54 protein-coding genes, 1 tRNA gene, 2 pseudogenes and 1 CRISPR repeat array (1 of these 58 running past the window's edge) are annotated in these 57,671 nt (G+C 42.4%); of the genes and pseudogenes, 37 read left to right on the plus strand and 20 right to left on the minus strand.

Going from position 1 to position 57,671, the window contains the following annotated elements:
• The coding region (locus APA_RS25745) for a helix-turn-helix domain-containing protein (protein ID WP_201321415.1) at positions 1-331 on the minus strand (331 nt) is incomplete at its 3' end.
• Between the two features lie 353 nt (positions 332-684).
• On the opposite strand from APA_RS25745, the gene cas10 reads away from it, so the two are divergent.
• From cas10 to APA_RS08885, 20 genes and pseudogenes are all read left to right on the plus strand, one after another.
• Positions 685-2,961, plus strand: a complete 2,277-nt coding sequence (gene cas10, locus APA_RS08790; protein WP_236579468.1) for a type III-B CRISPR-associated protein Cas10/Cmr2 — start codon at positions 685-687, stop codon at positions 2,959-2,961.
• Entirely contained in the window at positions 2,958-3,680 is a 723-nt protein-coding gene (locus tag APA_RS08795; protein WP_201321915.1) for an RAMP superfamily CRISPR-associated protein, read from the plus strand. The genes cas10 and APA_RS08795 overlap by 4 nt, the downstream gene beginning before the upstream one ends.
• Positions 3,677-4,939, plus strand: a complete 1,263-nt coding sequence (csx10, locus tag APA_RS08800; RefSeq protein ID WP_201321916.1) for a CRISPR-associated RAMP protein Csx10 — start codon at positions 3,677-3,679, stop codon at positions 4,937-4,939. The genes APA_RS08795 and csx10 overlap by 4 nt, the downstream gene beginning before the upstream one ends.
• Positions 4,936-5,400, plus strand: a complete 465-nt coding sequence (locus tag APA_RS08805; protein ID WP_201321917.1) for a hypothetical protein — start codon at positions 4,936-4,938, stop codon at positions 5,398-5,400. Before csx10 ends, APA_RS08805 begins: the two co-directional genes overlap by 4 nt.
• Before the next feature lie 24 nt (positions 5,401-5,424).
• The gene (locus APA_RS08810) at positions 5,425-6,003 is read left to right on the plus strand and encodes a Uma2 family endonuclease (RefSeq protein WP_201321918.1); all 579 of its coding nucleotides are present in this window, start codon (positions 5,425-5,427) and stop codon (positions 6,001-6,003) included.
• Positions 6,004-6,032: 29 nt separating this feature from the next.
• Positions 6,033-6,875: a CRISPR-associated RAMP protein Csx7 gene (csx7, locus tag APA_RS08815; protein ID WP_201321919.1), complete on the plus strand. Its 843-nt coding sequence runs from the start codon at positions 6,033-6,035 to the stop codon at positions 6,873-6,875.
• 39 nt (positions 6,876-6,914) lie between these two features.
• Positions 6,915-7,937, plus strand: coding sequence for an RAMP superfamily CRISPR-associated protein (locus APA_RS08820; RefSeq protein ID WP_201321920.1), 1,023 nt, complete (start codon positions 6,915-6,917; stop codon positions 7,935-7,937).
• Complete coding sequence (locus APA_RS08825; RefSeq protein WP_201321921.1) at positions 7,934-8,389, plus strand: hypothetical protein; 456 nt, start codon at positions 7,934-7,936, stop codon at positions 8,387-8,389. The genes APA_RS08820 and APA_RS08825 overlap by 4 nt, the downstream gene beginning before the upstream one ends.
• Positions 8,386-9,447 (plus strand): RAMP superfamily CRISPR-associated protein, encoded by a 1,062-nt coding sequence (locus APA_RS08830; RefSeq protein ID WP_201321922.1) that lies wholly within the window; start codon positions 8,386-8,388, stop codon positions 9,445-9,447. Before APA_RS08825 ends, APA_RS08830 begins: the two co-directional genes overlap by 4 nt.
• Positions 9,448-10,119, plus strand: coding sequence for a hypothetical protein (locus tag APA_RS08835; protein ID WP_201321923.1), 672 nt, complete (start codon positions 9,448-9,450; stop codon positions 10,117-10,119).
• 347 nt (positions 10,120-10,466) lie between these two features.
• Positions 10,467-10,694 (plus strand): hypothetical protein, encoded by a 228-nt coding sequence (locus APA_RS08840; RefSeq protein ID WP_201321924.1) that lies wholly within the window; start codon positions 10,467-10,469, stop codon positions 10,692-10,694.
• 6 nt (positions 10,695-10,700) lie between these two features.
• Positions 10,701-11,189: a hypothetical protein gene (locus tag APA_RS08845; protein ID WP_201321925.1), complete on the plus strand. Its 489-nt coding sequence runs from the start codon at positions 10,701-10,703 to the stop codon at positions 11,187-11,189.
• A gap of 8 nt (positions 11,190-11,197) precedes the next feature.
• Positions 11,198-11,593, plus strand: coding sequence for a hypothetical protein (locus APA_RS08850; RefSeq protein ID WP_201321926.1), 396 nt, complete (start codon positions 11,198-11,200; stop codon positions 11,591-11,593).
• A 191-nt stretch (positions 11,594-11,784) separates the two neighbouring features.
• Entirely contained in the window at positions 11,785-12,654 is an 870-nt protein-coding gene (locus APA_RS08855; RefSeq protein ID WP_201321927.1) for a hypothetical protein, read from the plus strand.
• A 121-nt stretch (positions 12,655-12,775) separates the two neighbouring features.
• Complete coding sequence (gene cas2, locus APA_RS08860; protein WP_201321928.1) at positions 12,776-13,051, plus strand: CRISPR-associated endonuclease Cas2; 276 nt, start codon at positions 12,776-12,778, stop codon at positions 13,049-13,051.
• A 244-nt stretch (positions 13,052-13,295) separates the two neighbouring features.
• A CRISPR array of direct repeats spans positions 13,296-15,517; the repeat unit is 35 nt; unit sequence CTTTCACCCCAGACACCCCGCAAGGGGACGGAAAC.
• 264 nt (positions 15,518-15,781) lie between these two features.
• A complete protein-coding gene (locus APA_RS08865; RefSeq protein ID WP_201321929.1) occupies positions 15,782-16,996 on the plus strand; it encodes a nuclease-related domain-containing DEAD/DEAH box helicase in 1,215 nt (404 codons plus the stop codon).
• Between the two features lie 92 nt (positions 16,997-17,088).
• Positions 17,089-17,748: a hypothetical protein gene (locus APA_RS08870; RefSeq protein WP_201321930.1), complete on the plus strand. Its 660-nt coding sequence runs from the start codon at positions 17,089-17,091 to the stop codon at positions 17,746-17,748.
• A gap of 12 nt (positions 17,749-17,760) precedes the next feature.
• Complete coding sequence (locus tag APA_RS08875; protein WP_236579469.1) at positions 17,761-18,264, plus strand: hypothetical protein; 504 nt, start codon at positions 17,761-17,763, stop codon at positions 18,262-18,264.
• 349 nt (positions 18,265-18,613) lie between these two features.
• The gene (locus APA_RS08880) at positions 18,614-19,462 is read left to right on the plus strand and encodes a hypothetical protein (protein ID WP_201321932.1); all 849 of its coding nucleotides are present in this window, start codon (positions 18,614-18,616) and stop codon (positions 19,460-19,462) included.
• Positions 19,463-19,561: 99 nt separating this feature from the next.
• Positions 19,562-19,771 (plus strand): annotated as a pseudogene (locus APA_RS08885) (3'-5' exonuclease); the annotation flags it as partial.
• Here the strand turns inward: APA_RS08885 and APA_RS08890 are convergent.
• Both APA_RS08890 and APA_RS08895 read right to left on the minus strand, forming a co-directional pair.
• On the minus strand, positions 19,740-21,383 hold the full coding sequence (locus APA_RS08890) for a bifunctional UDP-sugar hydrolase/5'-nucleotidase (RefSeq protein ID WP_201321971.1): 1,644 nt from the start codon (positions 21,381-21,383) through the stop codon (positions 19,740-19,742). The pseudogene APA_RS08885 and the gene APA_RS08890 sit on opposite strands and share 32 nt — an antisense overlap.
• Positions 21,384-21,516: 133 nt before the next feature.
• Positions 21,517-21,828: a hypothetical protein gene (locus APA_RS08895; RefSeq protein ID WP_236579471.1), complete on the minus strand. Its 312-nt coding sequence runs from the start codon at positions 21,826-21,828 to the stop codon at positions 21,517-21,519.
• A 455-nt stretch (positions 21,829-22,283) separates the two neighbouring features.
• Here APA_RS08895 and APA_RS08900 point away from each other — a divergent pair, with 455 nt between their 5' ends.
• The 3 genes from APA_RS08900 (at position 22,284) to APA_RS08910 (ending at position 24,609) form a co-directional block, all read left to right on the plus strand.
• On the plus strand, positions 22,284-22,922 hold the full coding sequence (locus tag APA_RS08900; protein ID WP_201321935.1) for a hypothetical protein: 639 nt from the start codon (positions 22,284-22,286) through the stop codon (positions 22,920-22,922).
• A gap of 338 nt (positions 22,923-23,260) precedes the next feature.
• Positions 23,261-23,851, plus strand: coding sequence for a hypothetical protein (locus APA_RS08905; protein ID WP_201321936.1), 591 nt, complete (start codon positions 23,261-23,263; stop codon positions 23,849-23,851).
• A 92-nt stretch (positions 23,852-23,943) separates the two neighbouring features.
• The gene (locus tag APA_RS08910; RefSeq protein ID WP_201321937.1) at positions 23,944-24,609 is read left to right on the plus strand and encodes an A/G-specific adenine glycosylase; all 666 of its coding nucleotides are present in this window, start codon (positions 23,944-23,946) and stop codon (positions 24,607-24,609) included.
• On the opposite strand, the gene APA_RS08915 is transcribed toward APA_RS08910, so the two are convergent.
• A complete protein-coding gene (locus tag APA_RS08915; RefSeq protein ID WP_201321938.1) occupies positions 24,598-24,972 on the minus strand; it encodes a YpsA SLOG family protein in 375 nt (124 codons plus the stop codon). The genes APA_RS08910 and APA_RS08915 overlap by 12 nt on opposite strands.
• Here APA_RS08915 and APA_RS08920 point away from each other — a divergent pair.
• From APA_RS08920 to APA_RS25550, 4 genes and pseudogenes are all read left to right on the plus strand, one after another.
• Complete coding sequence (locus APA_RS08920) at positions 24,959-25,201, plus strand: hypothetical protein (protein ID WP_201321939.1); 243 nt, start codon at positions 24,959-24,961, stop codon at positions 25,199-25,201. The genes APA_RS08915 and APA_RS08920 overlap by 14 nt on opposite strands.
• Positions 25,164-25,709: a hypothetical protein gene (locus APA_RS08925; RefSeq protein WP_201321940.1), complete on the plus strand. Its 546-nt coding sequence runs from the start codon at positions 25,164-25,166 to the stop codon at positions 25,707-25,709. The genes APA_RS08920 and APA_RS08925 overlap by 38 nt, the downstream gene beginning before the upstream one ends.
• 36 nt (positions 25,710-25,745) lie before the next feature.
• Positions 25,746-26,063, plus strand: coding sequence for a hypothetical protein (locus APA_RS08930; RefSeq protein ID WP_201321941.1), 318 nt, complete (start codon positions 25,746-25,748; stop codon positions 26,061-26,063).
• Positions 26,064-26,159: 96 nt separating this feature from the next.
• Positions 26,160-26,333, plus strand: a pseudogene (locus APA_RS25550) (transposase); the annotation flags it as partial.
• Between the two features lie 608 nt (positions 26,334-26,941).
• Here the strand turns inward: APA_RS25550 and APA_RS08940 are convergent.
• A complete protein-coding gene (locus APA_RS08940) occupies positions 26,942-28,102 on the minus strand; it encodes a site-specific integrase (RefSeq protein WP_201321943.1) in 1,161 nt (386 codons plus the stop codon).
• Between the two features lie 149 nt (positions 28,103-28,251).
• A tRNA-Ile gene (locus APA_RS08945) sits at positions 28,252-28,323 on the minus strand.
• Between the two features lie 93 nt (positions 28,324-28,416).
• On the opposite strand from APA_RS08945, the gene APA_RS08950 reads away from it, so the two are divergent.
• Complete coding sequence (locus APA_RS08950) at positions 28,417-29,157, plus strand: hypothetical protein (RefSeq protein WP_201321944.1); 741 nt, start codon at positions 28,417-28,419, stop codon at positions 29,155-29,157.
• Positions 29,158-29,222: 65 nt separating this feature from the next.
• On the opposite strand, the gene APA_RS08955 is transcribed toward APA_RS08950, so the two are convergent.
• From APA_RS08955 to map, 3 genes are read right to left on the minus strand one after another with little or no spacing between them, the layout of a single operon-like run.
• On the minus strand, positions 29,223-30,377 hold the full coding sequence (locus APA_RS08955; RefSeq protein WP_201321945.1) for a LysM peptidoglycan-binding domain-containing protein: 1,155 nt from the start codon (positions 30,375-30,377) through the stop codon (positions 29,223-29,225).
• Between the two features lie 7 nt (positions 30,378-30,384).
• Complete coding sequence (locus APA_RS08960) at positions 30,385-31,059, minus strand: SDR family oxidoreductase (RefSeq protein WP_201321946.1); 675 nt, start codon at positions 31,057-31,059, stop codon at positions 30,385-30,387.
• 52 nt (positions 31,060-31,111) lie between these two features.
• A complete protein-coding gene (gene map / locus APA_RS08965; protein ID WP_201321947.1) occupies positions 31,112-31,957 on the minus strand; it encodes a type I methionyl aminopeptidase in 846 nt (281 codons plus the stop codon).
• A 257-nt stretch (positions 31,958-32,214) separates the two neighbouring features.
• Between map and APA_RS08970 the strand changes: the two genes are divergently transcribed.
• Complete coding sequence (locus APA_RS08970) at positions 32,215-33,645, plus strand: type IV pilus twitching motility protein PilT (protein ID WP_201321948.1); 1,431 nt, start codon at positions 32,215-32,217, stop codon at positions 33,643-33,645.
• Positions 33,646-33,810: 165 nt separating this feature from the next.
• On the opposite strand, the gene APA_RS08975 is transcribed toward APA_RS08970, so the two are convergent.
• The 3 genes from APA_RS08975 to APA_RS08985 form a co-directional block, all read right to left on the minus strand.
• Entirely contained in the window at positions 33,811-34,026 is a 216-nt protein-coding gene (locus APA_RS08975; protein WP_201321949.1) for a transposase, read from the minus strand.
• Between the two features lie 229 nt (positions 34,027-34,255).
• Complete coding sequence (locus APA_RS08980) at positions 34,256-35,731, minus strand: pitrilysin family protein (protein WP_201321950.1); 1,476 nt, start codon at positions 35,729-35,731, stop codon at positions 34,256-34,258.
• 4 nt (positions 35,732-35,735) lie between these two features.
• Positions 35,736-36,854: an aromatic ring-hydroxylating dioxygenase subunit alpha gene (locus APA_RS08985; RefSeq protein WP_201321951.1), complete on the minus strand. Its 1,119-nt coding sequence runs from the start codon at positions 36,852-36,854 to the stop codon at positions 35,736-35,738.
• Between the two features lie 175 nt (positions 36,855-37,029).
• Between APA_RS08985 and APA_RS08990 the strand changes: the two genes are divergently transcribed.
• From APA_RS08990 to APA_RS09005, 4 genes are all read left to right on the plus strand, one after another.
• On the plus strand, positions 37,030-39,312 hold the full coding sequence (locus tag APA_RS08990; protein ID WP_201321952.1) for a DUF533 domain-containing protein: 2,283 nt from the start codon (positions 37,030-37,032) through the stop codon (positions 39,310-39,312).
• A gap of 262 nt (positions 39,313-39,574) precedes the next feature.
• Positions 39,575-40,207 carry a DUF3318 domain-containing protein gene (locus APA_RS08995; protein WP_201321953.1) on the plus strand — a complete coding sequence of 211 codons (633 nt, stop codon included), beginning with the start codon at positions 39,575-39,577 and terminating at the stop codon, positions 40,205-40,207.
• A 160-nt stretch (positions 40,208-40,367) separates the two neighbouring features.
• The gene (locus tag APA_RS09000) at positions 40,368-41,660 is read left to right on the plus strand and encodes a P-loop NTPase fold protein (protein WP_201321954.1); all 1,293 of its coding nucleotides are present in this window, start codon (positions 40,368-40,370) and stop codon (positions 41,658-41,660) included.
• 286 nt (positions 41,661-41,946) lie between these two features.
• Positions 41,947-43,881 (plus strand): tetratricopeptide repeat protein, encoded by a 1,935-nt coding sequence (locus APA_RS09005; protein WP_201321955.1) that lies wholly within the window; start codon positions 41,947-41,949, stop codon positions 43,879-43,881.
• Positions 43,882-43,927: 46 nt separating this feature from the next.
• On the opposite strand, the gene APA_RS09010 is transcribed toward APA_RS09005, so the two are convergent.
• The 5 genes from APA_RS09010 to APA_RS09030 form a co-directional block, all read right to left on the minus strand.
• The gene (locus tag APA_RS09010) at positions 43,928-48,226 is read right to left on the minus strand and encodes a hypothetical protein (RefSeq protein ID WP_201321956.1); all 4,299 of its coding nucleotides are present in this window, start codon (positions 48,224-48,226) and stop codon (positions 43,928-43,930) included.
• Between the two features lie 58 nt (positions 48,227-48,284).
• Positions 48,285-52,133 carry a hydantoinase B/oxoprolinase family protein gene (locus APA_RS09015; RefSeq protein WP_201321957.1) on the minus strand — a complete coding sequence of 1,283 codons (3,849 nt, stop codon included), beginning with the start codon at positions 52,131-52,133 and terminating at the stop codon, positions 48,285-48,287.
• A gap of 137 nt (positions 52,134-52,270) precedes the next feature.
• A complete protein-coding gene (locus APA_RS09020) occupies positions 52,271-52,738 on the minus strand; it encodes a hypothetical protein (RefSeq protein WP_201321958.1) in 468 nt (155 codons plus the stop codon).
• A gap of 143 nt (positions 52,739-52,881) precedes the next feature.
• Positions 52,882-53,256 (minus strand): hypothetical protein, encoded by a 375-nt coding sequence (locus APA_RS09025; RefSeq protein ID WP_201321959.1) that lies wholly within the window; start codon positions 53,254-53,256, stop codon positions 52,882-52,884.
• 78 nt (positions 53,257-53,334) lie between these two features.
• Entirely contained in the window at positions 53,335-53,568 is a 234-nt protein-coding gene (locus APA_RS09030; RefSeq protein ID WP_201321960.1) for a hypothetical protein, read from the minus strand.
• Between the two features lie 219 nt (positions 53,569-53,787).
• Here APA_RS09030 and era point away from each other — a divergent pair, with 219 nt between their 5' ends.
• From era to APA_RS25750, 4 genes are all read left to right on the plus strand, one after another.
• Positions 53,788-54,696: a GTPase Era gene (gene era / locus APA_RS09035; protein ID WP_201321961.1), complete on the plus strand. Its 909-nt coding sequence runs from the start codon at positions 53,788-53,790 to the stop codon at positions 54,694-54,696.
• 78 nt (positions 54,697-54,774) lie between these two features.
• The gene (locus tag APA_RS09040) at positions 54,775-55,056 is read left to right on the plus strand and encodes a type II toxin-antitoxin system ParD family antitoxin (RefSeq protein WP_201321962.1); all 282 of its coding nucleotides are present in this window, start codon (positions 54,775-54,777) and stop codon (positions 55,054-55,056) included.
• A gap of 211 nt (positions 55,057-55,267) precedes the next feature.
• Positions 55,268-55,537: a type II toxin-antitoxin system ParD family antitoxin gene (locus tag APA_RS09045; protein WP_201321963.1), complete on the plus strand. Its 270-nt coding sequence runs from the start codon at positions 55,268-55,270 to the stop codon at positions 55,535-55,537.
• A 50-nt stretch (positions 55,538-55,587) separates the two neighbouring features.
• Positions 55,588-55,743: a type II toxin-antitoxin system RelE/ParE family toxin gene (locus tag APA_RS25750; protein ID WP_374101349.1), complete on the plus strand. Its 156-nt coding sequence runs from the start codon at positions 55,588-55,590 to the stop codon at positions 55,741-55,743.
• On the opposite strand, the gene APA_RS25150 is transcribed toward APA_RS25750, so the two are convergent.
• The 3 genes from APA_RS25150 to APA_RS09065 form a co-directional block, all read right to left on the minus strand.
• Positions 55,732-56,076 carry a hypothetical protein gene (locus APA_RS25150; RefSeq protein WP_236579472.1) on the minus strand — a complete coding sequence of 115 codons (345 nt, stop codon included), beginning with the start codon at positions 56,074-56,076 and terminating at the stop codon, positions 55,732-55,734. The genes APA_RS25750 and APA_RS25150 overlap by 12 nt on opposite strands.
• Before the next feature lie 605 nt (positions 56,077-56,681).
• Positions 56,682-57,467 carry a HEAT repeat domain-containing protein gene (locus APA_RS09060; protein WP_201321965.1) on the minus strand — a complete coding sequence of 262 codons (786 nt, stop codon included), beginning with the start codon at positions 57,465-57,467 and terminating at the stop codon, positions 56,682-56,684.
• A protein-coding gene (locus APA_RS09065) for a DUF4157 domain-containing protein (protein ID WP_236579473.1) crosses the window boundary here: on the minus strand, positions 57,464-57,671 show its 3' end. The gene runs 3,248 nt beyond the window's last position; the window shows 208 of its 3,456 coding nt (coding positions 3,249-3,456); its start codon lies off the right edge, out of view; it ends in the stop codon at positions 57,464-57,466. Before APA_RS09065 ends, APA_RS09060 begins: the two co-directional genes overlap by 4 nt.

Below are 57,671 nucleotides of genomic sequence, written 5' to 3' on the forward strand. Positions count from 1 at the left end.
CAATATTTTGCAGCACTCGCTTGAGTTGTTTCGGTGATTGATTCACCCATTGTTTTATTTGTTCTTGCTGCTCAAGGGTAAACGTGGATTTACGACCTCGCCCTGCTCGGTCACATAATCCCACCAACTTGAGCCTTTCCCAAGCCACAAACCAGTTATGAATCGTTTTGCGACTCACCCCAAAAATTTGCATCAGTTGCGCTATCCTTATCCCTTGAGCGCTCAAAAGAATACAGTGTGCTCGTTGACGGATTGCAAAGCGGTGACTTTGACGATAGATTCTCCACAGTAGCTTTGTCGTTTCAGGGGAAAGTGGAGCAATTAATCTCACAGTAATTAGATCACAATTAAGTAATCCTTAGAATCTTCCCATTACTATGAATATGTGTAAATAATTCTGCATATCTACTTAGCAAAGACGGAAGGCGGAAGGAAAAAATATGGAACAAATTTTTGGCTTTTAACTTTTAACTTTTTCCTTGATAGGCGATCGCAAAAAATAAAAGTTGTAACAACCCCAACTTTGGAACGCGCCCTTTCCTTATATCCTGTTATACTGCTAGAAATTTTAGATAAATCACTGATTAAGCATCTAGCTACTGCCAGCAACTCAATACGAAAGTACATACAGACTTAGCGATCGCCCCTTACTCGATATCAAGTTTTAGGAAAGGATTCAGACAAATGGCAACAAACCACAAGAAAGACATTACGATCGCATTAGCATGGTGTCTTGCTTGGGGCGAACAAAAACAACCGCAGTTTGAGATCTCAGTACTGCAAGAAATGCGACAGGCACTCCATAGCGATCGCCAAGTACCCGAAGCAGTGCGATCGATAGTCGAGCAAGTCCAGCAACTCCAAAATATTAGTGAACATTACTTCCCTGAAACCCTGCAACAGTTTCAGAATGAATATAGCGAAATCTGGAATCAACAGACCAAAATCGGGTTGGTGAATGGTGGAGCAACCAAGATCAAACAATATGTATTTGAATCTTCCAAGATTCAAGATATTAGGGGCGCTTCCGCATTACTCGATTATGTCAATCTTATTGAGCTAAAAGAATTCTTTCGGAAAAATCGCATAATCGATATCTCACAATGGCTACAGAAAAATTTTCCCGATCTTCAAGAAGCGCTGATTAGTGAGCTAATCGTCTACTCCACAGGTGGAAATATCCTCGCCTTCTGTCCAGCCGCATACATCAATGACTTGGCAAACGCTATTGAAAAGCGCTATACCCACGTTACCCTAACCGCTAACTCCTGTGCTGTCGGCGACACCTTTCGCTTGGCAGAGATTCGCTTTGGACTCTTGCAAGAAAAAATTGAAGATACCAACTGGTTAGACTGGTATCGCCAAAACCATCAGAACCCCATAGTCCAAGCTTGCATCGGCAAATCTAAAGATGGATCACCAGATCTAGAAGCATTCCGCAATTATCAAAGCTTTAACGCAATTACTACAAAACTCGCTGTTCTCTTTAACCAAAGACGTAGCGGTAATGAATTTAGCGATCGCCCCAGCCGCGCCTATCCACCAATATTTGAGACCCACCCGTATCTTATAAGAGATGAGCCAGATCGGCGATCTTCCACGATTCAAGTAGACTTGCCAAATAAACCACATTTCTCAGAGGCAGTTGCTCGTAAACGCGCCACTAGCGAAAGAGTAAAAAAAGATGCTCCAATACCTAACTGGTATCGCGAAAGTTCACTAAATCAAACTTGGCAGCCACCAGAAGTGGAAGGCTGGATTTCTCGCTTCAATGAATTTCTGGAAGAAAATCCTACCCAAAAACAGCAATACTATCAAAGCATATCGCCCGAAGCTGTTGATATTGCTCAGTCCCTTAAGCATATTAGTAATATGAGTAAAGGTTTTGTCGCACATATCTATGCTGATGGCAACAACATGGGTGGTTACATTCAAAAAATCCGCACACCCGAAAGATACAAAGAGTTCAGCCAAGATATTTCCCTAGCCACAGAATACGCTGTTTACCAAGCTCTATCAGAACATTTACACCCCCATACCCTCAAAAATATTAACGATCCTGAGTCAAGGCTGCAAGACGGTGCTCTCATTCATCCTTTTGAAATTATTACTATCGGCGGTGATGACATCTTACTGATCGTTCCCGCCAATAAAGCATTAGAAATAGCCAAAACAATTTGCGAACAGTTTGAGCAAATCCTACTCAAGCAAACCGATCTCAAGGTAGAGATTTCAGGAGATTATCGAGTTCCCCCATCAAGCAAGCCAGTTAACCTTAGCAAATTTCATCGATATCTGCCCACAGCAACAGCCCCATCACAATGTCAGATCAGTGTTTCCGCAGGTTTACTCATCGCCTCCGATGACACGCCGATCTATTACGCCAAAAAGTTAACAGATGACCTTCTCAAATCCGCCAAAAAGCGTGGTAAATCCTTAAAAGATGATGGCTATATTGGCGGCACAATTGACTTTCTCTCGATGAAGGCAGTCACAATGATTTCTTCTAATATCGAAAAATTTCGGAAGCAAGGGCTAACTAAAGGAAATTTAAGATTCTATGCCGCACCCTATACTCTCCATGAGTTAGGTGGATTGATAGCAGTTGTTAAAGCTCTAAAAAAAGCCAAGTTCCCAAAATCACAGCTCTATCAAATTCGTACCTTATTAGAGAATGGCAAGCATACCGCTATTCTCAACTATCGTTACTTCCGAGTTCGTCTCAAAACAGGACAACCAGAACTACAACAAGAATTTGAAGAGGCGTGGTGCAAAGCCAAAACCAATGAAGGATATATCGCTCCTTGGATGTACGATGACGGAGCCAGAGAATATAAGCATGAACCTTTTTATGAAACAATCTGGCGCGATATTGTGGATATTTATGACTTTATTGAAGATCCTGAAGAGCCAACGGATAGAGCATTTGAAGAGTTATTAGCGCAGGAGGTAAAGTCATGATTACTCTAGATTCTTTAAGAAATGCGATTGAGACTATCTCAATTACAGCAGTTATCGATTCAGCCTTGAGTGTCGGAGCTGGTGGCTCTGCTGGCTCCTTAGCGGATAAGCCCATTATTCGCAATGCCGAAAAGAATTTGCTAATTCCTGCATCACAAGTTAAAGGGCGCTTACGTCATGAGTGCGAAAAAATTGCCAGAGCTTTAAAATGGGATATTTGCGAATCACCTAAACCTGAAACAATGTGTCCACAAAGGAAGGGACTATCTGGCAATTTTGAACGTGATGAGTATCGGGTCAGGGGAGAACAGCATTGCTTAATTTGTCAAATTTTTGGAAATTCTGTTTTACCATCACGTCTTCTCTTCGACGATCTCATTTGCATTGAAAATCCAAATAATTTACCAGAAGTGATCCGCCCTGGGGTGACGATCAATCGTCGTCGCCAAACTGCCGAAGAAAGCAAACTCTATTTTCTAGAGACTTCTCCCGCAAATGCCAATTTGCGATTTACAGGTCAGATTCATTTGTTGCCCAACTGGTCAAGCGATCGCCCTGACTTTGCGAAGGCACTTATATATGCAGGGCTAAGGCATATCAATGCTTTGGGTGGTAGCAGATCCGCAGGCTTAGGCTGGCTACATTGGGAAATAGACTCATCTAACTTAGCAATTGAAGATGAGATTTGGAGCTTTTTAGCTAAAGGTGGTGAACGATGAAACGCATTAATCTAGAAATTAAAGCCGTATCACCATTAGCGATCGGGCGACAAAAACCTGGTGGCTCAGTGAGTGAAGCCGATGAGTATATATCTGGGACAGTGATTCGTGGTGCGATCGCATCGCAAATTTTGCAACAATCAGGTCGCTCGTCAGAGGATCTATCTCAGAATGGTGGCGACTTTCAGCAATTATTTCTTAGCGATCGCCCCGCCATTTTTCAAAATGCTTATTTAGCAACTGTTGACGATCCATATATCCTCTTACCAGAAGTTTCTGTTTTGCCTAGTACGGCGTTAAGTTCTAAAAATAGAGCTGGATTTAAGCCTAAGTATAATGGCGTTTTTGATAGTCTCATTGATAGCTTTTGTGCTGAATCTTACGGTCGTTTGTACGATCCAAACTGTCCAACTGATGGCAGCCTTGTTCATGCTTTTGCAAGTTTTTATGGCAAAGTAAAGAGTCGGAATGAAAACAAGAATGAGCACCAGTATTTTAAGACCTCTACTAATAACCGCCTGTTAACTAGAGTAGGAATTAATCGCCGTAGATCTGTATCTGAAGAGCAAATTCTTTATAGTATTGAGGTTTTGAATGAATCACAAGAATATAAAAATAAGCCAATCATTTATCGAAGTTCTATATTTGTTGATGATAATATAGCAAATAGCTTGCAAAATTTTATCCAAGTCAATACTTCTAATTTCCGCTTGGGAGGCTCGGCTTCGAGAGGTTTAGGTAATACTAAAATCACTGCAAGCGAGCCAATTGAATTGGAATCTAATCTAGTAAATCGAGTTAATAGGTTCAATAAAAAACTAAAAAAACGTTGGAATGAGTGGCAGGTTTTTGGTAATGTCAATGAAGATATATTGTCGAATCGTAAGTGCTTCACTTTAGACTTACAATCTGATGCCATCTTGACTGAGCAATGGATGCGAACAACTATAATTTCTGCTGAAATGCTTAAAAAGTTTACAGATATCCAAGACTCATCTTTAAAGCTCCATGTTACTAATAGCAGCTATGACTATCGCTCTGGTTGGAATGCAGCTTGGGGCTTAATGAAAGATGTGGAAATGGTCACAAACAAAGGAGCAGTTTATTTATTTAGTGTATCTAGCGATCGTTTTGAAGAATGGGCTAAAGCGCTAGAAGATTTAGAAATCCGAGGTGTAGGCGATCGCACTTCTGAAGGTTTTGGACAAGTCCAAATTTGCAACGATTTTCATTTAGTACTCAGAGAGGAGGCAGTATGAGCTTAGAAACCCCAAATATAGATTCTAAATCTAAAATAGATTCTACAGAACTTAAAGTTCAGCGCAGTATTCGTCAGGCTGAAGATGAAATTGTTACAGCAATTCAAACTGCTCTAGATGAATGTCAATATGGTAAATCTGGTAGAGATATTCTTGAAGAGTCGCAATTTCGTAATTTAGTGCGAGTTTCGGACACGACAGATAGTGCTGAAGTTATTAAAAACTTTTTGCGCTATCAGGTTGGGCGTGATACTAAATGGGGCAGAGGCGATCAGTCCCTTGCCACCAGAATCATTAGTGATATTGACGTAAGAATTAAAGCGATCGCTCAGGCTATTGCGAATACTACTAAATCAGGAGATTTCAAACCAATACATCTGGAACTGATTAGGCGATATCTGGGCTATGGCGCACGCCATCTCAAGTATCTACGCGATGGGAAGACAGCACCTAGTAACTAAATATCCTTTTTGGAGATAAGCGCTATGACGGCAATACAAACGCAGAAACGATACTTTAGTCCAACTGAATATCTAGAGCTAGAAGAAGTCGCCGCATTTAGGAATGAATATCATGATGGAGAAATTGTCCCGATGACGGGTGGTACTGCTGAACATAACCAGATTGCGATTAATTTAGTGACATATTTTCAATCGCTACTAAAAGGCAAAGAATATCGCCTTTATGTCAATGATATGCGGCTGTGGATACCTCGTTATCGTGAATATACCTATCCTGATGTGATGTTGATCGATGGTAAGCCAGTGTTTGAGGGTGATAATCGCACGACAGTTATTAATCCATCGGTGATTATTGAAGTTTTATCCAACTCAACTAAAAATTACGATAAAGGAGAAAAATTCGATTACTACAGGTCTATTCCTGAGTTCAAAGAATATATTCTTGTCGAGCAATATCAACCTTATGTTGCTCAATATAAAAAAACAAATGAAGGCTGGCTATTAACTGAATATGAATCCCTAGATTCGGTTTTAACGATGTATGCGATCGCTTTGCAAATCCCCCTCTCTGAAATCTACGATTTGGTTGACTTTATCCGCTAGAAAACTGATTTAATAGTGAAATAGATATTATGTTTGACACTTTCAGAAATCGCTTAGAAATAACTGGAACTCTTAAGACTGTAACTGCTTTGCGAGTCAGTGCGGGACGCTCAACTGAGCCAATTGGTTCAGATTTGCCTGTGATTAAAGATGCCTTTGGTCGTCCGTTAATTCCAGGATCGAGTTTTAAGGGAGCCTTGCGATCGCGCCTTGAAAGCTTTTTACGTGGAATTGATTTACAGCTCGCTGAAGACCCATCCGTTCTCTCTAGTTCTTCTCGCATTACACAAGTTAATGCTCTTAAAGAGCGATTGAAAGATGATGCCCTTTTCAATACTGAGATCTTGAAGCAAACTGATTTAGCCTCCCATCTATTTGGTTCACCTTGGCTTGCTAGTAAATTTCAAGTACGAGACTTAACAGTATTGCCTGACAATTGGTTTGGACAATATCAAGAACGCGATGGTGTAGCTATTGACCGTGATACGGAAACTGCGGCAGATGGCAAACTGTATGATTTTCAAGTAGTACCTGCGGGAACTCCCTTTGAATTTAAAGCTATAGTCGAAAATGCTGAAAAGCATGAGTTAGGTTTATTAACGATCGGTTTACATCAGTTTGAAACTGAACAAATTCCTCTTGGTGGAGGGCGATCGCGTGGTTTAGGCGTTGTGCGTTTAGCTATCGAGCAGTTACGATGGTTTGATGCAGAGGGAAGCCCCGATAAATTAATCGAATATCTCCAAAGACTTATTACCAAAGATTCTACAGTCTATGTGGATGTAGGGCAAAATCTCAAAGATGATTGGATACAAGCATTGATCGAGCATTTGAGACAAACAGTTAGCGATCGCGCTACAGCATCAGTATAAATTTGAGAATTTAAATTGGATTAATTTTGGAGATTTTCTATGCACAAGCGACTGGTGAACCACTGCACGATCGCTCTTAGCCTTATTCCCGATGGACCAATCCTGATTAAGTCTGGCAAGGAAGGAGCCGATCCGACTAAGCCTGATATGGAGTTTGTCGAGACTTATCATGCAGGAGGCAAAACCATTTATCTCCCTGGCAGTAGCCTCAAGGGGGCGATACGCGCTCATGCTGAACGGATTGTGAGGACTGTAGGTAGCGATCAACGTCCCACTGACGACTCATCACAACTATGGGCAAATGACCCTTTAAACGATAAATATGATTACTTGCCAGACAACAAATCTGGAAAATTAGGTGCAGAGATATATAAGCTCTCATCTTTCACAGATCAGTTATTCGGGAATACTTCTATTGCTAGTCGCATAAGAATTGAAGATGCTTATCCAGATGAAGAAGCACAACCTGTAAAAAAGGAAGAGCGTAACGGAGTGGCAATTGATCGCGTATTTGGCTCAGTGGCTGTGGGACCTTTTAACTATCAAGTTTGTACCGCAGGAGAGTTTAAAACTAAGATCCATCTTAAGAATTTTACCTTGGCTCAACTAGGCTTAATTGGCTTGGTACTACGAGATCTCAATGATGGCTGGTTTGGGATTGGCTTTGCAAAGTCTCGTGGACTAGGGACTGTTCAAGTAAAGCTAGACTCAGCTGTGGTTCAATATCCTAGCTGTGAAATCAGAGATAATCAAATTCATGATTTTGGTCAGCAAAAGCGTTGGGCAAACAATACTTTGCTGGGAGCAGGTGAGTTTTTAGCATTAGAAGAAGCGAAACGTTATGGCTTTTTAACAGACCAAAATCAAGAAGATCGCCAAGATACTTCCGTTTTAGCTAAAAAAATGCAACTGACGTTTGGCTTAGAGAATAATCCATTGGATATCGATATAGGTGTACAACTGAGCTGGCATGGCAATGATGAAACGGGTGTTCCAAATTTGTTTCAATGTGCAGTGCAATCGTGGAGTAAAGTGCTGAAAGTAGAGAGGACGGCAGCATGAGTGCTTTTGTGGGAATAAGTCAAAAACTTTTGTCTGCCGATGAACTTCAAAACCTCATCTCTAAACTAGCAAATGACTCTAGCTATTACTTTTTGCGCTGGGCAAATCGAGTCAGTGGAATTACTAAAAAGCTTGGAAATTTTCCTATGCTTGAAGGACAAATGTTCAACTCTGAGTTAGAGCTAAGGTGGAAACAAAAAGGTGCTAACTATGAAGCATTTCTCTTAAGTTCGACTGCGCGTGAATATCCAAATTTTGAGCCATTAGATCGAGAATGGGAAACCGAGGATAAAGATGCTTATTTTTATCCACCTACTGAAACTCGATTTCCTAAAGGATTTGATTATCCACCAGAGCTAAAGATAGGTCAGCGTTACTTTAGGGATAAAAAAACTGCAACTGTGCATTTTGTTGCGCTAACGATTAAAAAATCGATTGGAGAAAAATCATGACCAATGCGCCACCACCAAAACCCAGAAAACCAATTCCGCCTACCTCAAGTCCAGAGTTAGACGACCCTAATGAATCTGATATTTTTAAGCCTTACAAGCTAGTCAGCTTCCCCAAATCGCCACCACCAAAGGCTCGTCCTGCTGGACATGATAAGTATTTAGGCGATCGCCTTCATGGGACATTACATCTCACGCTCAAAGTCCAAACGCCTCTTCATGTCTCAACGGGGGTTGTGGCACTGGGGAGTGACATTGGTTCTCCTGTTGCCTTGATTAAGACTATGACTCAGGGCAACGATCAAAAACTTGTGATTCAAGGTAGCTCCTTAAAAGGATGCATCAGATCTGTGTATGAGGCAATTACCAATAGTACTCTAGCCGTAATCACGCCAAGATATAGAGATAAAATTCCTTCAGAGCGGTTGCCTTGTAAAAAGAAGGATGAACTATGTCCTGCTAGCCAAGTATTTGGGGCTTTAGACTGGCAGGGTTTAATAGAGTTTAGTGATGCTAAATGCGAAAATCCTAGTTATGGCACTGGGTTTATGCCATCTTTGTATGCACCGCGTACCCAGAGAAGAAATTACTACACCTCTAGAGGTGTGGCAGCAGGACGCAAGTTCTATTACAACTTTGCGAAGTCTATTGATAAAGGACATCAGGGAACTAATGTCCAACAAGCCGCTAAGGACTTTACCTTTACAACCCAAATCCATTTTAAGAATCTCAAACCAGCCGAGTTAGGCACGCTCTTAATTGTGTTAGGGCAAGATCCCAATTATCCGATCGCTTTGAAAGTTGGTGGTGGCAAACCAATTGGGATGGGTACTGTGACTGTGAGCGTAACTGCCATTGAGCAGGCTGGCAATTTACGCGATCGCTATTCTGCATATATTGCCACTGAGTCTAATCGTCTGACTGGAGATAAGCTGCAAGTATTTATCCAAACACAAATTAAGGCAGCTCATTCTAGTTTGATTCAATCTCCTCAATTACAACAGTTAGCGGAAGTGCTGCGCTATCCCTCTGATTTGCAACCACCTTCAGGAATGTACTAAATGGCAACTATAGAATCATCCATCGAAGCTCAATCTCTCTCAGAATCTCAATGGCAAGCTGCCCATGCGATCGCGATTGAGCTGGTCAAAAGTGAGACTGATGTTAATGAATTAGGCAAAGCGATCGCTTATCTACGTGCGGCGGTGAGTAAGTCTGATGCGGGTTCTAAGTTTTTTAAATATATTAAAACTTTAGTCAGTAATGGCAAGCAAATCGGTCATAGCGGCAAGACTTTGGATTATTATCGCAGTATTGAAAATGCTTGCGATCGCTTTCTTCGAGACTATCAGGCTGATGGTTTGGCAATGCTGCAAGTTCTTGGTTGGACATCAAGGCTCATGCGTTATTACAAAACTGCGCCGATTGGTGAGCTAGAGGCATTTTCTGAAAAGCGATCGGCTGGGCAAGATTTAATAACTCAAAAACAAGCAGAGATAAAAGCTTCAGCAAAATCTCAAAACTTTGCGATCGGTCAAATTGTCGAGGCAAAGATTGTAAACAAAAAGGAGAAAGGGAAAGAAATTACCTATGAAATTATTGGGACGATCATTAAGCTTTCTAACAAAGAGCCTAAAATATTTGACGATCTATCTGTTGGGCAGACTGTCATGGTGTCGATTGTAGAAATGAAGGATGAAAATACACCTAAAAAACTAAAATATATCGCTTAAATATCTTTATTTTTCTGTTATAATTTTTCCACTGTTTATTTATGGAAACTCAGATGTTACATCGAAGGTCAGATTCTCCAGTAGTTGATTTATACCCTGCATTGCATACGCACCAATTTAACAAGGCAACAATTACACAATCTCAGTCCTGTCTCTCAAGATATGAATTTTGTGAAGTTCCTTCTACTTCTTTTACTGATAGATTTTCAAGATTTACTGATTTTGAGAAACTTACAGCTTAAATAGCTGCTCATTCTTGAAATCTTGCTGGGTTCTTGGTAACTAGTACTAAGCTACCAAGAACCACTCTCAAAAAAATATCTTGAATTTTATATATTTGTAGTTATATGTTTAGCGCAGACAAACCTAAAGAAAAATTGTATTTAGTAACTGGTGTCTCAGTTGCAATCGATGTCGAGGATGGAATTCTGATTGCTGGAATTCTTTCGGATAGTCCATTTGCTGAGGATGAACAAAAAAATGTAGGCGTGAAGTTGCCTGTTGCAAATTTTGCTTTTACGAAAAAGCAAGCAATCTTTCTAAGGGATCGTCTCAATGAATTTTTGAATAAGTAGCCAACTATGAAATTGATTAATAGCTCTATAACTAGTCCTTTTGATCTTACCTCTAGTAAGGTGCAGGAGATAAACTGGAATAAAAAATACTCCTCTCCTTTAACTATTGTTGAATCAAAGCAATCATATTATCCTGATTTTCCAGACATTAAGGAATTGGGAAAAAAATTAGCGTCTTTTGTTGGCGTAGAAAGCGTTAGGGCTATTGTCCCAGATGCTTCTAATCGTTGCTGGATTGAATTTGAAATTCTATTGCAACCTAGTAATGCTGAATTGCCATACGAAACTTGGGATAAAATTCAAGACTTAGTAATTGACTATGAATGGAACTTAAGAGATAAGTCTGGCGAAAAGTGGTATTTCGGGGTTGATTGTGTTGAGTATTTCTCTAAAATTTGTCCTGAAAGTTTTAAAATTTTCAATTCGAGTGTAGAGCCTTCGGAAGCATTTCAAAAAATTTGGTCAAGCCCTAATGCTAATTTTGTAGCTATATAAACTTTGTAATGATGACTTACAATAAGTATCAAGAACAAGCAAAATCCAATCATAAATCTGCTCAAAGCTCAAGAAAAACATTCCCTGATTGGGCGGTAACAATGTGTTTCTATACGGCTTTGCACTGGGTTGAATATTATGCTTGTTTGAAAAGTGTTGATATTAGTGTTTATGGTGGTAAATCTCCACATGACTGTAGACGACTCTATGTTAGGGAGCTTGCCAAAGAGCTAAATAGCCGCACTCTGAGAAAAGCTTATGAAGAGTTAGAGAAGGAGAGTAAAAAATCTAGATACTTAGTAGATTTAAGTACAGATGCAATAGTACATTACAAACTAAACAACTTAAAAGTTGACAAGGCTTTTCAAAATTTACAAATTATCAGTGTTCTATTGAGTAGCTAATGAAACTTCCTCGTAAGGGGACGGAAACTCTTATCCGTAAAATGCTGGCTAACAGTCAACTACTGTTCCAGTTTTTCCCCGCAAGGGGTCTATACATGAGACTTGATTCTTGAGTTTAAAATATACGCAACAGATTGACAGAATTAACTAACTAGGTGATATATGTAGATGGCATAAATTGGTATAAAACAGTGAAACCCCTATTTACCATCACCTTTATCTTGCTGTTGCTCACTGGATCTGTGGGATTTCCTGTTTTTGCTCAAACATCTCAACCATCTACTGTTGTTCCTGCCGATCGCAATGACAAAGAAATTGAACTGATCAAGGAAGAATATAAGAACCTGAAAGAACAGAACAAAGACATGATGTCTCGCTTAGAAAATGAGCGCAAAAGTCATTATGAATTTGTCGAAAAAACTTATTCTGAAATACAGCGTGTATTCTACTTTAGCTTAGCTATTTTATCGGGATTAGTCGCTTTCTTTGGTTGGAAGACTCAAAAAGATCTGCAAACTCAAGTTCAAGAATTTAGTACTATCGCGGCAAAAAAGCTAGAATCAGACTTTGATGCAGTAATTAAGAAAGAAATTAGCAAAATTCAAGTCAAGTTTGATGATTTACAGGAAACAGTTAAGTCCAACACTGCTTATAAAAGCAAAGGGATTATAATTATCGGCGACCAAAAACAACTTGACTCGATTCAAGAATCTATTGAAAGGTTAAAGAAAAAGCAGTTTCAATATATTAGTCCGATTGAAGAATCTTCTTTTGCAACTAAGACATTTAAACCTAAGAGTTGGGACTTGGTGATTTATCTTTTTAAAGAAAGAGACAAAGATCTACCCAAAGACGAACAAAAAGCTTTAGATAAGAATATTTTGGAAATTTTAGATATCCTGAAAGTCTTAGATCTTCCCATAATCATCTACGCTCCTAAAAACTCGACTATACCCACTTACATTTTTGAGAGACATGAATGGATATTGCCAGCTAATAGCCAGATAGCCTTCATGAATGCAGTTTTTAATGTTTCTAACCTATTGCAGGATCGTCCATAGTTACTAAATTTAGACCTTGATCAATATCTAAATTCAATATGTGATTCAGCATCAAATTTGGCGGTATCGGTCGGCTTTGCTGAGCGAAGCACCATATGAGGCGTTTCGCAGGAATGACTAAATGCTAGTTTTGGTGGTCTACGATATTGCTGACGATAAGCGTCGCCTCAAGTTATCAAATTTTCTTGAGGGGCATGGGCGGCGTGTGCAAGAAAGTGTGTTTGAGTGTTTTATAAGTTTAGATGACATGAAAAAACTCCATGTTAAAATTAAAAAACGAGTAAAGCCTGAGACTGATAATGTGCGGATGTACTGGATTCCGTCGGATGCTTTGCCTAAGGCTCTAACTGTCGGCAGCAATCCGCCAGCACCTCCACCCAGTTTTTACATAATTTAATGTTATGAAACTAGACAAAAACTTGGTTTAGCAATTATAGTTTTTACAGTTACCTCCATAGGTGGCAAGAACCTTGAAAACCGCATTATTACGTTGACCTATGGAGGTCGCTCTCTCCATAAGGATTTCCGCCTTTACAGTTGTAGTCTTATTGCGAATTTAGCAAGCTTATTGACTATGTAAAAGACCTATGGAGATCGCCCCTATTAAAAGCTTTACTGTGTAAGCCTCAAAAATGTGAGGGCTTTCACCCCAGACACCCCGCAAGGGGACGGAAACCCTGAGCCATCGTATCCTAGGGCAAATAATCGTGCTGCTTTCACCCCAGACACCCCGCAAGGGGACGGAAACAAGTCGTATGCAGAAAGTGTATTAATGTCCTGCAAACTTGCGCTTTCACCCCAGACACCCCGCAAGGGGACGGAAACGTTCCCCAACCCTTAATATGGTAGAGGCTGCCTTTTATTAAACTTTCACCCCAGACACCCCGCAAGGGGACGGAAACGCAAACCACGTGCAAATTATATTCGTCACGTGATCACTTTCACCCCAGACACCCCGCAAGGGGACGGAAACAGTTGGGCTTGCAGGCGACGAGATTCGTCGAGTTGGTCTTGACTTTCACCCCAGACACCCCGCAAGGGGACGGAAACTTAGATTTGTCAACTGCGTCCTCGGAAGTAAACTCTACCTCAGGGCTTTCACCCCAGACACCCCGCAAGGGGACGGAAACCTTTATCTGCAAGATGCTCTTTAGCAAGTTTCTCTTGATCGTCTTGCTTTCACCCCAGACACCCCGCAAGGGGACGGAAACCAATTTTGATGCGAATGTCAACTTCAGCTTTTGCTGTCTTTCACCCCAGACACCCCGCAAGGGGACGGAAACCGCTTGTATTAAATCCATCAATTTGTCCATCGAGACTTTCACCCCAGACACCCCGCAAGGGGACGGAAACTATAAAATTTAGAAAGCTTGAAATAAACTCGCAGGCTTGCGACTTTCACCCCAGACACCCCGCAAGGGGACGGAAACAAAATCGACAGAAACCAAACCTAGATCGCTGTTACGTTCTACTTTCACCCCAGACACCCCGCAAGGGGACGGAAACCCTTGGGGATTGAATCTGAGATGGATTGAATCCACTATTACTTTCACCCCAGACACCCCGCAAGGGGACGGAAACTCAAGGTAGATGACCAGCCGATAAAGAATAGTAACTCCCCTTTTAATTCTTTCACCCCAGACACCCCGCAAGGGGACGGAAACTTTGCACTCACAGAACGAGTGGAGACCAAAGCGGAAAGACCACTTTCACCCCAGACACCCCGCAAGGGGACGGAAACGCCGAGTTCACGAAGCAATCTAATGAATGTAGCTTCGCTCTTTCACCCCAGACACCCCGCAAGGGGACGGAAACACGAGTAGCTATTAGCTGGTGCAGTATTGTCCGCAACCACTTCACCTCTTTCACCCCAGACACCCCGCAAGGGGACGGAAACAGGATTTGCCAAATTTTGGATTTTTTCGTTTGCAGTTGCAACTTTCACCCCAGACACCCCGCAAGGGCACGGAAACATTTAGTGCAATCAGATAAAATGCCATCTTCGCAATTCTTTCACCCCAGACACCCCGCAAGGGGACGGAAACCTTATTCTCAAACGAACACCAATTACTGGTAACTGTGACTTTCACCCCAAACACCCCGCAAGGGGACGGAAACCTTGCAAGCCCTGTTCATCGGTTATGTCTTCAACAATACTTTCACCCCAAACACCCCGCAAGGGGACGGAAACATTCGCATATGCAATCTGCTTTTCGATACCGTCTACCTTTCACCCCAAACACCCCGCAAGGGGACGGAAACACTATTATCCCTACGCAATCAATACGGCTAAAGTAACAATCTTTCACCCCAAACACCCCGCAAGGGGACGGAAACTCTTAGTCTCTACAACACCCCAGCTATCTTTGCCATTCCAATAAACTCTTTCACCCCAAACACCCCGCAAGGGGACGGAAACCTGAACATTCTCGACTTTAACAAACACTGGGTCTTCTTTCACCCCAAACACCCCGCAAGGGGACGGAAACTCTTGCAAGTACGACCCAAACCATTTGTCTGGGTTGGCAACCCTTTCACCCCAAACACCCCGCAAGGGGACGGAAACCAGTCTTGCATTGTAAATCTGCCACATGCACAAAGTTTTGAATTCTTTCACCCCAAACACCCCGCAAGGGGACGGAAACAATAAATACTGTTGCCACCGTTGGAAAAAGGAGAAGCAATACTTTCACCCCAAACACCCCGCAAGGGGACGGAAACCTGTACTTCTTGCGTTCCACGTTGCCGTGTTTCTGAAGACTTTCATGCCTATAACCCCACAAGGGTCGGAAACTGTAACCCAAATTGAAGGTTTTTGAGGATCACGACTTTCATGCCTATAACCCCGCAAGGGGACGGAAACGTTACTGCACAAACATTGTGTACCAATATAGCTACGAGTCTTAACAGCCTTTTCTAATACTTCTAATACTTGCCAAGCTCTCTCAACTTCAACTCTTTCGTTATTGGATAGTTTTTTTTGTTAAATACTTCTAAAGCACTATTAAACTTACCTACTTGACGTGTAAGCAGTCATAGTAAACTCATATATATTCTATTATCAAGAGAAATAAATATATTATTGAAGAGCCATTCGCTATATCATTTAGAAAACTTTTATCTAAAAATGCCCTCTCTCATCCCATCCCTCAATAGTTGTGTCGCCAGAATGACATCAGGCGAAAAGCGCTTTGCGGTGAGATTGGAGCAGAAACTAGATGACGATTATCTAATTTGGTATGACGTACCAATCGGCAAAAAGCAACTGCATCCCGATTTTATTGTGTTGCACCCGTTGAGAGGCTTACTGGTGCTAGAGGTCAAAGATTGGAAAATCGACACCATCAAAAATGTCACTAGAGCCAATTGGACGATCGCCGATCGCAACACAAACGAACCCAAGCAAATCAAAAATCCCCTAGAACAAGCTCGAAACTATGTCCTTCATGCAGTCAAGCTCTTAGAACGTGATGCCGAGCTAGTCCATGCGATCGCAAGTGACCACGCTGGTAAATGTATCGTTCCCTATGGTTACGGTGTGGTGTTTACCAATATCACAAGAGCAGTGTTTGATAAACAAGGTTTAGGCGATGCGATCGAGTCAAACTTAGTCATCTGCCAAGATGAGATGTATGACAGTGTTGACCGAGGCGATTTTCAACAAAAACTTTGGGATATGTTCCCATATCATTTCGATCGCACCCTAAGCCCGCACCAAGTCAATCGCATCCGTTGGCATATTTTCCCAGACATTGCGATTCAACCGTCACTATTGCCTGAGCCAGAAGAGGATGAAGTAGTTATTCCAGTAGCGATCGCACCTGACCTCATCAAAATCATGGACTTGCAGCAGGAACAACTTGCGCGAAGTCTACGCGGCGGACATCGGGTTATTCATGGTGTGGCGGGAAGTGGCAAGACAAGGTTATCTAGTTTTACAGCAGAGACAAAACATATCTGCGATCTCATAGGGGAATATCGCGATCGCGGGATCGCTTGGAATGACATAGCGATTTTGTATCGTTCGGACTTCATGGGGCGATCGCTTAGCCATGCTTTGAAAAATGTCGGTATACCTGTGGAATGGTTGAACGAAGACAGTAACAGCAAGCGTTACAAGCCAGAAGCGCAAAGCGTGAAATTACTCACGATGCATAGTAGCAAAGGGCTTGAGTTTCCAGTGGTGTTTATTCCTGGTGTTGGATTTATGCCCAATCGGTCAGAGGCGATCGCGGACGAGGCGAGGCTTTTATATGTGGCGATGACTAGGGCTACTGAGTTTTTAGAGTTGTCTTGCGATCGGGATTCGGCTTTTGTGAAGAGATTGGAGAGGGTGCTTTAGGGTTGGGTGTTACGAAGTGCGATCGGGTATAGATTTTTCGATACATTGAGATTAACATTCTAAGATGATTTTCAGAATGCAAAAAACTTACTATGGCATCAAAAGACGTTCGTGACCATATACGTAACAGCTATACGACGTTTAGACTCGGTTTAGCTGCACTAGGCTTACTGTTTCCTCTGATCTTATGGTGGGGAGGATTGCTGTTTCAAGTTGAATTTCAAGACTCAATAAGTGCGTATTACCATACGTCTATGAGAGATGTGTTTGTGGGAAGCCTATTCTCAACAGGAGTTTTTCTTTACTGTTATAAAGGCTTTACAGATTTAGAAAATTATGTCCTAAATTTTGCGGGTATTTGTGCAGTTCTTGTAAGTTTATTTCCAACATCAGCCTCAAATCCCCTTAAATGTGAAACCTTTACATCTCCGTATTTACACGGAATATTTGCCTTATTATTCTTTGCTGCGATCGCTTTTGTTTGTATTTTTCAGGCTCCGAAAACACTTTACTTAATTAATCCTCCAGAGAAACGTAATTTATATGGACTAGCATATAAAGCCTTGGGATTTTTAATGATTGGTTTGCCGTTGCTTGCAACCTTATTACTACTATTCCGTTCTGAAGCAAGAGACCATTTTGTTTATTTTGCTGAACTAGCAGGAATATATGTTTTTGGGGCTTATTGGATCGTCAAGACCATAGAAATGAGAGAAACGTCTCTAGATGATATTGATAGCAAGCAAATGTAAAGGTCAACAATGATGGATCATCCTTTAAAAAGATATAGCTTTAAAGTGAAGTGGTTATGCCCTCTGTTAATAGTCTTAGGGATACCTCTAGCTTTAGTTCTTTTTTTTATTCCGTTAAACCCTGGCATTCTTGAATTTGAGTTCATCCCAGTAAATGTTCTTCAAAACTGGGATGAATTAGAAAAGAGATGGGCAGCATTTAGTCTTGGACTAGATTTTCTATTTCTTATAGTTTATTCGACTCTATCTTCATTGCTATGTATCCGTACTGCCGTTACTTTAGAGTCAGACTTAGGTATATGGATAGCTTGGGGACAATGGTTTGCAGCATTGTGTGATGCTGTAGAAGACATATCACTTGTAGGAATTTTGTTTGATTCTCAAATGGGCTGGCTTGCGATTGTTTCACCAACAGCAGCGTTCATAAAATTTTTATTGTTGATTATCGGTCTTATTTATATATCCTTGGCGAGACCATTCACAGCAGTGAGACTAAGATTCAGGAATAAATCTTAGTCTCACTGCTGTGGTTTTCCCCTAGAACCATATGAGATCGCTACAAAATCAAGTCTTTTAGGTGATGACTAGGGCTACTGAGTTTTTAGAGTTATCGTGCGATCGGGATTCGGCTTTTGTGAAGAGATTGGAGAGGGATATCTTCTAACAAAGCCAATGTTTACAATAAGATAGTCATAAAAAGGAAAGGACACTTATTTAAAGTTAAAGAAATAAGATCGTCACTGTCTCTAAACAATAGGCAAAATATTACAAAATCGATCCTTTCCTTTTTAGGACTAACCCTATAGCTACCCCCAAAAATAGCAGTCTTTAAAAAAATATTCACTGTCTATCCTAAAAAAATCTGATGAATCGTATTGTTTTAAAACCCATCCAATTTCTGTTTTTGATCGCTTTAATCTGCTGTCTACAGTCTGCTGCTTGGGCAACGATTGGAATTGCAGAATGGTCAACTTCAACACCTGGGGGAAATAAAATTGGCAATAACGATACCTTGCCTCCATCTGCTAAAGGCACAGCAATCTATAATAACAGGAAGGTCTTTGTCGATCGCGTTGGCAAAATCGGTTTTTATGATGGTGCGATTATTGGCGAAACTGACAATAAGTTCTTCTTGTTTGATGAGTCCACAAAAGCTTTAACAAAGTATTCAACCAAATCAGAACTTTGTGCGGACATCAAAACAAAGGGACTCAATTTTAATAACAATCTCAGCTTTTTTAATGGAAGCTATCCCTATGATTACTATATTATTCATTACGCCCTCTATTTCTTGATTCCTTTTGTAATATTACTCGTAGGACATGCGATTGCAAAACGACAGATTCCATTTACAATTAGAATTGACCGAATTCTCGAAGGTGTTGCATTCCCATTACAGCTATACGTTTTTTCTACTGCAATGAATTTTGCGTTCATTACAAGCAGAACAAATGAGAGTGTTGGTTTTGATTTTTTTGCTTCTGGCGTACTCGTAGGAACTTTTGGAAGTTTGTTATGGGTTCTTAGTCGTTTTAGTTTGACAATGCTTGACAAGATTAGTAACGTTCGCCAAGCTAGTAGCTCAATATTTTTCGCACTATTCAAGTGTATATTCGTTGCTGGGATTATCACTAGCGGACTACTTTTTCTGCTTTCTCCTTGGCAATCCAAATGGACAAGCATTCAATATTTCTCGTGCCTAGAATTATTATGAAACAATATATTATTTCCTTGCGGATGGAACTTTATATTGGGGATCAAGTAGTAATGTTAAACTAATTGACTTGACTATCTCGCGAGAGTTACTTGTCTTCAGAACAAAGGACTTGAGTTTCCAGCGGTGTTTATTCCTGATGTTGGATTTATGCCCAATCAGTCTCAGGCGATCGCTGATGAAGCAAGGTTGCTATATGTAGCGATGACTAGGGCTACGGAGTATTTGGAGTTATCGTGCGATCGGGATTCGGCTTTTGTGAAGAGGTTGGAGCGGGTTATTTTGGAGAGATTGGCGATAGCATTTTGAAGTAGGTTTCGAGAGCTTCAATATCGAGTACTCCTACTAAGCGATCGCGTCCTTCTTTCAGCACTGCAAAATTATCACCACCGTCAGCTAGATAGCTATTCACGGTAATGCGATAGTCGCGAACGGGTGCGATCGGTATACCTGCGAACGCGATATTACTGACTCTTTCACCCAAAGCAGCAGAATTACTATAACTATAGGTAAAGCCTTGGGAAACCTGAAGAATCCGATTTTGTCCTAAACGAGGATTATCAAACTGACTTTCTAAAAGCTGTTTGATTTGCTTACCCGTCAAGGTCATTGTGACTAAGCGATTTCGGAAGGGTTGGACGGCAAAAGCTTGACCGTAGCTCACAACACCCTTATCTTCACTCTCACTATATGATAGGTCGGTGCGAATGCCTCCGGGATTCATGAAGGCAACTACTGCACCACCTAGATCGGGATCGGCAGTGGCATTAAGTTGAGCATCGGCGATCGCTCTGCCTAGAGGCGAAATACCATTGAGATAGGGAGTACGGGTAATATCGGCAGTAATCGAACCGATTGCCCGATTGACTAGAGGAGCGGCAATGGCTTTGTATTTAAGAACGATCTGGGTCAAAGCCGGATGCTTTGGCACATCATGGGTAACGACAACATTATTGGCTCTCATCGAGGCGACATCTCCCGTCCCTCGATCTAAGGTCACATCAATGTCGCTGACTAATCTGCCGAAGAAAGAAGCACTGGTGACAAGGCGGCGATCAATTTGGCAATTGTAAGCCTGATGGGTATGACCTGTAATAAATAGATCGACCTCAGGATCGGTCTGCTTGACAATATCCACGATCGCTCCAGAGATACCCTCGCAACCGTTGTAATTTCCCGTATTAAGACCGCCCTCATGCAAGAGAACGGCGATCGCTTTAATACCTTGCTTCTTTAATTCAGGAATTAAAGCGTTAACGGTAGCAGCTTCATCTTTAAATTCTAGACCCACGATCCCAGAAGAGCTAACTAAGTTAGACGTTCCCTTTAAAGTCATGCCGATGAAAGCCATCTTCACACCGTCAAAGGTACGCACCTGATAGGCAGGAAAAATAGGTTTGTCATTTTCGGAATTAATCACATTAGCCGCAAGAAATTTGAATTTTGCGCCTCCAAAACCATCCCCATCGCGACAGCCATCGACGGGATGACATCCTCCTTTTTGCTTGCGGTATAACTCTTCCGCACCTTCGTCGAATTCATGATTACCTACGGCATTTAATTCTAAACCTAGAGCATTTAGAGATTCAATTGCGGGTTCGTCATGAAAAAGAGCAGAGATCATCGGACTGGCTCCCACCGTATCGCCTGCGGAAACAGTAACGGTATTTTGAGGTTTAATCTGAGGGTTAGCAACTCGCAAATTTTTAATATGCGTAGCTAAATATTCAACACCACCAGCAGGAATGCGATCGCTAGTACCAGAAGGGGAAAAGGTAAGATTTCCCGCCTCAAGATTTCCATGAAAATCATTGATAGCTATGATCTTAATATTTACTAAAGCGGATTTTGACAGGGCAAAGGGAGCGAAATACAGAACTACAATTAAAGAAATAACGGCAAGAAATGAAAATCTTCTCATCAGAAATTTTCTCATAATGTTAATCCTGATTTAGTATTTGTAATCGAGTCCTAACTCTTTCCTATTTTACAAATCAATTTCTCAAATAGCATCTGTTCTAATGGAAAATCTAGATAAAAAGTCTTAGCCAATCTCAAACTTTTATCGGCTCTAATTCCTTAACATTCTTAGGCAATTGTACCGTTATATATTTCCTCAATTCATCTTCTGAGATAGTACCGTTGTTGTTGACAGAAGCTCGTATTTCAGTAATCGCTAAGTAAATTTTGACAAAGCTGATATTACGCCCCACCGCTTCACCTTGTAATATAGCTTCTCCAAGATAATCATCATCCAAAATATTGCCACAAATTAAATTACCATTCTGGATGAAAGTTGCCTCAAAGCGAGTTGGTTTGCCCTTTTGCCAGAAAGTGCCAAGCCATGTGCCAGTAATATTAGCCATACTATCCATTACCAATAGATATAACAGCAACTATAAATCAAGTCAATCGCTATCCGTTACAAAATGCGATCTCTCCCAAAAACAAACTCACAAGCGCTACAATCATAGCAAAATTCCCCTAGAACCATATGAGATCGCTTCGGAAGCAATGCTTTTATACTTTCCATGAAAAGAGCTACTGAGTATTTAGAATTGTCTTGCGATCGGGATTCGGTTTTTTGTGCGGAGGTTGGATAAGGTGCTTTAGGGTTGCAATCGGGGGGGGTGTTACGAAGTGCGATCGGGAGGTGTTACGAAGTGTGATCGGGAGGTGTTACGAAGTGCGATAGGGAGATATTTTCAGATGTGACATTGTTAAACTGTTGGAAATACACATATATTTGCTCAGAAACAAGTCTTTTATACATTAGCTGGTACAAAGCCAAAAAGTAAGAAATAGTTCAGTTACTAATAATATGAATCCTTCAAACGATCTTACTTATCAACTATTATCAAATCAAATTCAAGTTTTGTTTAGTGAAGATTTTTCGCGAGAATTAGAATTAGGTAAGTATAGTAGGTGGGCGCTAAATATTACTTCCTCTCAAATTATTCCAATGCTATCAGCTATTGGTCGCTACGGAAGAGTAGGAGAGAAATGTCCTGATATTGACACAAAGCAAATTTGGTATAACATTCAGGGCATTGAACGTGGTCTTGATGAAATTTTGGGAATTAAATTATTTTTAAATCAAGAGCAGCAATCCGCCCTAAGCTTTTTAGGTCATTTCGTTGACGATTGTAGAAATTACACCATACCTTTTGAATACAGTGAAGAATCACCTCAATTTGTCGAAAATGTAAGCTGGATAATGAATCCTACTAGCAGCGATCTATTTGGAATTATTTGGCATCTTGGATTATTTGGTTCAAGATTTGAAAGGTATATATATAGTGATGAAAATATTCCAACTTGCATTAATGGCTATACTCCTCGCGCCCAAGAACCTTTAATTTGTCTGATGCGGGTAGCTCAAAAACAGCCCACATGTTATCACTGTGGTGGTGACAGATATCCTTTACGAGAAAATTATCAAACTTTATATAAAAATTGATTCAGCGATCGCCCCTAATCCCAGTCCCATAAGCGCTACAATCTTGGCAAATTTCCACTAGAACCCTCTGAGATCGATTCAAAATCAAGTCTTTTAGGCGATGACTGCTAACGAGTATTTAGAATTATCCTGCGATCGGGATTCGGCTTTTGTGAAGTGATAGGAGAGGGTGCTTTAGGGGCGGGATCGGTAGGTGTTACAAAGTGTGATCGGAAAATATTTTCATATGTGACATTGTTAAACTGTTGGAAATACAAATATATTTGCTCAGAAACAAGTCTTTTATTCACTAGTTGCTACAAAGCTAGAAAACAAGAAATAGTTCAGTTACTAATTATATGAATCCATCAAGCGAACTTACTTATCAACTATTATCAAATCAAATTCAGTTGCTATGGAACGAAGAGTTTTCACGAGAATTAGGATTCGGTAAGTATAGTAAGTGGGCGCTAAATATTACTTCCTCTCAAATTATTCCAATGCTATCTGCTATTGGTCATTATGGAAGAAGCGGTCTGCAATGCCTTGATATTGATACTAGAGCTATGTTTTCTGGTCGTGGAATTGATGGAGATATAAAGTTATGTCTTAATCAAGCGCAACAAAATGCTCTTATCTTTTTAGGCGACTATTTTTGGAATAATTGTAAATTGCCTATTCCCATTGAATATACTGAAAAATCACCTTACTTTATTGAAAATACGAACTGGATTTTTAATCCGACTTCTAGTGATTTATATGGAGTTATTTGGCATATAGGAGGCTTTGGTTCTAGATTTGGAGCACATAGAAAGAATTTTCCAAACAGCATTAATGGCTTTAGCCCTCGCGCCCAAGAATGCTTGATTTGTCTAATGCGAGTAGCTCAAAGTCAGCTTACATATTATCAATTTGCAGGAGAAAGATTTCCTTTACGAGAAAATCATTAAGATTTTGTCGTAAATTAATGCAGCGATCGCCTATCTAGTCCCTCAAAGACTACAATCTTGGCAAATTTCCCCTAGAACAATATGCGATCGCAATGCCAGCTAACTTAGAAAGTGAAAAAGTTAAATGGTTTCAGGAGCAGCTAAAAGCATGGGCGGCGATTTACTTGCGCGACTTTCCGTGGCGGCAAACGAGCGAACCATACGATATTTTCGTTGCCGAGATTCTGCTACAAAAGACAGCAGCCGAGATGGTTGCACCAATATACGAATCATTTTTAGTAAAGTATCCAACTCTAGAGGATCTTGCAGCAGCTTCAATTGATGAACTAACTAAGTTACTTCAACCACTGGGGCTTTCTTTTAGGGCAGAACGGCTTTGTAATTCGGCAAAAACAATCTTGGAAAATTATCGGGGCAAAATACCTAATACCGAATCAGAATTACTTTTACTTTCAGGAGTCGGTAAATATACTGCTAGATCTATCCTTGCCAATGCTTTCGGACAGTCGGCAGCAGTTCTCGATACAAACGTGGCAAGAATCATTGAGCGATTCTTTGGTTTGCAAGGGGAACGAGTTAAGTCTCGTTGCAAAATTCTTTGGTCGGCGGCTGATGCGATCGCCCCAGATCGAGATGTCAGTAGGTGGAATTTAACTTTGCTCGACTTTGGCGCGATGGTTTGTAGGGCGAGAAAACCTCATTGCGAAAAATGTCCATTGCAAGAAAATTGCTGTTTTTTGAACAGCCTAACTGCATAGTGCATCTCGAAGTATTGACCTAACTCGATCGCCTATACCTTTAGCCACAGATTCTCTATTCCCCGTCACATTTAACACTTTGACTTGGCGTTCAAGTAGCCAATCGTGCAAAGCTAGGGCATCAGGATTAATAAGATATGGCTTCTGATATTTGATGCAGGACGCGATCGTCAATTTTGTTCCGTCGCTGTCGATCCAGTCAGCAAAAATAACCGTTGCATTAGTAGTTAGAACATTGTGGACGGTGCGAACCTCAAAATCAACGCTATCTGATTCCACCAAACCAAACTTGGCAAGCTCTGGATTTGCGCCCAACTCAGTACGAGAGCCTTTAGGAGCTAGCCCACCTGTGGCTATATTCACATCCGCCGCCGCTAGCAATCCGCCTCAGTCTGCACCAGTTTGTCCACCTGAAATGATTAAAGTTACGATTAGCTTCATAAATTGTTTCGGTACGATATATTGCGATCTCCCCCAAACTAAATCTAACAATCGTTACAATCTTGGCAACTTTCCCTTAGAACATAATGCGATCGCTATAGTAAATTTTTGTGATGAAAAAACAAAAGCATCGACTCCCATTTTTATATAAATTCAATCTCACGATCTGCACATATATTTGTCTACTTATTGCAGGACTAGTTCTGTCTATAAATCCTGCTAAAGCAGAGACACGAATTGATGCGATTCATCCTGCCAATGGTTGGATCTTGAGGACAGCCCAATATGCTCTTACCTTAGAACCTACTGATGGAATACTACTGAAATGCTTGACTACTGGTGAACCCAAACTCAATAATGTTTTCCGTCCAGTCGGAACAGGTTCGCCAAATCCAAATCATAACTATTACGTGAATTGCGATTTTTACGGTCGTAATGTAAGAGATTCCAGCCAGCAATTACCCCAATTAAGCCCACTGAAGTTAGAAAAATCTTGGCTTTTTCAATATCGTTTGAAATTACCGTCAGAGGTTGGTGTCTTAGTTTTGTGCAAAAAAGGGGAACCTAGAATTAATCGGGTTTTCCAGAAACTTGCAGATGGAAATTTTGATGCTCAACCCTATGACTACATTAGGTGTGGAGAGTGGCATTCTTTTTAATCTCTATTTGACTATCTTGATATTGAGATTCGGCTTTTGCAGAGAGACTGGAAAAGTTTATTTTGTTTGGATCGCTATCCGTTACAAAGTGCGATCGCACCCAAACCAAATCTAAAAAGCGCTATGCTATTGGCAAATTCCCCTAGAACATCATGCGATCGCCTTTTCATGCAAGCTAACTTAGAAAGTGAAAAAGTAAAATGGTTTCGGGAGCAGCTAAAAGCATGGGCGGCGATTTACTTGCGCGACTTTCCGTGGCGGCAAACTAGCGAACCATACGCGATCTTCGTTGCGAAGATTCTATTACAAAAGACCGCAGCCGAGATGGTAGCGCCAATATACGAAGCATTCTAAGGCACTGGAGTTTAGACTAAAAAAGGAAAAAAAGGCAGAGTAAAAGAGATACAAACTGCCTAAAGTAGATGAAAAAGAAAAAGCACATCTACAGCCATGATTATTGATAAATTACAGAACTTTCGTCAACAGGTATATAGATTTTTAGGGAATGGACGAGATGCAATATTTGACTTAATGGATGCAGTATTAACCAGTCCGAGCGTGAAATCATTTGCAGAATTATCATTATCAGCAGTGTATCGACGGAAATGGTCAAGTCTGTATGATCTTTTCGCTTCAACTTATCAATCTGATCTAATTCTTTTGCATGGTATTGATAAAAAGACTGTGTATAGACAACGAACTCCCCCTCTAAATCTTCTTGTATAATTCGACAGAGTAGTTCTATATCAGAGCTAAATGGATATTCCCAGATTCTTTTCATATTAGAGACTATCTCTTGGCTATGACTGGTAATCATCATCCACAGATTCCTATATAGTTCTGTTTCTAGCCATCTAAATTCATAAGTAAACTTTTCGATGTCACCAATATTGAGTATGTCGATCAATGGATCGTTTTGCTGACCTTTATCAGCCAAAAAACATCGTGCTATCTCAATACAAATATCTTTTCGATCAACCCATTCTTTCCCAATTCCATCGTGAATATTCTTACCATCTTCAAGAAGCGTTGCATCAGGTAAACCAGATATAAAATAAGCAATCTTTTCTAAATCCGTCCCAGAATCTGAACCCACAGTATCCCAAAGATAATGTCCAATCCAACGTGTATTAACACTTGTCTGCCTGATAAATTCACAGGTAACACTACAGTATCTACCTTTCATAATCTCTATTTGTTCTGATAATGCCACTATCTCATTTAATCCTAATTTACAACTCTGGTACAATAAGGCTACGCAAATGAGCAGCATAGTGACGGTAAATAATTTCTGGAGAGTTACCAACCCACTTAGCTATATCTTTAACTTCGATATGAGCATCAAGACACAGCGTAATAAATGAGTGTCTTGTCTGATAGGGTTTACGGTACTCAATCCCACAACTTTCTAAAACTTTGCGCCATGCCACATTTGCAAAATTATTAACTCTAATAAATCCACCTTCTTTCGCAGAGAAAACAAAGTCATTAGGTTTTGCCCCTTCAGATTTGTGTGCAATTAAAATTTCTCGCAGTTGATTGTTAATTGGGAAATCGCGTTTTTCTTGCGTCTTCAATCCATCTTTGACTGTTGGCTGATAGCCTTCACCAAAAACAACAGCCTGTCTAAACTTAACTACACTATTATCAAAATCAATATGCTTCCATTGCAGTCCGATTGCCTCACTAGGTCTACAACCTGTAAAGAAGCAAAACTGGACATAGGCTGTGTAATAGCGATAGTGAGGATGCTTGCCAAAAGCCTCAATGATTAGATCTCTTTCCTCTCTATTAAATGGAGAGATTTCGTTATCTTCACCACGCTGATTTTTTGGCAACTTGATTTCAGATGCCATATCTAAAAATGGGTTTTCAGTGATTAGTCCTGATTTCATGCCCCATTTACAACAAGCATTAAGTTGCACAATCAAACGCTTAGCAGCATTAGGCGGCTTATTAGCAACTATCCAATCTCTAATCATGATGGAATCTTTGAGATTATGTGATGGTAAAAGCGCGATCGCACGGGTAAATCCTGCGTATTGATTGCCAATAGTACTAGGAGAGGCGATCGGCTTTTTAAACTCCATATACTTATCCCACAATGCCCCAAGATTTAAAGCCGATTGACTATCCTTGATAGTCAAAGGTTTTAAATGAGTGGGGCGATATTTGTCTAATGTATAGTCAAATCTCTCAAGAACAATATCAGACTCGATCTCGTGAGCCTTCGCCTCTGCAATTTTACGATTAATCTTAGTATCGGCAAGTCCAAGAGCCAAGTACTTCTGCTTGCCCTCAAACACCTGTCTTGGCAATCTTAGCCTTAGTCGTTCCCGAAATGACTCAACAGTAACTGTACCCCAGCTTTGACGGTTTTTAGGTGTGTACATAATCTTGACTATCAACTCGTTTGCTTATGACTATCATAGCAAATCTGATAGTCATTTGATAGTCAAAAACAAGCTAATTGTGTCTAAAAGTGTCCAACCGTGTAAGTGTTTACACGATGTAATTTAGTCTTAGTGGCTTGTATTGGTTATCCAAGGTGTCGGAATCGAACCGACATATCAACGATTATGAGTCGTTTGCTTTACCAGTCAGCCAACCTTGGGCATGTTGTGATTATAGTCATAAGTATTATATGCTATCAAGCAAGCTACCTTGCAGGTTGCCTAATAGCAATTATTAGCTAAACAAGTCTGTGATGGCAACACCCCAACCCCAAAAGCGTCTCCGCAAGAAAAAAAAGCCGCCTAAGAAATTTAGACTAAGTTATAGTCTGATTCTTCTATTTGCCATGATCATTGTGGGATCTGTGGCTGGACTAGTCGCCTTTAGTTTTGGGAAACAAGCATTGGAGGGAGTTAATCCCTCACCTGCAGGAATAAAATTGCCTAAAGCGAGTCCAGTCTCTAAACCTAAAGAGTCCCCAAAAGCATCACCTCAAAGTCAAACTGATGGTAAAACTTCTTTTCTTTTAGATGAAGCTGAAGTTATTGCCGAAATGAAAGCCCGATCGCAGCAAGAATTAGGGGGACTAACTCGACCAGCTTTTGTGGCAAAGGCAAATATTAGTGATCGCAAAAGAATATATACCAGAGTTGATCGCGCTTATAACTCAATGCGTGATCCTCTAGCAGTTTCTGCCGATGCTGATGATCGGATTGCGGCAAGAATTGCGGCTCTAAGGCAGAGGGTTTATACCAGCAGTCGCACCGACGACATTAGATTTGCTCGATCTTTTGCGAATGGGAGCAACAGTCCAGCTTTACTATCTACATCAGTAGAGCTAACTCCGATTCGTAGTCGCTGGGAAGACCGTGACGCATCTGTAGTTGGTAAGCCTCAACAAGTTAATGTCGAGGTTATAGAGGCTGCACCACAGTCAACAGGTGGCTTTTTTATTCCTGCTCAACAATCACCTAGTGCGAACCCAAAAGAATAGAGGTGGCGCTTTGCTCCACCTCTATTCAGCATAGTAAAAAGGGATTGCTTCGCAATCCCTTTTTACTATGCTGATCTTGATTGACGGTTGGAGCGAAATGAAAATCTTTGGGGAGAGATATTGCCAGTCGAGATCGATTGTCTTGCTAGTTCAGCGCGTTCGCGTGATTTAGTCATGGCAGCTGTACCGCCAAAGGTTTCGCGCAGAGTTAAGTAACTTTGGATGATAAGTGCTTCATTATCAGTAGAGCTTTGCGCAACTTGGGCAGGCGTTAGACGCGATCGCGAGATCGCATCAGCAACGCAAGAAATCACATGGCTAGGACGGTTGACATGGTGATCGAGCAGGAGCGCCACCGCAAATTCTGAGTTTAGGATTTGCGAAAGGGCAAAGCCTTGCAAAGCTTGGGTGGGAGTAAAATAAAAGCGATCGAGTCGTGAAATCGCGTGCAGCACTTGTACCGATTGCACTAGCGAATCCATGCCTGCGATCGCAAACCGTAACGCCCAAAGCGGTTGTCGCATTAGGTTTTTATCGGCAGCGCTAACTAGACGATTACCATTGAGGGACATCCAACCTGTGATCCCATCTAGAGAAGTTACATCTAATCCAAACTGACCAAAATAATATTGAAATTCAGATGGATAGCGCCTTTTTAGATTATTAAGTAAAGCAGGTAGCTCGCCCTGCTGCTCCGCAGATCCCAATGTCCACTGGAATATGCCAAAACTTAAGTACTGGCTGTCCCAAGTATTAATCGCATCAAGGCTGCCTTCATTTGCTGACGTTACCAGCATTACCTTGATTTCTGAAGGACTCATCTGCACTTGTTGTAATAAACCTGAGCCATAGACGATAAAGTCTTGTAGTTTAAATATTCCAAGTCTATAAAGTCCCAGATCCTTAGTTTTGGCAAATGGCTCTTGCTGCCCAGTATTTAATAATTTGGCAATTACATCACTGCCAACGGTAGTAAAGGAAATTGCAATTTTATTGGGTGGATGAACTCCCTGCAATGTATTCCTGACCATCGTAACTTCAGGATTTTGAGCGGGCGGCGGCGCTGCCACGGGAATCAGCAGCTTCTGACCGATTTGTAAACTGGCAGGATTAGTAATGTTATTAATACGCGCAATCTCGCGCCAATCAGCATTTGCGCCAAAAAACCGTTTCGCGATCGCAGATAGGGTGTCTCCAGCCTTAACAATATATTCCTGCATAGCCATCTCACAAATCGAACGTCTCAAACTCTACTGGTTTAAACAACATATTGAGATCAATTGCTGAAAAAACTTTATTATTTGCGTTCTCAGAATTTAAGCAGTCAAATACCAACTTTGCTACATCAGCTCGATGGATAATTCCCGCAACCGTAGGATCTTCCGTAAGCACTGCGTTTCCTGTCGCAGCTTCTGACTTCAAACCACCAGGGCGAATAATCGTGTAGGTTAAGCCACTTGCCGCTAGATGCTGTTCGGCTTTTTCTTTTTCTTTGAGAATTGGGCCTAAAGTCTGCAAAACCTGCGGTGAGATCGCCACTACACTATTACCGCTACCAATCGAAGAAACCAGTATAAATTTCTTGACTCCCGCCTTTACAGCAGCATCAATCAGATTTTTATTACCTTCACAGTCGGCACGTTCACCGCGATCGCTTGGCAAACCACCCATGGTTGTAATCACGACATCGATCTCATTACCCTGCAACGACGCTTCAAGCTCAGCGGAATTTAGGGCATCGCCAAACATTACCTTTGCACCCAGAGCTTCTAGCTCGACTGCATAGGTGGGATTGCGGAGCAATACTTTTAAATTTACTGACGGGGGTTCATTCTCTAGTAATAATTTGGCAATCTCACGCCCAACTCCACGACTAGAGCCAGCTAAAAAAATATTTTGCATAATTTTTTAGCTATCAATCCCTGCTACATAAGGACTGATAGCTGAAGTTTGATTAAACTTTGGAGCGATCGGTAAAAATTTCATAACCAGTTTCAGTCACTAAAACAGTATGTTCAAACTGAGCCGAAAGTTGATTGTCTACGGTTACGGCTGTCCACTTATCAGCCAGAACCCTTACTCGCTTTGAACCAGCATTCAAAATTGGCTCGATCGCTAAAGTCATACCTGGGCGAAAACGCACATTCGGTAACTGATGGGTTCGGAAATTAAATACTGAAGGCTCTTCGTGCAGATTTCGACCTACTCCATGACCAGTAAAATCTTCGACGATCGCAAAACCATTTGCCTTAACGTGATCCTCAATTGCCCCAGCCAAATCGAGCATACAATTACCTGGCTTCACCTGTTCAATCCCCTTAAACAGGGCTTCTTCAGCCACACGCATTAACTTAGCGGCTTTCTCACTGACATTGCCAACTGCTACCGTAATGCAAGAATCACCATGAAATCCATTTTTAAAAGCGCCAGTATCAATCTTGACTAGATCGCCGAGCTTAATCACTTTCCTAGCATTAGGTATGCCATGTACGACCTCATTATTAATGCTAGAGCAGATGCTGGCAGGAAAGCCACAATAGCCCTTGAAACTAGGTACAGCACCCATCTCACGAATCCGCTTTTCCGCATGAGCATCAAGATCCATCGTGGTCATCCCAGGAGCCATAATCTCTGAAATTTCCTTGAGTACTGTCGCCACAATGCGAGATGATTCACGCATATAGTCCAACTCGCGTTGAGACTTAATTTCAATGCCTTTGGTTTGCTTAGGAGTTGATTGCTTTGAAGGTTTTTTGCTTTCTGCGCTCGGTTTAGATCGCAGGGCACTGAGAATATTCATTAATTATTTGAGGATAGTATTTACAAGGGCTAATATATTTTTAGCCTATTCAGTCACAGGATTGGTTATTTTTAGGTCAAACAACAGAATTTGAATAAGTACCTCGACATAATTAAAAACCCAAAACCAAAAACTGCACCGCCCGCGCTGCGGGCGGCGCAGTTTTTGGGGTTTTATATTTAATCGAGTGTAGTTACTTAGCAAAAAGCTCCTCATCAAACCTGATCGCCAACTACAGCACTTTTCGAGGTTCAACTATGACGCAATCTGGGATGCCTCCCGTACCGCCGCCCTCCTCTGGTGGTGGTGTGCCACTGCCACGTACAAACCCCGCCGCAACCGCCCAGCAGCGTGTCGCTCCTCCTACCAATCCTCAAGCCCCTCCCAATCCCCAAGCAGCACAACAAGCTCGTGCAGCGCTTACTCCTGCACAGCAGCAACAAGCAATGGCTGCACAGCAAGCTCGTGCGGCCGCCGCCGCCCGTCAAGCTCAGATGTCAATCCCGACAGATACGCAAGTCACTAGCGTGCCACCGCCACCAAATCCTCGTCCGCCAATTCGTCCGGGTCCACCGCCAAACTTACCTGGGCTAGGTGTACCAGCGATTTTGCAGCGTACTACGGGACAGCCAACCCTCGCGCAGATTGTCAAAGATGCTCATGAACAAGGATGTTCTGATGTTCATGCGGGGATAAATGAACCAGTTCGATTTCGGAGTCGGGGCTTAATGGTTACACAGGAGCAATATCCTGTTCCAGACAAGCAGACCTTTGACACTTGGCTGACGGAAATTATGGATGATAAGCAAATCCAGCAATTTCGGGACACTTTAGAATTTGATGGTGCTACTCAGTACGAATTTGCCCGTTGTCGGATCAATGTTTTTGATTCGTTGCGTGGCTCGGCGATGGTACTGCGACTGATTCCTCTAAAGATTCTGTCGATTGATCAGTTGGGATTGCCAGAGGTATTCCGTGAACTTTGCTATACCCATAAAGGGTTAATTCTGGTAACTGGCCCAACTGGTTCAGGAAAATCCACCACCTTGGCGGCGATGGTGGACTTCATCAATACGGAAATGCAGAAGCATTTGATTTCTATTGAAGATCCGATTGAATTTGTGCATCAAAGTAAAAAGGCGCTGATCAAACAACGGGAAGTTGGCATCCATACTCTGAAGTTTGACAATGCCTTGAAGGCAGCTTTGCGCGAAGATCCCGACATCATTCTGATTGGGGAAATGCGTGACAAAGAAACCGTTAACACGGCGCTGAAGGCTGCTCAAACTGGTCACTTAGTATTTGGAACACTGCACACTAACAGTGCGGTTAAAACGATTGAGCGGATTCTCAACCTTTATGAACCTGAACAGCAAGCTCCAATGCGGATTCAAGTTTCTGAATCTTTGGTAGGAGTTATTGCTCAATCGCTGGTGCGGACTACGGATGGCAAGCGAGCGGCGGTTCATGAAATCATGATCAATACTGATGCTGTGCGTGACTACATCAAGCGCGGTGAAGTGGATGAGATTGAAGCCCTAATTCCTAAATGTACCTATGAGGGAATGGTAAACATGAACCAATCACTTTATAAGCTCTACGAAGATGGTCGGATTACCGAAGAAACCGCTGTAGAGAACTCTCCTAAGCCAAATGAAATGGCGCAAATGTTGCGTGGTCGTATGTAAAAAATAGTAATTGTACTTCGGGGTGGACACTATAATTGCCCCTAGAAAGCTAACAATGCTACTTACGTATCTCAATTGATAAGGTTGCATCCCTACGGGATGCAACCTTATCAATTTTTTATGCGATTTGAATTGGGCGATTTGTTGGGTAGACCTAATACCAAATCACAAAAGAGAGGCAACAGATAGAGCGTCCAGTATGGAATCTCTACCGACAAGGGAAGCAATGACAGATTTAGTCATCTCGGAGAGACGATTCTTGAGCAAAAGCCGCAACTCATCCATGTTTTTGGGTAAGGCAAAGCGCAACCCTTGCTTCAAATGTAACCAGACCCGCTCAATCGGGTTTAATTCGGGAGAATGAGCAGGTTGAAATATCAAAATGATATATTGAGTTAGGTGCGATCGCTTTTTGCGGGGTTGTGGCTGGAGCGATCGCGGTTTGTTGAGATTGAATTGGGGGCGATCGCTTTATACCAATCCTCGAAAATATCGGCACACTTTTTAGAACTCAAAAACTAGCCCAGTAAGGTTTTTGAGTTCTAGAAATGACGTTACAATTTTGAGGATCGGGACAACTCAATCTATCCAGCTATCCATAGAAATTTTCTCATAAATCAGTAATAACATTAACAGCCTTCTTTTTCCGCTTACGCCGCCACACTCTATACACAATCCATCCTCCCAAAATGACTACGATCGCTCCAGCAACTTGCAAGCCAAAGATTAAAGTGATTGCAGGTTGATGTATCCCCACAAAGCGACGCTGCGGCACAAAGTAGGTTTGCACAACTCGCACCAGATCCTGAGCCGAAACCTTCTCAATCTCAGTGACATAATCTGGAACAGGTTCCGTATCTGAAAGTATTGCTGACCAATACATCAACGAATCCGCGATCGCGCCATTACTCTCCCTAGAGATTGACCAAGAGCGAATCAAACTCGTTTTCGCCTCTGCCAAACGTTTTGCATCTATCTTCCCTTGGCGTACATTCTCAATATAGCTATCCACAAGCTGCAAAATCGTATCGCGATGCTTCTCCTCAGAGCGAGTAGTAACGGCAAAATATCCCACGTCACGATAGCTGCTATTAAATGCTGACAGACTGTAAACCAATCCCCGCTTTGTGCGAATTTCTTCAGACAGATCGCGACTCATCATTTTTGCTAAAACATCAAGACTCCAGCGATCGCTATGTCCATCTCCAACAGTTCGCGTACCAGTGACTAAGCGAATCTGATCGTTGAGCATTGGCCCTGCAACCTTGACTCGATAAGCTCCTCTATCAGCCGCAGATGCTGTCACAATGTCTGTAGGCTTACCCTGCGATCGCAAATCACCAAAGTACCTTGCTACCATAGGTTGCAACTTCGATGCTTCAACATTGCCAACCACGATTAGAGTCGCATTTTTGGTGTTGTAATATTGCTTATAATAATCCAGCAACATATTGCGATCGATCCGCTTTAGCGAATCCTCTTCCCCAATAACCGTCATCGTCAAAGTTGAATTTGGGAATAGCGCTTTTTCTACCTCGCGCCATAAGTCATAACCATATCCCCATGCTTCCAATTGGTTGATGAACCATCCATATTGTCCTCCCTTCTCTTGAAAAACAACATGACGTTCTTTTTCAACCTTATTCGCAGGAAATGTCGGATGAAAAACTATCTGTGATAGCCAATCCAAAGCGATTTCAACATCGAGATCGGCAACCTGAGCATAGTAGCCAGTCTGCTCTTTATTTGTCCAACCATTCCACGATCCACCAATATTCGCGATCGTATCTTTAACTTGTTCCTCGGTCCAACGCTCTGTACCTGTAAAGACCATATGCTCAACATAATGGGAAATTCCATTATTAAAGGCTGTCTCATTTCGCGAACCAGTTTGGATCACTAGATAAACGATCGCAGATTTGCTGTCAGGACGATATTGATGCCACACCCGCAAACCATTCTCTAGCTGATAACGATTCAACGGAATTGGAGGATTAGACTTAGCCGCTAGCACTGTAGGCGCAAAAGCTGTCACCATAGATAAAAGAAACAGTGGCAGTAAAATAAAATCACGAATTAACTTCATATCGTCACGAAGAGGTTGCTATGGTAGGTACTTCCTGCATCACCCATGAATTTGCCAGTTCAGGATTTTCGCGTCTTGCAGGAGAAGGAATGACTAACGCTCTCATATTGGCATATTCAGATTGAATGAGAGAAGTATCGATCTCCCAACCCATATCAATATACTTGTTCCTCATTTTCCGAAAATCAATTTGAATTGCATCGCTCCGTACATGCAATTCTGCGCTGAGGTCATAAGGGACTACTTGAGGACGTTGCTCTGAAACCGTCTGGCGATCTTCATCAAAAATCTTGATGACACGACCTACGCTATCGCGATCAAATAATTTATTAGTAAAGAAGCTGCGTAACTGGAGCCAAAGACTGCGCGTATGATGATCACTGACTGGTAAATGGCATACATAGAGGACAAAATCACCGATGGGCAAACATACCTGTAATCGAGTAATGTTGGGCATCCGATAGCCACCAGTTGTTTTTACAGGTGGACGTTCCTTACCACCGCGCAACAGTCCCCACATCCCTGAGGGTGGTGGCGGGTTTAGATATACGGTCGCATCACCGCCCCATTCTAACTTCTCAACTTCATAGCTTTCTACCTCAGGCTCATCGCGGTTACCAAAACTGCCAGCATGAACAAAGGGAGCATGAGCTATATCCATTCCGTTTTCCACGGCACGAGTATAATTCACATCCCATTCGTAATCTCCCCACAACGGCTTGTACTTAGGATCTTCATATTCCGAAAAGACAGGCATAGGCGGACGTTCAGCTTCAGGTAAATCGCCTAGGAAAGCCCAGATAAAACCGTATTTCTCCTCTGTTGGATAGCTATCTAAACGTGCCTTACGTGGAATTTGAATATCTTCTTGGTAAGATGGAATCTTTACACAAGTGCCATCGGATTTATATTCCCAGCCGTGATAGGGGCATACAACAGAGTCATGTTTCACGCAGCCACTACTTAACGCGCCTCCTCGATGAACACACAAATCACTCATGGCGATCGCTTTATGCTTACTGTTGCGATAAACGACCAGTTCTTGTCCCAGAGCTGTCACACGAATCGGCTTTTCTTTCGCCTCTGTACTCAAGCATAAGGCATACCAAAAGTTCTTTAACATCCTGATTTTGCTTTCACAGAAACTACTGCACGCAGTATATCGCAATCCCAAATGGTTTGTGAGAGAGTGTCATTTCGGGACACCCTTTCACAAACCATTTGGGGGTTTGGATTTGACTGGCGACAACCATGTGGTAATAAAGTATTATCTATTGCTGATTTTGACTGGGAATAACATGCCACAAAACTTTGCAGGCGAATATTTGCGCGGACGTTCTTTTAAAGGACAAGACTTGACAGGAGCTAACTTTAGTCGTGCGGATATTCGTAGCGCCGACTTTACAGGGGCAAATCTCACGGATGCAAATTTTACTAACGCCAAAGCAGGTTTGACCGATGCTCGGAAAGCGATCGCCATAATAGGATTGGTCGCCCTTGCTAGTGTGACAGGTATTTTCTCGTTTTTTCTGAGTACGGCGATCGCTAGAGAGACGACAGCAAGAACGGGGATAGAGACCATTCCTGGCACGCTTTTACTGATTGTGCTAGCTTTTGGGACTCAAGTTACTTTGCGGCAAGGCTTCAGTGTCCTAGATGGTTTCTTGTTTAATGGCATGGTAGTAACAACAGTCATGGCAACTTCAATCATTGCTTCTCATCGTTTGTTAAGTGAGTCGCTAGCTACCAGTACTCTTGCCATACTTTTGGCATTCGTAATCGCTAGATGTGTGGCGGCGATCGTTGCAAGTGCGGAGATGATTCGGGGGAAAGCTATGGGCGCATTTGTCGGCGCGATCGCGATCGTGGCTGCCTTCATCGGATGCCAGTTCGCCAATGCCCCTGCATGGAGTTCTTTGGGCGCAGTGGGTTTAGGAATATATGTGGCGGTGCGGGCTGTAGCAGGTGATGTAGAACATACTGCCATTCATAATTTTGCAGTAGCCATTGCCGCATTTTTAGGAACTAGCTTTCGTGAGGCAGATCTCACCAATACCAATTTTTCTCAAGCCCGATTAAATAGTGCCGACTTTAGAAAAGCAATTTTGATGCGATCGCGCTTTTATGAAACCGAGCAGCTATTGCTAGCGAGAGTAGATCGTGGCTCGATTTTGAGCCAGCCAGCCTTATTGCATCTATTGGTCACAGGTAATGGCAGAAAGCAATCCTATGTGGGGATGGACTTTCAAGGGGCAAATCTAATTGGAGCCGACCTCATTGGAGCAAATTTAAGGGAAGTAGACTTGCGCGGCGCTACTTTAAAAAGTGCAAATTTGGAAAGTGCCAATCTCACCTTGACCAATGCTGTTGGTACAGATTTTAGCAACGCTCTATTTACAGGAATCTGTCTGGATCGATGGACTATTGATGCTACTACTAATCTCACACAGGTTGACTGTCGTTATATCTATTTGCAGTCTGTTTTAACGCAAGATTTAACACAAGACAGTCGATTGGAACGCATACCAACTCAAGGCGACTGGCTATCAGGAGAATTTACCCGCCTGTATACAGTCGCCGATCGCCAATCTGAAAGTGTCTTTGATTCGACATCGTTAGATGAGTCGGCGATTAATCGCGATGAGATCTTAGCTAGTCTGATGATTTTGATACAGGTCGCGATCGCAGACAATCATATAGATGAGCAAGAAAAAGCGATTCTAGAAGATGCAATTGCTGCTCTGGATCTTCAAGAAGAGATTACGCTTGAACGACTTTTAGAAGAGCATATTTCCATCAATGATCTGCTTAACAAAATCAATAGTCCCTTGATCAAAGAGCAGTTATATCAATCAGCCTACATCATGGCAAAATCCGATAGTGATGTCAGTAGACCAGAAACAGAACTCTTGCGGATGATCCAAGATAAATTTACATTGGCAGATGGCACGGTTGAGAAACTGACAGCGATCGTCGATGCTGCTCAAAACATGTCGATTTCAGAGCAAATGGAAGCGATCGCCGATCCTGAGAAGCGCGAACTAGCAGTTAATACCAATGTGCGCCTATTTGCAATTATGCACGCTGTGGGTGGCGCGATGCCCACCCCTGGATTTGCCACCGTCAGTCATTTGATGATTTATAAAGATCAGGTAGAGCTAGTACAGAAAATTGGCAAAATTTGGGGATATCCAGCGAACCATGCTTCTCCAGATTTTAATAAAGTTGTGTTTGGTAGTGTGGGTGCTACGGCGGCAAGAATTGCACTCTCAAATATCGTACTTCTGATCCCTGTAGCTGGGAGCATTATCAGCGGTTCTGCGGCCTTTAGTATGACTTGGGCAATTGGTAACCTCGCAAATCAATATTTTGCTGAAGGCTGCGAAATCGATGATGTGACGCTAGCAGAACTATTTTCTAACGCTAAATCTGAAGGAAAACGCACTTTTCAAGATCTGCAAAAGGCAATTGCTGACAAGCAGAAAGAACTCACACCTGCGATCGCGGCTTTGCAAGAGAAATTTAAAGCAGGAAAGATTAGTGAAAATGATTATATTCGTGAGATCAAAGAAATCGCGTAAGCGAGCACCACAATAATTTTTTTGAAAGTGTTGCGAAGCAACACTTTCAAAAAAATTATTGATTCGGGTTTAAGCGCAAAGCGCTGTAAGAGGCTCATGCCCAGAGTATAATCTTAAGGTAATAATTAAACCCAAAATTATTGCGTCGGGCTACGCCAGACGTAATAATTTTGGGTTTAATAAAGTGCAAGTAGTTAAAACTTATACTAAAATCTAGATTTAGTGATAAGTCCCCAAAAATTCTGAACTTTGACGAAGATTCATGCCATCTCCAACTTCTTCCTCCCTCCGAAATACCTTTGCCAGAACTGAGATCCGCCGTCTGCAAGACTTGCTGCCGCCAGAGTTACAGGCATGGGTAAAAGTGCTTAATGCTGATGGTGTCCGCCCACCCCTAATCGCCTGTGAAGAAGCTGGCGGCGATGAAGTGGTGATTTTAGTCGATATGGTGCGCTGGGAACGTATGGCTGAGGATCAGCGCAATTTGCTGTATTGGCATGAGGTCGCCCGTATTCAAAATGACGCAGTGCCAAAAGATGGCTGGGAAGTCGCAGCACTAGCGATCGGGCTAGGTGGTGCGGTTGGTGAACTTTGGGTACAAAACGGTTTACTATTTGTGCTGGCGCTGGGTATTTGTGGTGTGGCAGGGTTTCAGCTATGGCGCAAGGGAACTAGCAAAAAAGACATTCGTAACTTGATCGAGGCTGATCAAGGCGCAATTCGCCTAGCTGTTCGTAATGGCTATCCTTTGCCTGCGGCTTATAAAAGTTTAGGCAGTGGGCTGAAGATTATGCTCAGTGATGCGTCAAAGGGGCGATCGCGTACATTGATCGAAAAGCGTCTGGATGCATTACGCAATGAGGCAAATAAAGCCAGACAAAATTACGGAAATTAAATACCAACAAAAAAACAGGACGCAAAGCGTCCTGTTTTTTTAAATATCTTAGCGATCGCAAGCTTTCTGCTTGTTTAAAACAGATATAGCTCTAATCATTAGTGCTAAAATCCTCAAGATTATCTAATATCGCTGTTGATACGCTCGCTATGTAATGCTTATGAATCCTACTCGCCGCGAACAACTGAGAGATCTCCGTCAAAGACTTCAGGTTTCACCCTTACTCGATCGCGAATCATTGGCAGCCTATCGGGTGGAGTATGGTGAGGATGTGTTGGCACAACTGGAAGAGCTGATCGAAGATTGCTCAAATACCAGTAATCAGTTTATTTTTTCGGGACATACGGGTTGTGGTAAATCTACGCTCTTGGCTGAGCTAAAAAATCGGATTGAGGGGCGGTTCTTTACGGTATTCTTTTCGATCGCAGAGTCTTTAGAGCGCTCAAGCGTTAACCATATCAATATTTTGTTTTTGATAGCAGTCGAGATGATGCGTCGTGCTGAGGAACAAAAAATTGCGATCGCCCCTAAACAAAAAGAACTTTTTTATCGTTGGTTTGATAAACATACACAGATAGAAGAAGAAAATACTTCGGCAGAGTTGAGTGCTGGTTTTGATTTTCTGAAAGTATTGCAAGGCAAGATTAAGTCCGATGCAGCGATTCGCGATAAGTTTGAGACGGAATTTCGCAAAGATTTTCGTTCGCTGCGAGAAACGATTAACTTGATTGCGACGGAAATTAAACTGGCGAGTAAATTAGAGGTTGTCGTAATTATTGATGATATTGACAAGCTGGATCTGAGTACAGTTCGGAATATTTTTAAGGACAATATTAAGGCGCTTTTGCAAACAGAATTTGCAGTTTTATACACGATTCCGATCGCAACCTTACGGGATGGAGAGTTACGCTATAGCATCGAATCGGAAACTGAGAATCGGATTGTGTTTATGCCCGTTTTGAAGTTGTACGATCGCAAGAGTTTGTATCAGAAAAGTGCAGAACCAATTGAGGCAAATCTGAAGGTGTTGCGAGAGGTATTGCAAAAGCGCGACATTGATAATTTGATCGAGGTGGAAACTTTGGATCAATTGATTCTATTAAGTGGTGGGGTGTTGCGGGAATTGGTGCGATTGACTAATGAATGCAGTCGGTTAGCCTTGGTGAAGTTACGCAGTCTTTCTGAAGATCGGTGGTTTACGGTTAAGATTGATGCTGAGATTTTGCAGGAGGCGCTGAATAATTTACGCAATGACTATGCGATTACCTATGGCACTGCGGATTATGAAATTTTGAAGACTACCTATGAGAAGAAGGAGCCTGTTGATCCGAAGCAAAAGGAGTTTTTGACATTGCTGCATAATGTGAGCGTGATCGAATATCGCAATGCGGATACTTGGTATGGGTTACATCCTTTGGTGGTGGATTTGTTGAAATTACGCAAAGTGATTTGAAGGAAAAAGTCTTACAGAGTGCGGCACACAATAAGCTACCGTGTACACACAAGTCATAAAACCTAGCTAAGTCAACAATTAATCGCCCCCTAGCCCCCAATTCTGGGGGGACAAGAAAATAAAATCCTTTCAAAGTCCCCCAGAATTGGGGGATTTAGGGGGCTTAGATAAATCGAACGAAGACAGAGAGACTTGTGCGTAAACGTTAGCCTTTTTAAGAGAGGCTGGGGGGAATATACACCCTAAAATTAAAATGTAGACAATATGTACTGATTGCCTAGTAATTATGGAAGATGATGTCGTAGTTCAACAACAGAATGAGAAGAACTTGGCGCGGCTGATGGTGTCATTGGAGACGAGTGCGCCGCGTTTGTCGTTGTTGTTGGCGATATGTGAAGATGATGTGTTGCGAGATGAGTTGATTGGACGGTATGAGAAGGATTTGCCAAGAGGGATTGGGGCTTATCGGGTGAAGTTGGCGCGGGAGGAGCCGAGTTTGCGGATGGCTTTGGCAAATTTGGTGCAAAGGGAGCCAGCTTTGCATGGAAAGCCGATCGCGGTGGTGTCGGTGTTGGGCGCGGAGGTGTTGCGGACTTGGTTGCCTGTGATTGATTCTTCATCAAATGACGATCGCGTTGCTCAACAGACAGAACGAGAGAAGTTTTTTGGTTATTTGCAATGGACTAGGGAAGGCTTGCGGGAGTTTCCCTTTGCGATCGTGTTGTGGCTGACGCAGGAGCTTTATCGAGATATTGCGCGGAAGGCTCCTGACTTTTGGAGTTGGCGTGATGGGGTGTTTGAGTTTAAGTCGTTACGCAGATCGCTGATTGCGGGGGCGGTGGTGCGGGGAATGGGAATGGGAACTGGGGAGGATGTGGAAGACTTTCTCTATTCGATACCTGAGTTGGAGGAACGGATAGCGCAGGTGGTTGCAAAGTTTGGGGCGATGGATCGCAGTTTGATCACGCTGTATGGTCAGTTGGCAAGGATGTATGCGGCGCGACTGAGTGAGGGAGTTTCCGCAAATTTGGGATTTGAGAAGGATCTGGCGATCGATTATTTCCAAAAGACAATTGAGCTGCAAGAGCATTATGAATTGCAAGGGGAACTGGCGGAAACGCTGGAGGAGTTGGGCAGGTGTTTTTATTATCAAGATGAATATCCAAAAGCACTTTTGCAATATAATCGCGCCCTAAATATTTACCTCGAGATTGGCTCTCGTGTGGGAGAGGCGAACACATTAAAAGCGATCGGCGATGTATTGCAATTTCTCAAACGAAGCACCGAAGCCTTAGAGAGGTATGAAGCGGCGCTGGCGTTTTACCGCGAGATCGGCGATCGTTTGGGAGAGGCGAACACATTACAAGCGATCGGCGATGTATTGCAATTTCTCAACCGAAGCACCGAAGCCTTAGAGAGGTATGAGGCGGCGATGGCGTTTTACCGCGAGATTGGCGATCGTTTGGGAGAGGCGAACACATTAAAAGCGATCGGCATTGTTTTGCGATTTCTTGCCCGTCGCACAGAAGCATTAGAGAGGTATGAAGCGGCGATGGCAATTTACCGCGAGATTGGCGCTCGGTTGGGTGAGGCGAACACATTACTAGAGATCGGCGATGAATTGCAATTTCTTGCCCGTCGCACAGAAGCATTAGAGAGGTATGAAGCGGCGATGGCAATTTACCGCGAGATTGGCGCTCGGTTGGGTGAGGCGAACACATTACTAGAGATCGGCGATGAATTGCAATTTCTTGCCCGTCGCACAGAAGCATTAGAGAGGTATGAAGCGGCGATGGCAATTTACCGCGAGATTGGCGCTCGTTTGGGAGAGGCGAACACTTTAAAAGCGATCGGCGATGTATTGCAATTTCTTGACCGTCGCACAGAAGCATTAGAGAGGTATGAAGCGGCACTGGCGTTTTACCGCGAGATTGGCGATCGTTTGGGAGAGGCGAATGTCTTACATGAATATGGCAAGCTACAAGAAGATCCTAAAAGCGCTTTGGAATATCTTCAACAAGCCCAAAACCTTTACCGCGCGATTGGAGATCGCTACAGTCAAGGTAGAAACTTACGCATCATCGCTGAAATGCAGGAAAAGCAAAATCAACCAGAAGAAGCAATTAAATCTCTAGAAGAACGTTTGCAAATTGGTCAACAAATTAACTATCAGCCATTCGTAACACAAGCACAAGAAGCGATCGCTAGGCTAAAAAAGTAATTTATGAGATCGCGAATCGTCTACCTTTCAAGAAAAAACAAAGCGTTTACTCCCATGCTTCCAACTCGATCGCAACATTACGAAATAGCGCCAGAATGCGATCGCGCCGCACTTCAAAATTGGCAGCAACCAAAATAAACCCAATCCCTGCAAAGATGCCGAGCGCCCACATCAAGAAAGAATATTGGGTAACCAAAGTTACGGCTTGGGAGATCACTAGCAAAATAAAAGTGAACGTTCCCATAAATAGATAGGCACGGACTCGGAATGCTAGCCCCGCAACAATGAAGGCAGCGCTTAAGCCCCAAGTTGAGAGAGCAATACTGGGATTGGTAAAGGAATAGATAAAGGCAATTAGCCCCATTCCACCACTTAAAAGGCTTCTAAAAGCATGGCGTAGAGCTTTAGTGTTAGGCGATCGCAGATTTGGTTCAACTTGAGCAAAATATAGTCCAGTGAAGCCAATCACACAAATATTGATCAAAAATTTGAAGCTGGAGAATTCATTCAGACTCTGGGATACATTCTGGAAAATCGCCCAATCCCAGAGAAAAACAGTGATGTAAGTGGCGCGGATTTGGTCTTGGACTTTGGCATAGATAGCATAGAAAATTCCGACGATGATTAGACATGGAATCGCGATCGCACTTTGAGTTATAAACGCAAAAATCAACGGCAATGCGAAAGCTGAGTGATGCCAAGGCTGTTCTGCCCAGCCCCATTCTTCCCAAGGTGGCTGATATAGTATCGTCCCAAAGATACAGGCGATCGCGGCGGCGTAGGGCTGAATAAAGTTGTTGATTAGCCAAGGATTAGGAAAAGCGAAATATAGGAAATAGGCGATCGCACCAATCGCGGTAGTTAGCCCTATATAAATCCAGAGTTCTGATCCCCCTAAATCCCCTTTATAAATGGAACCTGAATCCATCCCCCCCTTTACAAGCGGGGCTAGGAGGGATCTCTTGCCCTGCGCGATCGCATAGGCAGCTAAGGCGATCGCAACACCGCCGCCGAGGACACCGCTAGTTGTGGCAGGATTTAAGAAGCTTCCTAATAATAGAAAGATCGCGCTCGCAGTCCAATGTAAATGCGCGGAAATGCCAATCTCTCTATATGAGAGTCGTAAATATGGGGCGATCCAGTTAGCGAATAGCTGGTAGGCGTAGGCGATCGCACAACCTAATACCGCAAGAACAACTAAACCATCGCCAAGGCTCCCACCTTGAGGACTAGACAGCATTTGATAGAAAAGCAGTTCGTAAGCAGAGAATGTGGCTACGACCATCGAGAGATAGGTGAGAGCTTTGAAAACAGGATTAGATTGAGAAGATCTGCGTCCGATGCCGATGCCGATCAGTGATGTACTCAGTGAAAATAAACCTGTGAGACTGCTAAAGTTGCCGATCCTTAATAACGAACCCATCACCCCATAAATTAATGGAATGATATCCCAACTGCGAGGATATTCATCTTTGCCTGTGCGTTTCATCCACCAATCGCCGCATAGCTGCGTTACGAATCCAAGCGCAATATTGGCGATCGCCAGCTCAATTGCTGAGCCATTGCTAATCACAACTGCGCCTGACGTGAGAAGTTCAACACTCCAAGCGATTCCCCATTCAGTCCAAAAAGGTGATTTACCTGTATCTTGCCAAATGCGATAAATCAACCCTAAAGTGACTAAAACGGTGCTGGGCAAAAGATTGACAAACAATTGATCGTCTTGATTAAAGCCAAAAACAAGCGCGGCTTGAGATGTTTGCAGAAGCAATAAAGCCGTGGAGAGAATCGCTGCCCAGATATCGAAGGCTTGGGAATAGGATTGATTTAAAGGTAAATTGAGGTTAGCAACATGGCGATCGCGGCGGTATTTGAGCCAATGATTAAGAACATATAGCAGTAATACGCTGACAACTGCTCCATTAATGCCAAAGGTTAACTGAGCAATATAGCCACCTCCAAATTTGAATTGCCAGAGGAGCGAGGCGATAAACAATAAGCCATAGCCAACTGTATTAAAGGTGGTCAACAGCGATTTACTGCGGCGAGTATTAACCAGCATCAGCGCAAAAGCAACACCCAATCCAATTACCCGTGAGCCATCGCCATTCCAAGTTAAAAACTGGGCGATCGCTAGTCCCGCAATGCTCAGTTTAATCGCCAAATCGCGATCGGCAAATTCGCGCCAAGTCCCTAAAAAAGTGAGAGAGATTGGGACGCATAGCCAAGCTATCCCCCAATAACTTGAGTTAACTAACAATTCGCTATTGTTAACTAAATTGCTACCAACAAGATTTCGTCCTGCAACAGAAGAACTCCACAGCAAGATATAGCTAAGCGCCGCTAAACTTGCGCCGATATGCCATGCACTATCGCGCCATGCTTGTAGATGAAGGTTTTCTCCTTTGGGGCGTAGGCTTAGCTTCCCAATCACCAAAACTCCACTCCATTCAACTAACATCGTGACTAAGAGAAATCCAGCCCATGCAAAGATGTCTGTGGAACGAGTGAAGAAGTAAAGCCCTGAGATGATCGCACTGAGAGTAACGATATGTGCGAAATAAACCAGACTATGCAAGTCTTTGCTTGTAGGCGAACGCCTTGCTTGGACGATGAATAGGGTTACTGCGGAAAGTGATAAGTTAACAAATATGGTGGACGGATAGCCAACGCTAAGAATGGTAAGTAAAACTCCAAATCCTAAAGCTAGTAATTCACCCGTATTTGCTAAATGATATTTTTGGCGATCGCGATAAATAGCCGCAATAACTAAAGTAATAATTAAATAGGGAAATAGTAAGATTCCAAATAAATTAATTTCAGATTGAGTCTGAAACCAAGTTAATAATTGCTGCGTGAAATCTCCTTTCCAAGCATCAGGAATAAGCCTTTGACCTAGCCAGAGAATTTGTAAACCCCAAAAGAATAAATAAGTTAAATCACTTGATTCCTCGCGTTTAATTAGGCGATCGCACAGCATCCATGCAATCAATAAACTAATCGTAAAAGTCTGCCAAGGATATTTGTCCCAAACCGATACCAGCCAACCTAATCCGAGGAGGATTTGACCGAGATTAGACTGAAATGTAATTGCTGATGGATTGGTTGTGGTTAAACTTGATGCTTCAGAAGACGATCGCAACTTTTCGGACTTGTTAGTAATTTGAACTAAAACCCAGCCGCAAACTCCAAAAGCTAAGCCTAATTTAAAAACGGAAACATTCCCAAATAAGAGCGCTCGACTAATGAGTAATACGGTACTGTAAGCTCCCGTAATCAGCGCCAATGGAAATGTCGAACTGTCGGCAGTATTTAAACTTTGGCGGCGATTGAGAAAGGTGGAGGTGGCAATGGCAATGATGCCCAGATAGACGGCGATTAATGGATAGTATGATGATAAGAACCAGCCGAGATGCAGCCAACCTAGAAACAAAATCGCCAAAATTGAGATTTGGCTAAGCTGCCTTTTTGTACGTTTTCGCGGTTTATTAGTTAACGAATCTTCAGATAAAATCTGAGCTTCTCGAAATACAAAGGATGTTTGTAATAGAAAAATTGCGATCGCTGAAAGTAAACAACCTGCGATCGCACTAAGCCCGATTCCCGCAGGATTTTTCAATAAGCCTAAGCCATCCATAGCCCAGAAATTAGCTGGTACTAAGAGCAGTGTCACTAACTGCAAAGCACGAGTGGTCATCCGCAGACGCTCATTTTTGCTTGTCCAGAAACCCACGCCAAAAAAGCCAAGGGTATAGGCTAGCAGCAATAAATATTGTATTTGTGGCGAAAAGTTATCCCATTGACTAGCGGCTAGCAAACCCGATGAAACCACAACCAGAAACACACCTAAAAACAACAGCCACATCGTGCTGAATTCAGAAAGTAGCGATCGCACAGTTTGAGCGACTTTGCTCGGCTCTTGCGGCGCTTTTACTTTTACGGGTATTTCGACAACACGCGATCGCGGCAATCTAGAGCCAGAAATATTCGCAGGTCGCAAAGTTGTTTCTGAATCTTCAAAATTATTAGCGGTCAATCTGGAAAGTACTGACTCAGCCGCTGTTGCTTTGATTTCGCAAACAAAGCGAGTTTCCCCAATCAGCTTTACTGACTTTTGAGTAATTAAGCCAAGCTCCAAGAATAAGTCTAGCCCTTGGAGAATCTGATCATTTTGAAATGCCACAATCGTCAGCCGATTTGCCGAACTTCGATTATTACGCCATTTAAAATCTATTTCAGAAATTAATCCCCACTCAAACCAAGCATCAAGCCCTTCAAGGACGACACTATAGGGGACTGAAATTTCCAGATCTAAGCGCAAATACTGCACGGGATTGGCTTGCATGGGCGATCGCTCCAAGTCAAAAAGCAGGAATCACCTTCATTATATGTTCAGTTGAACATTATCCATAACCACCACCACCAGGAGTTTCAATCATAAAGGTATCACCTGCTTCCATTTGAACTGTAGCAGTACTTGGTAAATCAGTAATTTCTCCATGATTCCTAATTACATAATTATGTCCAGTTGCGGCTGATTCACCACCATTTAAGCCAAATGGAGGAATGACTCGACTACCAGACAAAATTGCTGCTGTCATGGGTTCGAGAAACTTAATCCGACGAGTTACGCCATTTCCACCCTGATGCTTTCCATTGCCACCGCTATTCGCTCTGATTGCAAACTCTTCTAAAAGAACTGGAAATCGCCATTCCAAAATTTCGGGATCGGTCAAGCGCGAATTAGTCATATGAGTTTGGATCGCATCAGTACCGTCAAAATCAATTCCCGCACCAGATCCACCGCATATCGTTTCATAGTACTGATAGCGATCACTACCAAAAGTAAAGTTATTCATCGTGCCTTGCGAAGCTGCCATCACACCAAGCGCTCCATATAGAGCATTTGCGATCGCCTGAGAAGTCTCGACATTTCCCGCCACCACAGCCGCAGGATAAATAGGATTAAGCATCGAACCTTCAGGCACAATTATTTCCAGAGGGACAAGGCAACCAGCATTAAGCGGAATCTCATCATCAACAAGAGTCCGAAAAACATATAGTACAACGGCCTTACAAACAGCAAGCGGCGCGTTGAAATTATTCGGAAGTTGCGCAGAAGTACCTGTAAAGTCAATCTTTGCGGTTCGCTCTTCAACATTCAAACTAACTGACACCACAATCTGACTACCATTATCAATAGGATAAACGAACTTCTGTTCATATTTTTCCTTTTTCCCTTTTCCTTTTTCCTTTCCTAAACTTGCGATCGCTTTACGAATGGCAAATTCGGCATTGTCCCGCACATGTCCCATATAGGATTGAGCAGTTGCAACACCATAATGGGCAACCATACGCTGAAGTTCTTTTGCACCACAAGCATTCGCTGCGATTTGGGCTTGCAAGTCAGCAATGTTTTGAGCAGGATTACGAGCTGGATATTGGCTAGAAGTCAGTAAAGCCAGAGTTTCGGCTTCACAAAAGCGTCCATTTTCCACGAGCTGAAAATTATCAAATAAGATTCCTTCTTCTTCAATACTAGTACTATTTGAAGGCATCGAACCAGGAGTAATCCCCCCAATATCCGCATGATGTCCCCGTGACGCGACATAGAAAGTAGGCTTTTCACTATCTCCAATAAAAACTGGCGTAATTACCGTGATATCAGGCAAATGTGTGCCGCCGTTATAAGGATTATTAGTGGCAAAAACATCACCAAGAAATATGCGATCGCCGCGATCGCGTATCAATGCTTTGACACTCTCACCCATCGAGCCAAGATGCACAGGAATATGCGGCGCATTGGCAACTAGTTCTCCCGCCCGATCAAAGATCGCGCAAGAAAAATCCAATCTCTCGCGAATATTAACGCTAGCACTAGTATTTTGCAGCGTAAATCCCATTTGTTCTGCGATCGATTGGAAGAGATTATTAAAAATCTCCAGCTTAATAGGATCAGGGAGAGATCCCCCTAAATCCCCCTTGTAAAGGGGGACTTGAACTTCTTCTCCCCCCTTTACAAGGGGGGCTGGGGGGGATCTATTTTCTGCGCGAGATAGAGATCCCCCTAAATCCCCCTTATAAAGGGGGACTTGAACGTCCTCTTCTCCCCCCTTTACAAGGGGGGCTGGGGGGGATCTATCTGGAGATCGCTTCAATATCAAACAATCCTCCTCCGTCAATTCCGCTTCCCAATTTGGCTCGATCGCATTAGTCCCCGTCGCATCAATAATCAACGCCGCCCCAATAACACGATTGCCTATCCGCAAATCCTCACGCCTATATATAGGAGTTTCCAGCCACTGCCCACCCATATAAACCCGCGCAGAAGCGATCGCAACAGCCTCCCCAACTTTTTCCTTTTTCCTTTTTCCTTTTTCCTTAAACGCCTTCGGCATTTTCATAATCATCTCTACTGCAATCGCCTCAACGATCAACGCTTTATCTGAAAACACAAAGCCATAACGCTCTTTATGTAAAGATTCAAAACTGGTTTGCAAAAACTCTAAGATCTCCTGTGAACAGAAACTCAGAGGATTAGCGATCGCAATAGTTAGTGACGAATCAGTGCCTGCATAGCGCAAACGCAAAGCTGTTTCGATTTGCAAACCTTCATCACTAGCGCCATGTAAAACCTCTATTTTTGCATCTTCGCTCAGCTCTAGAGCAACCATTTCTAATTCTGCAAGCAACTCCAAACTAAGCTCTAACTCAACCGAGCGATCGCGAATTGTGCGAACATCTGCCAAACCAATCCCATAAGCTGATAGCACACCAGCATAAGGATGAATAAAAACTTGTGTCATTCCCAACACATCTGCGATCGCACAGGCATGTTGCCCCCCCGCTCCACCAAAGCAACACAACACATATTCGGTCACATCATAACCACGCTGTACTGATATTTTTTTGATCGCCATCGCCATTTTTTCGACAGCAATCTCTAAGAAACCTTGAGCGACGACTTCGGGTAAAACTTGTTGACCTGTGGCTTGACCAATGGATTGCGCTAACTCTGTAAACTTTTGAATTACTATTTCTCGCTCAAGCGGTAAATCTCCATCCTTCCCAAATACTTTCGGGAAGAAATCGGGCTGTAGTTTCCCTAACATCACATTACAATCAGTCACCGCCAACGCACCGCCATTGTGATAACAAGCGGGACCAGGGAAAGCTCCTGCTGATTCGGGGCCAACACGATATCTTGCACCATCAAAAAATAATAACGAGCCACCACCTGCCGCTACCGTATGAATCGCCATCATTGGCGTGCTAAGTCTCACCCCAGCAACTTCTGTAGATAGCGATCGCTCATAGCTGCCTGCGTAATGTGCGACATCCGTAGAAGTTCCGCCCATATCAAAGCTAATAATTTTATCAAAACCTGCTTTTAAACTGGTTTGAACTGCACCAACAATCCCACCTGCGGGGCCAGAGAGAATGCTGTTTTTACCTTGAAAAGAGTTTGCTTCGATTAGTCCACCGTTAGACTGCATAAACATTAGTTTTGTGGAATTATTGTCGAGATTACCAAGTTCAGCACTAACTCGATCTACATAGCGTCTGAGAATTGGCGATAGATATGCATCGACTACGGTAGTATCACCGCGACTTATAAACTTAATTAAGGAACTAATTTCGTGAGATACGGAAACTTGCGTAAATCCAACTTGTTTTGCTAGTTCAGCCAAGCGCCGCTCATGGTCTGGATATCGATAACTATGCATTAATGCGATCGCGCAAGCCCTAATCCCCAAATCATAAATTTTTTGTAATTCTCTTAAAGCCAATTCCTCATCTAACGCAATGAGAACCTCTCCATGAGCACTATAACGTTCCTCAACCCCAATCACCTGCTCATAAAGCATCTCAGGCAAAATAATATGTCGCGCAAAAATATTCGGGCGGTTCTGATAACCAATCCGTAAAGCATCCCGAAATCCTTTCGTAATTAATAAAACTGTGCGATCGCCTTTTCGTTCTAAAAGGGCGTTAGTCGCCACAGTTGTTCCCATCTTGATTGCCGCAATTTCAGCTACAGGGATCGGCTCAGACTGCGCAAGCCCAAGAATATCACGAATCCCTTGAATCGGCGCATCAATATAGCGATCGGGATTTTCAGAAAGCAACTTATGCAAGACAATCTGACCATCAGGATTCTGCGCGACAATATCGGTAAATGTGCCCCCGCGATCGATCCAGAACTGCCACTTATGATTGTCTTGGCTCACTTCTACTGAACTATCACTCATTTTAATCTCAACATTCAAGTCTCATCAGTATTTATAGCATTTCGGGGGTTCTCTACATTGTTTCAAAAACTTGACGAATTGCGTCAGCTGTCGCCAGTCTTGTTTGGTTCGGTGTCAGCTATGTGCGTAACCCAAGCCTATTGGCAGCGATCGTGAATCCATATGACATCTCCCAGCAAGGGTAAAGTGCTGCCTCTTCTCCTATAGTAATCATGACTACCTAAATCAGCGACAATGGCATACTTAGGTGAATCTGTTTCTTTGCCTAGCCAAAGCGGCGTGGCAGATTTGAAATTCCGATCAAAAAATGTAATTCCAAAGCTACGGTCATTCTTTAGATTAATAGTATCTTTGTCCTGATTCGTTAACCAAATAGAACCATAACCGCTGGATTGAGAAACAATAAATCGATAAATTTGCTTATGTTGAGGATGATTAATTATAGCGGTTCCATGGAATGGAGTTCCTACGGGTGGCTCCCAAAAAACCAATTCAAAACCTGTCCCATCTCCATCACGGTAAACGCTTTTGGTAATTGGACATGATGCTTCAGATGCAAATGCCCCTGCGATCGCTGGCATCCAAAGCACAAATATAGATGCCATGAGTATAGAAAAATTTATGTTCTTCATTAATTTGGATTTGATAAAGATAATTTACATCGCTGCTTGACCTTCAATATTTTCATCCTGTTCTCCAACTGCAAATCGAACCATCGGCAACAAAAAACTTTCAACTTACTCAAGCTTTACTTTGAGAACTTGGGACAGCGATATCGCACGAATTTTGATTCGTCGTTAGTTACGTCGGTTAGCTTGCCGCGATCGGCAGAAAGACGGTATTGTCTGAAGGAAAGCCAAGTTCCACCCTCACCAAATAATTCAGAGATCAGTGCAAGTTCAAACTTACCTTGAGTAACTACAGCCTTTATCGGGCCATTACTCTCATAAAACTGAATGCGATCGACGCTAATCATTAGGCGGGAATCGTTAAGGTTAGTACCGCACTGCTTTAGATTGGAGTTCCATTCACCTTGAAACTGGACAGGAACAGTTTTTTGTTGCTCTGCTGCGGCTACAGGCATGGGGATAAATATCAAAATCAAGGCAAGCCATCGGTTCATAAGATTCGCTCCTATTAATGTTAATACTCTTCAAGTCGTTAGCGATCGCTTATCAAGTTCAAGAATATGTCCATTTGCTTAGAAAGACTCATTTCCATTAAGTTTTCTTGTCTTAGTCTTTATAATCTTGAATCCCTCGCTTAGATGGAGATTTAAAGCAACATCATTTCCACTGAGGACATGGGTACTCAAGGTTTTTCCACATCGATTAATCGCATGTTGTAACAATCTCTGTTCATCTAATCTGGCTCGATCATGAATAGCTGCGATCGCATCCCAATCGTCTGAATTGTAGTTCCTTAGATGTATCATAGGAAACTCTAATATTTTGATGTTGCAATAGGTGATTTTAGGCTGCTGTCTCATCACAATTTTACTATAGCAATGCAAGAGATAGCTAGGACAAATCAAAACCCAAAAGAGTAATGGCGGCGCTTCGCGCCGCCATTACTCTTTTGGGTGCAAAACTTGCAAAACCCTATAGCTACCATCATCACTTAAAATAGTTCAATACAACGATCGCAAATAATCATGATTCCAGAGTCGGGCGAAGGGTTTAAATCGGGTTTTGTAGCATTAGTAGGACGACCAAATGTTGGTAAGTCCACTTTGCTCAATGCCCTCATTGGTCAAAAAATTGCGATAACTTCGCCCGTTGCCCAAACTACACGCAATCGTTTACGGGGAATATTAACATTGCCAGAAGCGCAAATCGTCCTTGTGGATACCCCTGGGATTCATAAACCTCATCATTTACTCGGACAAACGATTGTCAGAAATGCGATCGGGGCAATCTCTTCCGTTGATATGACTGTTTTGCTAGTTGATGGTAGCGATCGCATGGGAACGGGTGATCGCTTTGTTGCTGAGACTATCTTACAGAGCAAAGTTCCTACGATTTTGGGCATCAATAAAATTGATATTCTTGGTGACGATTCGGGTGATACTTTTACTGGTTATGAGAGTTTCGCCTCAGAGCATGGTTGGCAAGTCGCTAAGTTTTCGTCAATCACGGGTGAGGGATTAGAGGCTTTGCAAGCGATGATGTGCGATCGCTTACCTCTTGGTCCCTATTACTATCCGCCAGACTTAGTTACCGATCAGCCTGAGCGCTTCATTATGGGCGAGCTAATTCGCGAACAAATTCTCTTGCTTACGCGCGAAGAGATTCCGCATTCTGTTGCGATTAGTATCGATCAGGTAGACGAGCAACCTAAAATCACAAGGGTAATGGCGACAATTCATGTGGAACGAGATTCGCAAAAGGGGATTTTGATTGGCAAGAAGGGGCAAATGCTGAAGGAGATTGGCACGCAGGCAAGATTACAAATGCAGAAGATGATTATGGGTTCTGTGCATTTGGAAATGTTTGTCAAAGTCCAACCCAAATGGCGCTCGTCTCGGTTTCAATTGTCTGATCTTGGCTATCGTGTAGAGTAAAGAACTGAGTTTGGTGCGATCGCAATCTGCGATCGCACTGCTAAAATATAAATACTTTAATCCGAAGGTGATTGTAGAATGCCAATTACATTGCCACCAGAACTAGAGCAGTTTATCCAAAGTCAGGTTGCTAGAGGCAAGTATGCTTCTGTTGACGAGGTATTCTTGGCGGGTATTAAGCTATTAGAGCAACGAGAACGCCTTTATCAAGGGCGATTTGAAGAGTTGCGCCGTGAAATTATGGTTGGGGTTGAGGAGGCTGAGCGAGGCGAATTATTAGATGCGGAGGCGGTAATAACTGGACTGCAAGAGAAATTACAACAGCGCCGCGTTCAGAGCGATGCTATTTGTAGAAAATGATGAAGACTAAGCGATCGCATTTTTCAGCTTTTTTAATCTGCGATCGCTAATATCGAGAAACTGCGATCGCGCTCCTTGCCAAAATTATGAATTGGATTTGAGGTTAGGGCGATCGTGTTTTTTTAGAGATCGAGGTGATACGATGCTGATTAATTTGTGCGGCGATCTCGGTACTAAAATAGGGACACGTTAATCCGAAGGTGATTGTAGAATGCCAATTACATTGCCCCCAGAACTAGAGCAGTTTATCCAAAGTCAGGTTGCTAGAGGCAAGTATGCTTCTGTTGACGAGGTATTCTTGGCGGGTATTAAGCTATTAGAGCAACGAGAACGCCTTTATCAAGGGCGATTTGAAGAGTTGCGCCGTGAAATTATGGTTGGGGTTGAGGAGGCTGAGCGAGGCGAATTATTAGATGCGGAGGCGGTAATAACTGGACTGCAAGAGAAATTACAACAACGCCGCGTTCAGAGTGATCGATGAGCAATTTTTGTAGAATCACGCGAACAGCAAGTCGAGATATCGAGAATATTATGGATTATCTTGCTGAGAATGTAAGTTTTGAGACGGCAGAGTCTTTTCTGGAGAAGATAAACGCAAAATTTAAACTGCTGGTCAAGTTCCCCAAAATAGGACGAGGGCGAGATGAATTGTATCTCGGCTTGCGGAGTGTGCCATTAGAGGATTGATCTTTTATCGTTTAGTTCCAGAGGGAATTGAGGTGATGCGGGTAGTGGGTGGCTATCGCGATCTGGAGGCTCTATTTGCAGAAAATGATGAAGACTGAGCGATCTCATTTCCTGTTTTACAGACGATCGCATTTTCCAGTTTTCGCAATCAGCGATCGCTAATATCGAGAAGAAGTGATCGCCCTTCTTGCCAAAATTATGAATTTCTTTCGAGATTGAGGTGATCGCATTTCCTTTTTTACAGATGATCGCAGTTTTCAGTTTTCGCAATCTGCGATCGCTAGTATCGAGAAGAAGCGATCGCACTCCTTGCCAAAACGATCGCCCTTTCATTTTCCCAAACCTGCGATCGCGCTAAACATCTCCAATATTCGTAGCCCACATTCCGCTCGTAATGGAAGCCTAAAAATATTTACAACGAGACAATCAGGGTTTAAGCGATTTCAAAAGAAGTTAATGATAATAAATTCTATTAGTGTGTCCTTATTGACAATATTAAAATAGTGACTTTTTGAGATTAAGACTCAAAACACTTACTGTATAACTTACATTCAGCAGGTGTTTTTTGAGAATTAACATTTATTAGAGAAAACCTTATAAATAGAGCATTTTGGGGCTTTCTCATTTTTTTGAGACTCATAGTGAGATTTTCTAATTACTAATTATAGTCAATAAAAATTTTACTATTGAGAATAGGCTCTTTGAAATCCTCATTCTTTCGTGGTAAATATTTTTTGCCCAGATTACCTGCTGAATGTAGGGTATAAGCATTTCCTTTCTGAATATTTTTTTCAGTAAAATAAGAGCGGAATGTGGGTTCGTAGGTTGAGTTGACGCAAGGAAACCCAATAAATGGAAGAGAAAGAGGACATGGTGTTGGGTTTCGCTCCTATCCAATCAATCGATTTTCTCAAAAATATTGATTTGCTTAACCTAATCTACAGGTGTTGCTGATTAGCATCTATCTCCAACATATCAAGAACTTCTGAAGCAGGATATTGAATGTCTTGAGTCCAATTAGCTGAAAGCTCTTGCAAGAAATTACGATATCGCTCAAAATTTAGATGCCCTAAAATGACTGCTGCATAGGCAGAAATTGGTAAAGTTTGCGTTCTACTAATAGAAACTAAAATATCCTCTATCTCAGGGATTTCATAATTAGCAAAAGCTCTTACACTCATAATTCGAACATTTTCCGACCACTGTTTCTCATAGATTATTTGAGTGAGGCTGGAAATAATTTTGGGATAGTTTTTCTTTGTTAGTCCCAGTAGTCGTTGAGCAGCCAGACAACACGCGAAAACTACGTAAGGATCATGCGAGGATTCCAGGATATTGGTGATGAGATCAATATCTTCTTCCTCTCCAAGATGAGCTAGAATCCCCAATGCACTAGCATGATTTGCTCCCCTGACTATCGTCCCATTAGGTGCGATGCTTACTATAGGTGGATTATTTAATTGTTCACGAGCTTTAACCAACAGCTCATATAAATAAGGACTAAAAAGATTATTGAATCCATACCTGCTTAATGACTCAAAATAAAAGAAATAATCAAAAGCGATACCTTGTGCCACTGGATTATTGTTTTTTAGTAAAATAAGGAAAGCTTGGATCTTTTGGGCATTATTGCTCTCCTCAGAAATAAGTTGTTGGAATGCTTCGATGGATGACTCATCTGGCAGTGCGTTAGATGTCCAGTAATAAGATGTAAAATCATTCATTTAATTTTTATTAATGCCTGTTTTGGAATTGTGCCCTTGATAAGGACTTCTTGAGTACGGATAACATCTTTGAGTGCCTGCTCTGCTTTCGGACTTGTTGGACTACTAAGACCCCACTCATCTTGTCCAACCCTAGTACTTAAATCAAAAATATTGTTTGACTTGATCCAACACAAATCAATTTTTGCCTGTCCACCGGATTCA

The organism is Pseudanabaena sp. lw0831, from assembly GCF_016584665.1.
GTDB lineage: Bacteria > Cyanobacteriota > Cyanobacteriia > Pseudanabaenales > Pseudanabaenaceae > Pseudanabaena.

Bases quoted from the DNA above. Each gene is read 5' to 3' on its own strand.
- APA_RS09040 (WP_201321962.1), top strand. From the start codon at position 54,775: ATGCCAATTACATTGCCACCAGAACTAGAGCAGTTTATCCAAAGTCAG.
- APA_RS08845 (WP_201321925.1), top strand. From the start codon at position 10,701: ATGAAATTGATTAATAGCTCTATAACTAGTCCTTTTGATCTTACCTCT.
- APA_RS09045 (WP_201321963.1), top strand. From the start codon at position 55,268: ATGCCAATTACATTGCCCCCAGAACTAGAGCAGTTTATCCAAAGTCAG.
- APA_RS08825 (WP_201321921.1), top strand. From the start codon at position 7,934: ATGAGTGCTTTTGTGGGAATAAGTCAAAAACTTTTGTCTGCCGATGAA.
- APA_RS08870 (WP_201321930.1), top strand. From the start codon at position 17,089: ATGGCATCAAAAGACGTTCGTGACCATATACGTAACAGCTATACGACG.
- APA_RS09030 (WP_201321960.1), bottom strand. From the start codon at position 53,568: ATGATACATCTAAGGAACTACAATTCAGACGATTGGGATGCGATCGCA.
- APA_RS08980 (WP_201321950.1), bottom strand. From the start codon at position 35,731: ATGAAGTTAATTCGTGATTTTATTTTACTGCCACTGTTTCTTTTATCT.
- APA_RS09005 (WP_201321955.1), top strand. From the start codon at position 41,947: ATGGAAGATGATGTCGTAGTTCAACAACAGAATGAGAAGAACTTGGCG.
- csx10 (WP_201321916.1), top strand. From the start codon at position 3,677: ATGAAACGCATTAATCTAGAAATTAAAGCCGTATCACCATTAGCGATC.
- APA_RS08850 (WP_201321926.1), top strand. From the start codon at position 11,198: ATGATGACTTACAATAAGTATCAAGAACAAGCAAAATCCAATCATAAA.
- APA_RS08835 (WP_201321923.1), top strand. From the start codon at position 9,448: ATGGCAACTATAGAATCATCCATCGAAGCTCAATCTCTCTCAGAATCT.
- APA_RS08865 (WP_201321929.1), top strand. From the start codon at position 15,782: ATGCCCTCTCTCATCCCATCCCTCAATAGTTGTGTCGCCAGAATGACA.
- APA_RS08970 (WP_201321948.1), top strand. From the start codon at position 32,215: ATGACGCAATCTGGGATGCCTCCCGTACCGCCGCCCTCCTCTGGTGGT.
- APA_RS08905 (WP_201321936.1), top strand. From the start codon at position 23,261: ATGAATCCATCAAGCGAACTTACTTATCAACTATTATCAAATCAAATT.
- APA_RS09020 (WP_201321958.1), bottom strand. From the start codon at position 52,738: ATGGCATCTATATTTGTGCTTTGGATGCCAGCGATCGCAGGGGCATTT.
- APA_RS25150 (WP_236579472.1), bottom strand. From the start codon at position 56,076: ATGAAAGGGCGATCGTTTTGGCAAGGAGTGCGATCGCTTCTTCTCGAT.
- map (WP_201321947.1), bottom strand. From the start codon at position 31,957: ATGAATATTCTCAGTGCCCTGCGATCTAAACCGAGCGCAGAAAGCAAA.
- cas10 (WP_236579468.1), top strand. From the start codon at position 685: ATGGCAACAAACCACAAGAAAGACATTACGATCGCATTAGCATGGTGT.
- APA_RS09000 (WP_201321954.1), top strand. From the start codon at position 40,368: ATGAATCCTACTCGCCGCGAACAACTGAGAGATCTCCGTCAAAGACTT.
- APA_RS08940 (WP_201321943.1), bottom strand. From the start codon at position 28,102: ATGTACACACCTAAAAACCGTCAAAGCTGGGGTACAGTTACTGTTGAG.
- APA_RS08830 (WP_201321922.1), top strand. From the start codon at position 8,386: ATGACCAATGCGCCACCACCAAAACCCAGAAAACCAATTCCGCCTACC.
- APA_RS08995 (WP_201321953.1), top strand. From the start codon at position 39,575: ATGCCATCTCCAACTTCTTCCTCCCTCCGAAATACCTTTGCCAGAACT.
- APA_RS09015 (WP_201321957.1), bottom strand. From the start codon at position 52,133: ATGAGTGATAGTTCAGTAGAAGTGAGCCAAGACAATCATAAGTGGCAG.
- APA_RS08985 (WP_201321951.1), bottom strand. From the start codon at position 36,854: ATGTTAAAGAACTTTTGGTATGCCTTATGCTTGAGTACAGAGGCGAAA.
- APA_RS08805 (WP_201321917.1), top strand. From the start codon at position 4,936: ATGAGCTTAGAAACCCCAAATATAGATTCTAAATCTAAAATAGATTCT.
- APA_RS08880 (WP_201321932.1), top strand. From the start codon at position 18,614: ATGAATCGTATTGTTTTAAAACCCATCCAATTTCTGTTTTTGATCGCT.
- APA_RS08960 (WP_201321946.1), bottom strand. From the start codon at position 31,059: ATGCAAAATATTTTTTTAGCTGGCTCTAGTCGTGGAGTTGGGCGTGAG.
- APA_RS09060 (WP_201321965.1), bottom strand. From the start codon at position 57,467: ATGAATGATTTTACATCTTATTACTGGACATCTAACGCACTGCCAGAT.
- APA_RS08925 (WP_201321940.1), top strand. From the start codon at position 25,164: ATGAAAAAACAAAAGCATCGACTCCCATTTTTATATAAATTCAATCTC.
- APA_RS08955 (WP_201321945.1), bottom strand. From the start codon at position 30,377: ATGCAGGAATATATTGTTAAGGCTGGAGACACCCTATCTGCGATCGCG.
- era (WP_201321961.1), top strand. From the start codon at position 53,788: ATGATTCCAGAGTCGGGCGAAGGGTTTAAATCGGGTTTTGTAGCATTA.
- APA_RS08895 (WP_236579471.1), bottom strand. From the start codon at position 21,828: ATGGCTAATATTACTGGCACATGGCTTGGCACTTTCTGGCAAAAGGGC.
- APA_RS08820 (WP_201321920.1), top strand. From the start codon at position 6,915: ATGCACAAGCGACTGGTGAACCACTGCACGATCGCTCTTAGCCTTATT.
- APA_RS09010 (WP_201321956.1), bottom strand. From the start codon at position 48,226: ATGCAAGCCAATCCCGTGCAGTATTTGCGCTTAGATCTGGAAATTTCA.
- APA_RS08910 (WP_201321937.1), top strand. From the start codon at position 23,944: ATGCCAGCTAACTTAGAAAGTGAAAAAGTTAAATGGTTTCAGGAGCAG.
- APA_RS08795 (WP_201321915.1), top strand. From the start codon at position 2,958: ATGATTACTCTAGATTCTTTAAGAAATGCGATTGAGACTATCTCAATT.
- APA_RS08840 (WP_201321924.1), top strand. From the start codon at position 10,467: ATGTTTAGCGCAGACAAACCTAAAGAAAAATTGTATTTAGTAACTGGT.
- APA_RS08810 (WP_201321918.1), top strand. From the start codon at position 5,425: ATGACGGCAATACAAACGCAGAAACGATACTTTAGTCCAACTGAATAT.
- APA_RS08875 (WP_236579469.1), top strand. From the start codon at position 17,761: ATGGATCATCCTTTAAAAAGATATAGCTTTAAAGTGAAGTGGTTATGC.
- APA_RS08990 (WP_201321952.1), top strand. From the start codon at position 37,030: ATGCCACAAAACTTTGCAGGCGAATATTTGCGCGGACGTTCTTTTAAA.
- APA_RS08950 (WP_201321944.1), top strand. From the start codon at position 28,417: ATGGCAACACCCCAACCCCAAAAGCGTCTCCGCAAGAAAAAAAAGCCG.
- cas2 (WP_201321928.1), top strand. From the start codon at position 12,776: ATGCTAGTTTTGGTGGTCTACGATATTGCTGACGATAAGCGTCGCCTC.
- APA_RS09025 (WP_201321959.1), bottom strand. From the start codon at position 53,256: ATGAACCGATGGCTTGCCTTGATTTTGATATTTATCCCCATGCCTGTA.
- APA_RS08900 (WP_201321935.1), top strand. From the start codon at position 22,284: ATGAATCCTTCAAACGATCTTACTTATCAACTATTATCAAATCAAATT.
- csx7 (WP_201321919.1), top strand. From the start codon at position 6,033: ATGTTTGACACTTTCAGAAATCGCTTAGAAATAACTGGAACTCTTAAG.
- APA_RS25750 (WP_374101349.1), top strand. From the start codon at position 55,588: ATGGATTATCTTGCTGAGAATGTAAGTTTTGAGACGGCAGAGTCTTTT.
- APA_RS08890 (WP_201321971.1), bottom strand. From the start codon at position 21,383: ATGAGAAGATTTTCATTTCTTGCCGTTATTTCTTTAATTGTAGTTCTG.